This is a genomic window from Streptomyces sp. NPDC050564 (assembly GCF_044457265.1).
Lineage (GTDB): Bacteria > Actinomycetota > Actinomycetes > Streptomycetales > Streptomycetaceae > Streptomyces.
The window spans coordinates 57,672-114,021 of record NZ_JBITGS010000024.1; the positions used below are offsets into that span (position 1 = coordinate 57,672).

Consider the following 56,350-nt stretch of genomic DNA (forward strand, 5'->3'; position numbering starts at 1 on the left):
ACCTACCCGGTGGAGGACTTCGACAAGGCGGCCCAGGACGCGCACGAGGGGAGGGTGGCGAGGGCGGTGCTGACGTTCTAGCCGGGGGCAGGCTCCGAGCGTGGGGCGGCGAGGGGCGGCAGTCCAGCCGTCCCGGCTGCGGGCAATGGTGCCGCTGGGGCGGCACCCGTGCCGGCTGCGGGCATCGTGCCGCTGGGGCGGACACCCGTTCCACAGAGAGCGGCACCCTGTCAGCGCCGGCAGTCGCTCCCACGCCGACCTCGGCCGCACCCCGCGGGGACAGTTGTCCACAGGCCGGGAAATCCCGTGGGCCACTGTCGGCGCCGTCCCCTAACGTCATCGCATGACCTACCGAGACGTCGCCTCCAAACAGGCCCTGGCCTGGGCCGTCGTGGCCATCGGCGCTCGCATGCCGGTAGCCATGGCCCCCTTGGCCCTGGTGTTCCTGACCCGCGAGCGCCCCGGCGGCTACGCCCTCGGAGCAGCCCTGGCAGCGGCGTACGTGATCGGCGAAATCGTGGGCGCCCCCTTCCTGGGCACCCGCATGCGCCCCCTCAGAGCCCGCCCCCAACTCGCTGCGGGCCTGGCGGGAGGGGCCACCGGCTTCGCGGGCCTGGCCGCGTTCCCACACGCGCACCCGGCGATCCTCGCGGCCTTCGCCGTCCTCGCCGGAGCCGCCCCCTCCGCCGCCCCCGGCGGCCTGCGCGCCCTGCTCACCGCCATGGTCCCTCAGCGCGCCGTGGCCCAGGCACTGTCCGCCGAGTCGATGCTGACGTTCGGCATATGGTCCCTGACCCCGGCGGCGGTCACCGGCCTCGCGCTGGGCGTCGCCCCCAGGATCCCGCTGCTGCTCGCGGGGGCCCTGATGGCGTCCTCGGTCGCGGGCCTGTGGATGCTGCCCGCGGGCTGGGCCGCGGACGACACGGACCGCGACGGCGAGTCGATGGCACGGATCCTGTCGAGGGCCTGGCCGGCGTACGTGACGGGCGCGGCCGGTCTCTCACTCCTCGCCCTCGCCGAACTCGTCCTGCCCGCCCTCCTCGAACAGCGCGGCACGGGCGTCGGCTGGGCGGGCCCGCTGCTCACGGGACTGTCCCTGGGCTCGGCGACGGGGGCGTTCCTGTACGGGCTGCGCGACTGGCCGGGCCAACTGCGCACCCGGAGCGTGCTGCTGCTCTGCGCGATGTCCGTGTGCGTGGCGGTGGTCGCGCTGATACCGAGCCTGGCGTGGATCGCGGCGGCGCTCGTCCTCGCGGGCGTGCTGCAGGCCGGAGCCATGCTCACCCGCAACCTGGCGCTGCGCGAGATCCTCCCGCCGAGCGCGCTGGCCGCGGGCTACTCGGTGATGTACGCGGCCGTGGGCGCCGGTTACGCCGCGACCGGCTCCCTCGCGGGCGCCCTGCTCCACTTCGCGGCGCCCTCGACCGCGATCCTGGCGGGCGTCGGACTCACCCTGCTGCTCACCGCCGTGGGCGCACTGGGGGAGAGCCGCCGGGCGGCGGGCGTGGCGAGCGCCGGTGAGAGCTCAGCCTCCGGACGGGACAAGGGAGTTGTCAAAAGCCCCGCCGACGCCCGTCCCGGAGCGGAACGTGCGCCGATATGCAGTGGGAGTGACACCGAGCGCCGCCTGTAGGTGCTGCCGCATCGACTGGGCCGTTCCGAAGCCGGCGTCCCGCGCCACCTGGTCGATCGACAGATCGCTGGACTCCAGCAGATGCCGGGCCCGTTCGACGCGCTGCTGGGTGAGCCATTGCCCGGGGCTGACGCCGACCTCCTCGCGGAAGCGGCGCGTGAAGGTGCGCACCGACATGGACTCCTGCTCGGCCATGTCGCGCAGTTGGATCGGCTCGTGGAGGCGGCCCAGGGCCCAGGCGCGGGCGGCGGTCGTGGTGACCGCCTGTGCGTCCGGCACCGGGCGCTGGATGTACTGCGCCTGGCCGCCGTCGCGGTGCGGCGGTACGACGGTGCGGCGGGCCACCTCGTTGGCGACGGCGGCGCCGTGGTCGCGGCGTACGAGATGGAGGCACAGGTCGATCCCGGCCGCGACACCGGCTGAGGTGAGGACGTCCCCGTCGTCGATGAAGAGCACATCGGCGTCGACCTTGATCTTGGGGAAGAGCTCCTGGAAGTGCTCGGCGTGCATCCAGTGCGTGGTGGCCGGGCGGCCGTCGAGATACCCGGCCGCGGCGAGGACGTAGCCGCCGATGCAGATGGAGACGAGGCGGGTGCCGGGGCGGATGTGGGCGAAGGCGGCGGCCAGTTCGGGGGTGAGCACTCCTTCCTCGTGGACGGGGGCGAGTTCGTACGAGGTGGGGACGACGACGGTGTCCGCGGTGGCCAGCGCCTCCGGACCGTTCGCGACGAAAACGGCGAAGTCGGCGTCCGTCGCGACCGGGCCGGGCGGCCGGACCGAGCAGGTGACGACGTCGTACAGGGGCCGTCCCTCCGCGTCGCGCGCCTTGCCGAATATGCGGTGCGGGATGCCCAGCTCGAAGGGAAGCAGCCCGTCGAGGGCGAGGACGACGACACGGTGCCGGGAGGGCGCGTGCTGTCGGGGGGCTGCCGTCGGTGCGGGTACCTGCTGCGACGGCGCCGTGTGCGCGGGTGCCTGCTGCGAAGGCGCCGTGTGCGTGCGTGCGGTGTGCGAGGGTGCCTGCTCTTCGGCCATGGCCCGATCCTAGCGAATGCTGTCCGCCCGGCCAGTGGTTCGCATGGCTCCTATCCCTGAAGCTCTACGACGTGACCCAGACAACCGATGCCATCACTCCTACACAGAAGCCCTCTGTTCCGGGCCGCCCCCGTATCCACCGCGCGTGGTTCGTCGCCGCCGTCACCTTCGTGACGATCATCGGTGCTGCGGCCTTCCGATCGCTGCCGGGGCTACTGATCGATCCGCTGCACCAGGAGTTCCACTGGTCGCGCGGCACGATCGGCGCGGCGGTCTCGATCAACCTCGTGCTGTACGGGGTGACGGCGCCGTTCGCGGCCGCGCTGATGGACCGATTCGGCATCCGCCGTGTGGTGGCGGTCGCCCTGACGGTGATAGCGCTCGGTTCCGGGCTGACCGTGTGGATGACGGCGGCCTGGCAGCTCCTGCTCTGCTGGGGCCTGCTGGTGGGCCTGGGCTCCGGCTCGATGGCGCTCGCGTTCGCGGCGACGGTCACGAACCGCTGGTTCACGGAGCGGAAGGGCCTGGTGACGGGCATCCTGACGGCGGCCTCGGCTTCCGGTCAGCTGATCTTCCTCCCGCTGCTCTCCTGGATCGTCACGGATCACGGCTGGCGCCCCGCCGCGGTGACGGTGGCCCTCGCGGCCCTCGCGGTGGTCCCCTTCGTATGGCTGTTGCTGCGGGACCACCCGGCGGACGTGGGCCAGAAGCCGTACGGGGCCGAGGAGTTCGTGCCCAAGCCCGAGCCGGTCCGGGGCGCGGCTCGCCGCACGGTCACGGTCCTGGCCTCCGCCGTCCGCACCGGCCCCTTCTGGCTGCTGGCCGGCACCTTCGCGATCTGCGGCGCCTCGACGAACGGCCTGGTCCAGACGCACTTCGTGCCCGCGGCCCACGACCACGGCATGCCCGTCACGGCCGCCGCCTCGCTCCTTGCGGTCATCGGCGTCTTCGACGTGGCCGGCACGGTCGCCTCGGGCTGGTTCACCGACCGCTTCGAGCCCCGTCGGCTGCTGGCGGTGTACTACGCGCTGCGCGGCATCTCGCTGCTCTTCCTCCCGATGCTCCTGGCCTCGACCGTGCACCCTCCGATGATCTTCTTCATCGTCTTCTACGGCCTCGACTGGGTCGCCACGGTCCCGCCCACCCTCGCCCTGTGCCGCGAGCAGTACGGCGAGGACAGCGCCATCGTCTTCGGCTGGGTCCTCGCCTCGCACCAGGTCGGCGCCGCCCTCGTCGCCTTCCTCGGCGGAGTCGCGCGGGACACCTTCGGCTCGTACGACGTCGTCTGGTACGCCTCGGGCGCACTGTGCGCGGCGGCTGCGCTGATGGCGCTGGTGATCCGGCGGCGACCGGTTCGGATGGCGACGGCCCTGGCCTGACCGAGACCGGCGGGACGAAGTGTCCCTGGTCGACCGGATGAGAAGGGTGTCCTGTCGAAGGGGCGCGGGGAACTGCGCGACTAGAGGAAGCGCCCCTTGTGGAACAGCAGCGGCGCCATGTCGTCGGCGCCGTCCCCGATGCCGAGCGCGTTCACCCGCCCCACCACTATCAGGTGGTCCCCGCCCGTGTGCACCGCGTGGATCGTGCAGTCGATCCAGGCCGCGACGCCCGCGAGGCGGGGCGAGCCGGAGACGGGCGCCGCGTCGTACACGACCCCGGCGAACTTGTCCGCGCCGCTCACCGCGAAGCCGCGGCACATCTCGCCCTGGTGGGCGCCGAGGACGTTCACGCAGAAGACTCCCGCGCGGGCGATCCGCGGCCAGGTTGTCGACGTACGGCCGACCATGAAGCAGACCAGCGGAGGGTCGAGGGAGAGCGAGGAGAAGGACTGGCAGGCGAAACCGGCCGGGCCCACCCTGTCGTCGCCATCGCCGGCCGGAGCGGTCACCACGGTGACGCCGGTCGCGAAGTTCCCCAGCACACGGCGGAACTCGGCCTGATCGACCGGCGCCCGTTCGTCGTCGCCGACCGCGCGCAGATCCGGACGCGGCAACGCCTCGACGGGCCCCGCGACGGTAGGGGCCCCGGCCGACCTGAGGTAACGGACGGCGGCGGCCGCCATCCCTGCGTGTCCCATCACATCAACCATTGAAGCTGACGGATCGTCAGATAGGAAGGGTGCAACCTCGCCTTGCCCCTCCCGTGCCCCGCGCGCACAGCCCCACGTATCTTTCGCCCCATGAGGTGGGGAGACACATGGCGGCCCAAGCGCTCAGGACTGAGCTGGGTGAACGCCGAACTGAACGCGGCCGCGGCGGTCTGTGCGGCGCAGCTGGCGGTGGTCTGCGCGATCTGGTGGGTCGGGACGTTCGACGACGACACCCACGGTGCGGGGTCCGGCGGTGGACTCGCCGCGGTCGGTCTGCTGTGCATGCTCGTCTTCGGCCCGCTGCTCCTCGCCGTCCTGGGCCTGGTGCACGCGGCGGCCCACACCATGCCGGCCGCCACGCTCGCCCGACTCGCGACCCGGCGCGTCCGCGGCTCCGAGGAGGCCTGGCACCTGGTGTTCGTGGCCGCGCTCGGTGTGCTCTGGGCGGCCGTGGCCGTCGTGCTCGGCGGCCTCTCGCCCCCCGGCACGACCGCCCTGCTCATCGCGGCGTCCGGTGTCCTGCCCGCGCTGGGCGTGGCGTACGTCCGGCGGCGGGAGCTCGCCACGGGCCGCGTTCCGCGCAGCCGCCGCATCTGGGTCCGCTCGGCGCTCGCGTCCTTCGGAGCGTGCGTGCTGGTCGCCGGCGCGGGCGCCGTGGGCCTGTCCATGGGACTCATCAAGGAGTACGAGCCCCCGAAGCTGTCCGCCGGGCAGCTCGCGGGAGTATGGCGGGGCGACGGCGGGGCCGTCCTGCGGCTGCGCGCCGGCGGTCGGGCCGAGCTCACCAAGCTGCCCGCCCAGCCCGAGTTCGGGGACGTGACGACCAAGGACTTCACGCGGTGCCACGGGACGGGGAGTTGGTTCCTGGACACCGAGGGCCGCTACGACCCGTACTCCGACGCCTACGACGAGGGCGACCCCGCGGCACGGGACGGTGTCGTCGTACAGGTCGCGGACTGCGGCCACGACACGTACTGGACCATCGGCGGCAGTGAGCGCAGTCCCGAGCTGTTCGTGCTGTTCGGCGACGCTGACTCGGGGGACCTGCGCATTCTGAAGCGCGACTGAAACGGTCGTCCGCTTCGCCGCTTCGCCGCTTCGCCGCTTCGCCGTTCCGTCGCTTCGCCGCTCCGCCGTTCCGTCGTTCGGCCGTTCCGTCGTTCGGCCGTTCCGTCGTTTCGGCGACCGGGTACAGCTCAGCGGCCCCGGTATCTGGGACCGCGCCGCTCCACGAAGCTCGCGACCCCCTCGTTGGCGTCGGCCGTCGTCATGTTGATCTCCTGAGCGGCCGCCTCGGCGGCGAAGGCGGCCGCACGGTCGGTGTCGAGGGAGGCGTTGACCAGCTGTTTGGTGAGGGCGAGGGCACGGGTCGGGCCGGCCGCGAGGCGCTCGGACCACTCACGGGCGGTCTTCTCCAGCTCGTCCGGCGGTACGACCCTGTTGACGAGGCCGATCCGTTCCGCGTCCGTGGCCGTCAGCGCGTCGCCGAAGAACATCAGCTCCTTGGCGCGCTGCGGGCCGAGGAGGCGGGGCAACAGATAGGCCCCGCCGCCGTCGGGGACGAGCCCGCGCCGCACGAACACCTCGATGAACTTGGCCGACTCCGCCGCGAGGACGAGGTCGCAGGCGAAGGCGAGGTGCGCGCCGATCCCGGCCGCCGTCCCGTTGACCGCCGCGATCACCGGTTTCTCGCAGTCGAGGACGGCGGCGATCAGGCGCTGGGCGCCGCGGCGGATGGTGCGGGCGACGTCGCCGGGCACCCGTTCCCCGGCCGGCGGTCCCCCGCGCAGGTCCGCGCCTGCGCAGAAACCGCGGCCCGTCGCCGTGATCACGACGGCGCGTACGTCCGGGTCGGCGGACGCCTGCGCGAGCAGCGCGATCACGCGTTCCCGCTGGTCCCAGGTGAGGGCGTTCATCGCCTCGGGTCGGTTGAGGGTGATCCACGAGACGGCGTTGTCAGTGGCGTGACGTATCAATGAGTCGAGGGGCTTTTCGGCAGACGCAGGGGATTCGGGAGCTATACGGGATTCAGCAGTCTCACGGGATTCACGGGATTCACGGGGGGAGTCGGACATGGGGGTACTCCGTTTCGTACGGGGAGTGGCGGGCCGCTTGCCCGGGAGGCGTGGCAGTGCGGGCGACCGCTCAGCGGCACACCACCAGCGCGTCCAGCGCGACGGCTCCCTGTCCCCTGGGCAGCACCATCAGCGGATTGATGTCCAACTCCGCGATCTCGTCCCCGAGTTCGAGGGCCATGCGCTGCACCCGGATCACGACCTCCACCAGCGCGTCCACATCGACCGGCGGCCCCCCGCGGACCCCGTCGAGCAGCGCCCGCCCCCGCAGCTCGGACAGCATGGCCCGCGCCTGGTCCTCGCCGAAGGGCGGCACGCGGACGGCCGCGTCGCGCAGTACCTCGACGAGGACACCGCCGAGCCCGACGGTCACGGTCGGCCCGAAGAGCGGGTCCTGCGTGACGCCGACGACCATCTCGACGCCCCGCTCGACCATCTGGCACACGAGCACCCCGTCGAGCGAGATCCCTTCGTAGCGCGCGATGTCGGTCAGCTCGCGATAGGCGTCGCGGACCTGGCTGGCGGAGGTCAACCCGATCTTCACCAGACCGAGTTCGGTCTTGTGGGCGATCTGGGCGCCGGAGGCCTTCATGACGAGGGGGTAGCCGACCTGGCCGGCCGCCCGCACCGATGCCGCCGCGCTGGTCACCAGCTGCTCGCGCGGCACGCGGATCCCGTACGCGCGCAGCAGCTGCTTGGCCGCGTGCTCGCTCAGCTGCTGCCCGGGACGCATCAGCGCCTGCGCCTTGCGGAAGGAGGGCGAGGGAGTGCGCGGCGCCTCGTCGAAGGGGGAGCGGTACGCGGAGACGAACCGGTGGTGGTCCAGGTGGGCGCGGACGGCGGTGATGCAGTTGGCGAACGTACGGAAGGTGGCGACCCGGGACGACCCGAGCAGCGTCTCGCGGTACGCGGCCTCCGTGCCGACCGGCGACCCCCACACCACGCACACCAGCTTGTCCGTCTGCTCCGCCGCGTCCACCAGATCCTGTGCGAGCTTGTCGCTCATGGGCGGGAAGGGCCCGGTGATGGGGCAGATCAGCACCCCGACGGCAGGATCGGCGAGGATCGCGTCGATGATCTTACGGCCGCGCCAGTCGCCGACGGGGTGGCCGCCGTTGTCGACGGGATTGGCGACGTTCAGGTACTCCGGTATCCACTCGTGCAGCTCGGCCTGCTTGTCGGACGACAGCGTGGGCAGGGACAGTCCCGCCTCACTCGCCAGGTCCGCGAAGTGCGCGCCCGTGCCGCCCGAGATCGAATAGACGACGACCCCGTCGGCCTGGGGGGTGCGGGCCCGCGCCAACAGGGCGGCGGTGTCCTGGAGTTCGTCCAGTCCGTCGACCCGGATCACGCCGTACTGCCGCATCGCCGCGTCCACCACCGTGTCGGCGCCGGTCAGCTTGCCGGTGTGTGAGGCGGCGGTACGGGCGCCGGTCTCGGTGCGGCCGACCTTGACCGCGACGACGGGCACCCCGCGCCGGGCGGCGCGGTCGGCGGCGAGCAGAAAGGAACGGCCGTCCTTGAGCCCCTCCACGTAGCAGGCGATGGCGCCGACCTCGGGCTGTTCGGAGAAGTAGGAGATGAAGTCGGCGGTCTCCAGGTCGGCCTCGTTGCCGGTGGGTGCCCAGTGGGAGAGCCGCACGCCCAGCTCCTGCATCGCGAACACCGGCCGTCCCTGGTGGCCGGACTGGGTGATGAGCGCGATCGCGGGACCGTCGAGGTCGTCGCGGAACTTCTCGAAGGCGTTGAGGTTGGTGTTGGGCCCGAGCAGCCGGAGGCCGGAGCGGCGGACGGCGGTGGCGAGGCGGGCCTGCGCGGCGGCGCCCTCGGCTCCGGTCTCGGCGAACCCGGAGGCGAAGGCGACGGCGAACTTCACCTTGGCCTCGGCCAGTTGCTCGATCACGGGAAGGGGGTCGCCGACCAGGAGCACAGCCAGGTCGACCTGCTCGGGCAGGTCCGCGACGGAAGGGGAGCAGGGTATGCCGAAGACCGACTGACGGGTGGGGTGCACGGGGTGCAACCGGGCGCCGACCCGCTCGGACCAGGCGATCAGCTGCCGGGTGATGCCGGTGTTCGGCCGCCCCTCGGCGTCCGAGGCGCCGATGACGGCCACGGACTCCGGACGGAAGAAGCGGTCCAGGTCGGGTACGGCGGCGTACAGCGGACGGCCGCTGACGTCGAGGTCGTCGGCCTCGGCCGGCCGGCCGTGCACGACCGGTGAGGGTTGCTCGCCGCAGGCGATGACCCGGGCCCGGCGGGAGTCGGTGGTGAGGGTGCCATGGGTTGATCCAAGCATCGGTCCGCCCGCTCCTGTGTGACAGCCAACTTATAACTGACGCAGTGTCAGATTACTGAACTGACGCTGCGTCAGGAACCGTTGTGCAGGCAAAGACCTGTGGCGGGCACCTTGGTGGTACCCGCCACACAGAAGTTGGGAACGCCATGGGAGGACAGCGACCCCTCACAGCACCGCCAGGACCTCCTTCGCCACCCGCTCGCCGGAGCGGACGGCGCCGTCCTCGCCGCATCCGACGCACGCGTAACACACGTGGTACGTCAGTGATGTGAGAGTTCGTGCGCCGGGCGCCGCTGAAATCAGCGTGTGTCGGACGGCTGCTTCCGCGTCACGGAGCGGGCCACCGCTTTCGCGATCTTCTCGGCGTCGAGGGCGAGTTCGCGGAACATGCCGCTGATGGGGTTGGTGAAGCCGGTGAAGTACAGGCCGGGGGCGTTCCTGGGGGTGCGGGCGCCGTGCACGACGGGGCGCCCGCGGTCGTCGAGTACGCCGAGGTGCCCGACGACACGCTCCAGCGCGCGGACGTACCCCGTCGCGGCGATGACGACCTCCGGGCCGATGCGGCTGCCGTCGGCGAGGACGACCTTGCCGTCCTCGAATCCGTCCACCGCGGCCACGATCTCCAGGCGGCCCTTGCGGACGGCGTCGATGAGGCCGACGTCCTGGACGGGGATGGAGCCCTCGTTGACGCGGGAGTAGAGCCCGGTGTCGGGGCGGGGCAGCCCCTGGGCCGACAGGTCCGGCACGCTCAGCTTGGCCATCGGCCCGGCGAGGCGGTCGACGACGCGCACCGGCAGCCGTCGTACGAGAATCCCGGTGAACTGGGCGGCCCAGCCGGCCGTCGAGCGGCGCACGATGTGCGGGGCCGTGCGGACCGAGAGGCGTACGCGTGAGGCGCCGCCCTCGATCAGGTCCACGGCGATCTCGGCGCCCGTGTTGCCGACGCCGACGACGAGGACGTCGCGGCCGGCGTAGGGGGCGGGGTTGCGGTACTCGCCGGCGTGCAGGAGTTCGCCGGTGTAGGTGTCGCGGCCGGACCAGTCGGGCAGGTGGGGCGTGTGGTTGTAGCCGGTGGCGACGACCACCGCGCTGCCGGTCAGTTCGCGGCCGCCGGTGGCGTGCAGCAGCCAGCCGTCGCCGCCCGGCGCGGGCTCGACGCGCGAGACCTCGACGCCCGTGACGATCTCCAGCTGGTGGTATTCGGCGTACTTCTCCAGGTAACGCACCACGTTGTCACGTGACACCCACCGCCCGAACGAGCGTGGCATCGCAAGCCCCGGCAGCGCGGACAGCCGCCGCGTGGTGTGCAGGTGCAGCCGGTCGTAGTGGCGCCGCCAGGACGCCCCGACCTTGTCGGACTTCTCCAGCACGACGGCCCGTACGCCCTGGGCGCGCAGCGCGTACGCCACCGCGAGTCCACCGGGGCCGCCGCCGATCACGTACACGGGGCGGTCTTCGTGGGACGGCACCGTGCGGGGCGTCGAGGAAGCAGTCGAGTCGGCCATGAGCGCGAGCGTAATCACGCCCCCGCTTGATAGGTCTCGGTCAAGACCGGAATCGGTTGCGAACTGATCACGGGTGTAGGAGGAGTGGGTGGGACTGGTGGCGTAGGTCACTTGGTTGTGTGTGGCGTGTGCAGGGGCGAGTGGCCCCCGCCTCTTGCGCAGACATGCTCCGTACGCTGAACTGACGTACCGTCAGATCCCGCGTGCGGCAGGAGGTTCGGCCATGGACACGATCTGGCTCAGCGGGGCGCAGTGGCTGGCCGTGCTGCGGATCGGGCTCGGGCTGTGGTGGCTGGAGAGCTGGCGGCACAAGGACAAGAAGGGCTGGTTCGAGCGGGGGACCGGGATCGCGTGGGCGGCGGACGTCGCGGCCGAGCACCGGTGGAACGCGGTGCGCTCGGGCTTCGACGTGGTGGTCGCACCACGCCCCCGCACGATGGCGTACATCGTCGTGTACGCCGAGTTGGCCCTCGGGCTCGGCCTGGTGGCCGGACTCCTGACGCCGATCGCCCTGGTCGGCGGGCTGCTCCTGAACGTCCTCTATCTCGTCCTCATGATCCACGACTGGGCCGAGCAGGGGCAGAACTCGATGATGGCGCTGATCTCGGTGGTCGGGTTGTTCGGAATGTCGTGGCAGACGTGGTCCCTCGACAACGCGATCGGACTGTTCCGGTGAGCGCCGGCTTCGACGTCCCCGAGGTGGACGCCTTCACCCGCCGGTACTGGGACGGGGCGGCGGAGGGGCGGCTGCTGGTGCGGCGCTGTGGTGGGTGCGGGCGGGCCCATCACTACCCGCGGGAGTTCTGCCCGTACTGCTGGAGCGAGGACGTGACCTGGGAGCCGGCGAGCGGCCGGGCCACGCTCTACACCTGGTCCGTCGTCCACCGCAACGACCTGCCGCCGTTCGGCGAGCGCGTGCCGTACGTCGCCGCCGTCGTCGACCTCGCGGAGGGCCCCCGGATGATGACCGAGGTGGTGGAGTGCGCGGAGGGCGCGCTGCGCATCGGGATGGAGCTGGAGGTCGCCTTCCGCACGGGGGTGCCGGTTTTCCGGCCTCGGACGCCGCTTCCCCCGGGCTTCCCGGGCGCGAGCCCGGTGTGAGCCGAGGTTGAGAGGTCCCCGGGGTGTGCCCCGTACGGCCGACGCGTTTCAATGGCCGGATGGCTGACGTCCACGAGCACCACGCGACCCATTCCTCCCCCGAGCTGCGCGGTCATGGTCTGCGGCTGCGCCTGTGGAACGCTGAGTCCGACACCGACGTCGCGGCGTATCTGCGCGGGCTGTCGGACCCGGAGTTCCAGCGCTGGAACACGCCGCTCAGGATGATCCGGGACCTCGACGGCGCCCGTGAGTCGCTCCGCTCGCGCACCGAGAGCACGGCGGACGGTACCGGGTTCTCCTTCTGCGTCGTGGACGCGGACACCGATGCGATCCTCGGCCACATAGGCGTCAACGAGATCAACCACGTCATGAGCCGTGCCATCGTCGGCTATTGGGTCCTCCCCGAGGCCCGCGGCCGCCAGGTCGCCACCCGAGCCCTGGCCCTCGCCGCCCGGTACGCCCTCACCGACCTCGGCCTGCACCGCCTGGAACTGGGCCATGCCCTCGGTCACGAGGTGTCCTGCCGCGTCGCCGAGCGCTGCGGATTCCGGTATGAGGGGACGCTGCGGGGCGCGATGTTCGAGGCGGGGCGGCATGACGCGTTCCGGGACGAGCATCTCCACGCGCGGCTGGCGACGGATCCCGAGCCGCACCTGGGACTGCCGGAGGCGCCCTGAAGCCGCATCCGGGACTGCTGGAGGCGCCATAAATCGGAGGCACGGCGCCGCGGCCCCGCGCGAGCATGGAGCATGGACCATGTTGCGTACGACTGGCATCTCACCCATGACCTGGACGTCTTTCTCGGGCGGGCCGGGGAGTTCCTTCGCTCGCGGCCCGCGGAGCACACCGTGCCGCTGACGGTCACCGACACGTTGCGCAGGCGCGGCCCGCACGGGTTCGGGGAGGAGGCGCCGGTCTTCGGCTTCCTGGAACGGGAGGGTTCCGTACGGGCGGCCTTCTTCCGTACGCCGCCGTACCCGCTGAGCGTGACACCGCTGTCCGAGGAGGACGCGGACGCCCTCGCCGCCCGGCTCGCGGACGCCGGGCACAGCCCGCCCGGTGTCTTTGCCGACCACGCCGGCGCCACAGCCTTCGCCGAGGCCTGGCAGCGGCGGGCGGGAGCCGCGGCCACGCTCCGGCGGCGCGAGCGGCTGTACCACCTCGGCACCCTGACACCGCCCCAGCCCGCGCCGCCCGGCCGGGCCAGGGTCGCGACCAAGGCCGACCGAAGCCAACTCATCCGCTGGCACGGCGAGTTCGCAAAGACCATCGGCGAAGGCGGCGCTCGTGACGACGGCGCCTGGGCCGACGACCGGATCTCCTACGGCGGCGTCACGCTCTGGGAGACCCCCGACGGAACCCCCGTCTCCATGGCGGGCGCGACCGCGCCGGTCGCCGGGCAGATCCGCGTCGCCCCCGTCTACACCCCGGCCGATCTGCGCGGCCGTGGTTACGCGGGCGCCGCCACCGCGGAGGTCAGCCGCGCCGCGCTCGCTTCCGGCGCCGAGGAGGTACTGCTCTTCGCCGACCTCGCCAACCCCACCAGCAACGGCCTCTACCAGCGCATCGGCTACCGCCCGGTCTCGGACTTCGCGAGGTACGACTTCACGACGTAGGAGTGCGGGATGTGCGACCTCACGACGTAGGGCTGCGGGATGTGCGACCTCACGACGTAGGGCTGCCGGATGTGCGACCTCACGACGTAGGGCTGCCGGATGTACGACCTCACGACGTAGGACCGCGGGCCGTGCGACTCCACGTAGGACCGCGGGCCGTGCGGCTCCACGACGTAGGACTTCACGGCCACAGCAGCTCCTTGAGCCAGCCGCGGTCGTCCGTGTCGCGGCGGTAGGTGAGGCGTACGTGCCGCCGCCGGGCGTCGCCCTGGAAGAACTCCACCTCGTCCGGCCGGAGGCGGTACAGGGTCCAGGTCGGGGCGGGCGCGTCCGGCTCCCGCCGGGCCCGGTCCCACGCCGCGTCCGACGCCCGCGCCAGCTCCTCCCGCGACGGCAGGACGTCGCTCTGGTGGCCGACCAGCGCGGCGGCCAGCGCACCCGTGGAACGGGCGTGCAGGTCCGCCTGGCCCTCCTCCGGCGAGGCGACGGCGACGGGGCCACGAAGCCGGACCTGTCGCCCTTGAGCAGGCCAGTAGAAGCCGAGGGCGGCATACGGGCGGGCGGTCAGCTGCCGACCTTTGCGGCTCGTCGCGTGCGTCGCGAACGACCAGCCGGCCGCGTCCGCGCCGTGCAGCATCACGATGCGGACGTCGGGCAGGCCGTCCTCGCCCGCCGTCGCCAGCGACATCGTGTGGGGCTCAGGCTGCCCGGTCGCCACCGCCTCCGCGAACCACCGCGTGAACAGGGCCAACGGCTCCTCCGGCGCCTTCTCCGGCTCGAAGCCGGGCAGCTCCGTGTCCCACACCCGCAGCGATCTCAGCAGCTCATGAAGATCCGGTTCCATGCCCCGAGTATCGCTCGCGGGTCCGGCACAGCTGCGCCATCAGCTCCCCGGCAGCTCCACGTCCAGGTCTGCAGGGGCCACTGCGGTTGATGAGCACGGAGGAAGGCCGCAATCGGGTCTTCGCCGAGAACCGGGGAGGCAGTACGTTGATCTCCCAGCCGGAGCGGGTCAACGGACTTCTTCGATCTGTTCGGCATGCCGCGTGCCCAGGCACTCACGCCTTGGGAGTCCGCAGAAGTCGTAGAAGTCATCGAGAGGAAAGCGGAGCGACTGTGAACGCGACGGAATTCGCCTGGTTCAAGTCGAGTTGCAGCACCAACGAGGGCGGCGCCTGCTTCCTCCGTGCCATCCGTTGAGGCCCCGGCCCATAACGGGCGCCGCACTCACCGGCGCCCTCCTGCTCGGCCTCACCGCATGCGGCGTCGGGAAGCCGTCGCCCTGGATCACCGCGCCCGAGGTCTTCTACCTGCGTCCCCTCGGTGACAAGTCCGGGCCCTCGGACAAGGAACCCTTCCATCTCAGGGCCGAGGACGGCAGGGGCGCAGGCGGTCGTCGGCTCACCGCGGACGTAGTGGGCGGCTCGGAAGACGCCGTCCGGCTGCGCGGGAGCGGCGGCTGCAAGGGTGGTGCCACGCACGTCACTTGTGAGGTCGGAGCCGAGTACAACAACTGGGCGGACCTGGCGCGCGTCTCCCCGGTCGCCGCCAAGGGCAGCAAGCCCGGTGACACGGGCGTCGTGCGCTTCACGTACACCACGAAGGACGGGAAGAGGCTCACCGCACGTACCCGGTTCGTGGTCGGTGAGCCCGTGGTCGAGGCGCTCGTCCCCAAGTCCCTGGAGCACGTCGGTCCGGGCGCCGAGGTGACCAGCCCCGTTGTCGTCCGGAACACCGGCGAGGTGCCGGTCGTGGGACTGGGGCTGGAACTCAGCTCCGGCGGGCTGGAGTTCGAGAAACGGTACGCCAATTGCCGCTACCCGGAGATCAGCCACCACCACATCGCGGTGTGCCGCTTCCCGGACCTGCGGATCGCGCCGGGGGAGACCGTCGTCCTCAGGCCGGCCCTGCGGCTGCGCGCCCCGGAGACGCAGATGTACACCTCCTTCGGCCGTGACGTCTGGGCCCTGGACATGGGCCCGGGCCAGTACGGCAGCTATCCGAAGGGCGGCGACCACGGCGACGGCCCGACCCTCGACGCCGAGGTCACCAAGGACACGAAGGGCACCTTCGCGAAGGGCGGCGGTCACACGTATCTGGCCCTCGACACCCACGCCGACTACGAGGTCTCCGGCGCCGACCTGCACGGCGCCCCCGGCACCAAGCGCTCGCTCCGCCTCACCGTCCGCAACAACGGCCCCGCCGACTCCGGTTCCTCCACCCGGTTGGTGTTCAGCCCTCCCTTTGGCCTGACCCTCCTGAAGCAGCCCATGGAGGAGTACGACGACGGCGTCTTCAAGCCCTACTGCGAGAGCAATGACTTCACGTACACCTGTGACGTCGGCGAACTCGGGCCGGGGAAGTCCCGCACCTTCGAGTTCACCGTTCGCCTCGGCGACCCGGGGCAGGGCACGGTCAGCCTCCTGGACAAGGACCCGCCCAGCGAGTTCGACTTCGGCCGCCACGACCCGGACCCGTCCAATGACGAGGCGACCATCACAGTAGGGCCGTAGACCCGCTCAGCCCCGGCCCAGCACCACCGTCCCCGACGAGCAGAACCAGCCCCCGGTGCCGGAGGCCACGGCCAACTGTGGCAGCCCCCCGTCCGGCCTGCGCACCTGCCGCCCCTCGCCCGCCTCCCCCCGCAGTTGACGCACGGCCTCGACGATCAGGAACAGCCCCCGCATCCCGGGGTGCTGGGCCGACAGCCCGCCCCCGTCGGTGTTCACCGGCAGCTCCCCGCCCACCAGCAGCCGCCCCTTTCCGGCGTCCACGAACGCACCCCCCTCGCCCTTCGCGCAGAAGCCGAGATCCTCCAGGGTCACCAGCGTCATGTAGGTGAAGGCGTCGTAGATCTCGGCGAGGTCGATCTCCTGCGCGCGCACCCCTGCCCGCTGGAAGGCCAGCCGGCCGCTCACGGCCGCCGGGGACACCGTGAAGTCCTCCCACTCGGACATGGTGGTGTGCGAGACGTGCTCACCGGTGCCGAGGATCCACACCGGGTTCGTACGGCAGTCGCGTACGTACTCCTCGGCCGCGAGCAGCACCGCCGCGCCGCCGTCGGAGCGGATGCAGCAGTGCAGCTTGGTGAAGGGGTCCGCGATCATCGGGCCGGAAAGGACGTCGTCGACGGTGATCGGGTCGCGGAACATCGCCTCCGGGTTCGCCGTCGCGTTCGCGCGGGCCTGAACGGCGACAGAGGCGAGTTGTTCCGGCGTGGTGCCGTACTGGTGCATGTGGCGGCGTGCGGCCATCGCGTACTTGGCGATGAGTGTGTGGCCGTACGGGACCTCGAACTGCAGCGGGCCGCGCGCTCCGAAGGAGAGGTTTCCGGTGCGCCGACCCGCCTTGACGTCCGCGCGAGCCGTCGAGCCGTAGACGAGCAGCACTGCGTTCGCACGGCCCGCCGCGATCGCGTCCGCCGCGTGCGCCGCCATGACCTCCCAGGTGGAGCCGCCGACGGAGGTGGAGTCGACCCACGTGGGCTTCAGGCCCATATATTCGGCCACTTCTATGGGGGCCAGGGTGCCCAGGCCCGCCGACGCGAAGCCGTCGATCACCGACCGGTCCAGGCCCGAGTCGGCCAGCGCGCGGCGGGCCGCCTGGGCGTGCAGGGCGTACGGGGTCGCCTCGTCCGCCCGGCCGCAGTCGGAGAGGGCTATGCCGACGACGGCGACCTTCCGCTGTCCTGTCCGCTGTCCTGGAGTCATGAATCTGACGGTACATCAGATAAGTCCTCCGCCGGGAGGTGGCCGCACCCCTGTGCATCTGTCACCCCTCGCCCTAACATGACGGCCCGTCAGATCCGGGAGGAGCCCACCCATGGACGCCCGTTTCACCGCCGAGCAGGACGAGATCCGCCGCACTCTGCGGGAGCTGCTGGTCAAACGCTGCGGCCCGGAGGAGCTGCGGGCCGCCGTGCGGACCCCCGCCGGACACGACCCGGCACTGTGGGAGGCGCTCGCGCAACAGCTCGGGCTGCCCGGGCTCGCCCTCCCCGAGGCGTACGGCGGGGTCGGCTGCACGGTGACCGAACTCGCCCTCGCCTGCGAGGAGTCGGGGCGCGCCCTCACCCCCTCGCCGCTTCTCGCGACCGCCGTCCTCGCCGCCCCACTGATCCTCGCCCTCGGCACCGGGGTCCAGCGCACCGGACTGCTGCCACGCCTCGCCTCGGGCGAGCTGACCGCCGCCCTCGCCGTACCGGGCGCGGGGCTCGCGACGGCGCTCGGGCTGGTCGGCGACAACCGTGGGGACTGGGCGGGCGACGGGCGCGCCGGAGGCGTACAGGCGCGGCGGGTCGAGGGTGCCTGGCGCCTCTATGGGCAGGCGGCACAGGTGCTCGACGGACACAGCGCGGGGCTGCTTGTGGTGGCCGCGCACACCGGGGGCTTCGCTCGGTCGCGGACGCTGCTGTTCCTCGTACGAGAGGGCACCCAGGGGCTCGTGCGAGTGCGGCAGACGTCCTTGGACGAGACACGGCCGCAGGCCCGGGTCGAACTGCGGGACGTGGACGCCGAGTTGCTCGGCGACGACGGATCCGACGTGCCTGCCGCGCTCGCGGCTGTCGGAGACACCGCCGCCGCCGTGCTGGCCACGGAGGCCGTGGGCGCCGCCGACCGCGCGCTGGAGCGGACCGTCGAGTACGTGCGGCAGCGTGAGCAGTTCGGGCGGGCGATCGGGTCCTTCCAGGCGGTGAAACACCGGCTCGCGGATGTGTATGTGGGGGTGCAGGCGGCACGGTCGGCGGCGTACTACGCGGCGTGGGCAGCCGGTGCGGGCGGGGAACGGGTGGGTGCGCTCGCGCTCGCCCAGGCCCTGGAGGCGCTGCGCACCGCCGCCTCCGAGGGAATCCAGTTGCACGGCGGCATCGGCTTCACCTGGGAGCACGAGGCCCATCTCTACTTCAAGCGCGCCTCCGGCGACGAACTGCTCTTCGGGCCGGTGCACCGACTGCGGGGGTACGCCGCCGACGCCGCGCGCCTCTTCGACGGCGGGGAGGTGGCGGTCTGATGGCCGCGGGCGAGGGGCCGGGCGGGGAGGCGGCTGTGGGATCGGGCGGGGAGGCGGCTGTGGGATCGGGCGAGGGGCCGGGTAGGGGATCAGGTGCGGGACGGGGTGTGGGTTCGGACGCGGGATCAGGTGGGGGACCGGGTGCGGGGCGGGGCGCGGGATCAGGTGGGGGACCGGACAAGGGAGCAGCTGAGGAAGCAGGCAAAAAAACAGGTAGGGAAGCAGGTATGGGGTCGGGCAAGGGTTCAGGTGCGGGGCCGAGGCGGATTCCTGGCGTCCGGCTGGTGCAGAAGGTGTCCTCGACGCGGGCCTTCGCCCGGGTCGCCCCGCACCTGGTCCCCGCCCTCGACCGTGCCGTGCACCGGCTGACCCGCGGCAAGGTGCTGCTCAGCGCGCAGATGCTGCCGGGCGTCATCCTCACCGCGCGCGGCGCGAAGAGCGGGCTGGAACGGCGGACGCCGCTGGCCTGTATGCCGGAGAGTGTCTCTCCGGAGGGCGGCCCGGGAAGCTGGCTCCTCATCGGCTCCAACTTCGGGCGTACGGACCACCCCGCGTGGACCGGCAATCTCCTCGCTCATCCCGACGCCGAGATCAGCTGGAAGGGCGAGGACATCGCGGTAACCGCTCATCTCCTCGAGGGCGAGGAGCGAGGCGCGGCGTGGAAGGCGGTGCTGGCGTTCTGGCCGCCCTACGCCACGTATCAGGCGCGGGTCGACCGTGAGATCAGGCTGTTCCGGATCGTGCGGCGCTGAAGGGCGTACCTCCGCCCGGCGCTCTTGCCGCAACCCTGCCCGGGCGTTCATAACCCCGCCCGGGCGTTCATAACCCCGCCCGGGCGTTCATAACGCCGCCCCGGCGCCCGGGAAAGTCCGTTGCGGGCCGGGCGTCCGGCGCCGGACAGTGGGTCCATGACGCTGCCCATCACCCCTCCGCCCGGTCTGACCGTGCGCCCGGCGACACTCGACGACGCGGCGGCGGTGTGTGCGCTGCTCAACGAGATCGACCTGCTGGAGATCGGCCGTGCCGACACTGAAGTCGCTGAGATCCAGGCGGACTTGAAGCATCCCGAGGTGGATCTGGAGCGTGACTCCTGGCTGCTCTTCGACGGGGGCCGGCTGATCGGATACGGCCTGCTGTGGGACGACTCCGGCGGCGAGCGGATCGACATGGACCACTACACGCTGCCCGACCGGTCGCAGGCCGCACTGCACCTGTTCGACCTGATGGAGGACAGGGCCGCGGAGCGGGCGGCCGCCAACGGTGCGTCGCGGGCGGTGGTGCACCTGCACCTCAACATCGACCCCACCACGGACCTGCGCGCGCTGCGCGGACGAGGCTGGCTTCCGGTCCGCCGCTACAACGTGATGGCCCGCGACCTGTCCGGCGCGATCGACCTGCCGCCGACGCCTCCGCCCGGTGTGACCCTGCGGCCCTGCCCCGGCGAGCCCGACCGGCGGCGCGCCCACGCGCTGCTTCAGGAGTCCTTCGCCGACCACTTCGACTTCCAGCCGCGTACGTACGAACAGTGGCTGGACGACATCGACGCCGAGCGTGCCGACTGGTCGCTGATCTGGATCGCCCACGTCGACGGACTCGGGGACGCGGCCGTGCTGCGCACCCACAACGACCGCGCCTCGATGGCCTGGATCGGCCACCTCGGCGTCCTGCGCCGGGCCCGGGGGCAGGGCCTCGGCAGCCACCTCCTGCGCCATGCCTTCGGGCACTACGCGGCGCTGGGCCGTGACCGGATCGGCCTCGGTGTGGACACCGACAACAGCAGCGGCGCGCTCGCGCTCTACGAACGGCACGGCATGACCCTCGACTACGCCGTGGACACCTGGGAGCTGGTCCGCCCCGTCTGAGGGAGGGGCGGTGCCGTCCGTCGGTTCGGCCTCACAGCGTGGCCAGGCGCTCCACCAGCAGAAACCCGCCGATGCCGAGCATCGCTGCCCCGGAGGTGCGGACCACCGCGCGGGCCGCGGCCGGCCTCGCCCCCAGGACGGCGCGGGCCAGCACACCGACGCCGAGGTAGACGGCGGCACAGCAGGCCATGTGGACCGCACCGAGCACGGCGGTCTGCGCGGCCACCGGCGCGCCGGCCCCCGGCTTGAGGAACTGCGGCAGTACGGAGAGGTAGAGCAGCAGACCCTTGGGATTGAGGCCACTGATCGCGGCGCCGCGGAGGAATGCGCGGGCGGGGGAAGGGACGGAAGGCTCGGCGCTCTCCGGCGGTGCGGTGGTGTGGGCTCGGGCCGCCACAGGTGCTGCGGTGTGGGCTCCGGCTGCCATCACCAGTGCTGCGGTGTGGGCCCCGGTCGCCACCGGTGCGTCGGCTTCGGTGGCTACTGCTGCGGTGTGGGCTCCGGCGGCTACGAGTGCGGTGGTGTGGGCTCGGGCCACCACGGGTGCGGTGGTGTGGGCTTCGGCGGCAACTGGCGGTGTGCGGGCTCCGGCCGCTACCAGCGTGGCGGCGTCGGCTCCGGCCGTCACCGGAGCGGCAATTTCGCCGCCGCCGGGAGCCCCCGGCGTCGCCGGCCTCCGCAGAACCCCCCACCCCAGCCACACCAGATACCCCGCCCCCGCCACCGTGAGCGCGGTCAGCAGGCCCGGTGAGCCCGCGACCAGGACCGCCAGCCCGGCCACCGCGAGCACCGTGTGCACGGCGTACCCGGCGACGAGTCCCGAGACGGCGGGGAGCACCGACCGGCCGCGCAGTCCCGCGGATATCACGTACGCCCAGTCCGCGCCCGGTACGCACACCAGCAGCAGATCCACGGCGAGAAACGCCGTGACCATTCCCCAGTCCAGTCCCCAATCCATACCAGGGACATTAGGCGCGATTGCCCCAAAGGTGTTTCCGAAGTTTGCCCGCGATAGCGGACTTCGGGGGAAGATCTGCCTCGTGAATGCCGCTGGCCAGAAGATTCTTGCTGAGCTCCGGCGGGGCGGGCGGCTGACCGGGACCGAGCCGGCCGCGCGGGTGCGGCTCAGCGGCTCGCCGTGTCATCGGCGTCTGCGGGAGCCGGAGCGGTCCGATACCGGACCGTCTTCTCGGGTCCCCACCGCCGACCTCGCGGCCTTCCAGTGGCTCTACGGCGACCGGCCGGCGACGCTGCCGGGCGTGCAGCGGCCGACGTCTACGCCGGCGATGAAGCGCGTGGTGACGGACCGCCCGCTGCCCGCAAAGGGCCTCGCCGGTTCCACAGCGCAGCAGGCGGCAGTCCACACCGGTGGACTGCCGCCTGCATGACAGGAGTTGGGGCAACCGGGAAGAGGCGTACTACTTCGTCGGCTTCTTCCCGGTCACGCCGAGATGCACCAACAGCGCCAGATTGGGCTTGAGTTCAGCCTGCTTGACGCCCCACGTCTGGAAACCCTTCTGGTGCGAGGCCACCGCGGCCAGCATGGCGACAAGGGAACCGGCCATCGCCGCCGGGTTCACCTCCTTGTCGACCTTGCCCTTGGCCTGGAGGTCGGCGACCGTGTCGGTAAGGGAGTTGTTCACGGAGTTCAGGATCTTCATGCGGATCTTGTAGAACCGTTTGTCGCCCTCGGCGGCGCCCAGATCGACGACCCTGAGGATGGCGTCGTTCTTGCGCCAGAACTCCAGGAAGCCGTCGACGAGTTCCTGTGCGGTCTGCCAGCCGGCCTTGCCGACCCAGGAACGCCCTTCGAGCAGCTGGGTCAACCCCGCGCCCTCCGCGGCCATTTGCTCGGCGATCTCAAGGACGGCGCCTTCGACGTCCGGGAAGTACTGGTAGAAGGTCGCCGGTGAAGTGCCCGCCTTCCGGGCGACATCAATGACTTTGACGTCCCGGTAGGGCGAGGAGCTGAGCATCTCGCTGAGGCAGTCGAGCAGCTTCTGCCGGGTCGCCTGCCCTCGCCGTCCGGCCACGCGGCCGTCGACGGTACGCACTTGTCCTGTCATGCCGTCAGCTTACCGAGGGGTGATCGGAGCGCGATTCGGCCGACTGCAAATGGGGTGCGGGGGTGACTGTGGGGCCGTTATCGGCGGAGAGGTGGTGGGGTGTGGTGCCGATGTCGGCGGAGAGGTGGTGGGGTGTGGTGCCGATGTCGGCGCAGAGGCGGTGGGATGCGCGGCGAGATCAGTGGAGTGGCGGTGGGGTGCGGAGGTGGAGGAGAGTGGGGTGCCGGGGGATGCGGTCGGGGTGCGGGTGGAGTGTGAGCCGCCGCGCGCGCTGGATGAAAGGCCGTTAGCTTGACCGCATGGCCGAATCAGACGTTTCCTCTGATTTCCCAGAAGGCGTGCCCTGCTGGGTCGACGCGCAGCTCCCGGATGTGGAGGCGGGCAAGCGCTTCTACGGCGAGCTCTTCGGCTGGACCTTCGCGGAGGGGTACGGCCCCGACGGCCTGGCGCACCTCGGCGGTGAGCCCGTCGCCGGTCTCACGCGCAAGCGGGACGGCCGGATGCCCACCGTATGGACGGTGTACTTCGCGACGCCCGACGCCGGCGCACTCTCCCGGCGCATCACCGACGGGGGCGGGCAGCTCATCACGGCACCGTCGCCGGTCGACTCCCTGGGCACCATGGCCCTCGTGACCGACCCGGAGGGCGCCGTCTTCGGCCTCTGGCAGGCCGGCACCCACGCCGGCTTCGGCAGGCGGCACGAGCGGGGCTCCTTCTGCTGGGCCGAGCTGTACGCGCGGGACACCACGGCCGTCGACCGGTTCTACGGCGCCCTCTTCCGCGACGCCCTCTTCGGCCCCGACGCGTCCCCCGACTTCGGCCGTGCGCCCGTCTCCGATGTCTTCCCGGCGGAAATGCCGCCGCATTTCCTCGTCCACTTCGGCGTCGAGGACTGTGCCGCGGTTCTCCGGACGGTGAACCGGCTCGGTGGACGGGTCCAGGCGACACCCTTCGACACGTCGTACGGAAGGGTGGCCGTGGTCACGGACAATCAGGGGGCGTCGTTCGCCGTACTTCAACGGTGATGCGTGGGGCTTTTGTCCCGAGACACCCCGATTCGCCCCCGGGTTCGCAACCTGTGGCCGAGCCAGGAAGAATCGGGGTGCGTGCCGCCATGGCGGTGCGGTGGTGAGACGCTGCACGGGGCCGCGTTCATACGTGGATGACGTGGCCCGTACGGGGAGGTGGCAGGCAAGTGGTGGATCAGCTGACGCAGCACGATCCGCGGCGGATCGGGCCGTTCGAGGTGCTGGGACGGCTGGGTGCCGGCGGCATGGGGCTGGTCTATCTCGCGCGCTCGGCTTCCGGCCGGCGCGTGGCGATCAAGACGGTCAGGACGGAACTCGCCGAGGACCAGCTGTTCCGGGTCCGCTTCACACGGGAGGTGGAGGCCGCGCGGGCGGTCTCCGGCTTCTACACGGCGGCCGTGGTCGACGCCGACCCGCGCGCGGCCGTGCCGTGGCTGGCCACCGCGTATGTGCCCGCGCCCTCGCTCGAGGAAATAGTGAATGAGTGCGGGCCGCTCCCGGCCCAGGCGGTGCGCTGGCTGGCGGCGGGCGTCGCGGAGGCGCTCCAGTCCATCCACGGCGCGGGACTCGTGCACCGTGACCTGAAGCCCTCGAACGTCCTGGTGGTGGAGGACGGGCCGCGTGTCATCGACTTCGGCATCGCGTCCGGCGTCTCGAACACCCGCTTGACGATGACGAACGTCGCCGTCGGCACGCCCGCGTACATGTCGCCCGAGCAGGCGAAGGACTCGCGCAGCGTGACCGGCGCGAGTGACGTCTTCTCGCTCGGCTCGATGCTGGTGTTCGCCGCCACGGGGCACGCGCCCTTCCATGGCGCCAACCCCGTCGAGACGGTCTTCATGCTGCTGCGGGAGGGCCCGGACCTGGAGGGACTCCCGGAGGAACTCCGTCCGCTCATCGAGTCCTGCATGCAGATGGAGGCGACGGGACGCCCCAACCCGGCCGACCTCCAGGCACAGCTGGCTCCTCATCTCTTCGGCTCAGGATCCGACGACAGCGGTACGGCGTCCGCGTGGCTGCCCGAGCGAGCGGTGGGCCTGATCGAGGCGCGCCGTGGGGGCCGTCCCGCGGTGAAGCCGTCGTCGGGTGGCGGGGGGCGCAGTGGTGGGCGCCCGGTCGTGCCGCCGCCCCCCTCGCACGCCCCCGTGCCCGTCGGGGCGCCCGACAGCGGTCCGGTGCGGCTCGCCGGCGCCCAGGTGCCCATCGGCCCCGGGCCGCGCGTCGCCGACGCCCGCGCCGCCGCCGTCAAGGCGCCTCCTCCCGAGGCAGGCCTCGCCGCGTCCTGGTCCCGGCCGCGCGCCGGCGTGAACGGCGCCGATCCCGCGCCCACCGTGGCACCGCCCCCGCCCGCCGAGTCGGCCTCCGGCTGGCGCCCCTGGCGTTTCCGTATGTCGAACGACGTATGGGGTACGCCGTGGGTGGCGGACGACCTGGTCTACGTCACCTCCTTCGAGGTCCACGCACTGGACGTCGCGACCGGTCGGCGCCGCTTCAAGACGCGTGACGTGGCGTGGTCGATGGCGGTGGCGGACGGCCGGATCCACGCGTCCGACGGGCCGACGCTCTTCGCCCTGGACGCCCGGGAGGGCGGTGATCTGTGGCGACTGTCCACCGACGCCTGGGTGTACTCGCTCAAGGCCGACCGGGGGACGGTCGTCACCGGCACGCGCGGGGGCGGCGTACAGGCCTGGGAGGCCTCCAACGGGCAGAAACTGTGGGAGATCACCGGCGCCCAGACGGACTTCGAGTCCCCGGAGGCCGGGCCCGCCGTCCACGACGGCACGGTGTACGTCTGGAAGGACGCCCGGCTGCGTGCCCTGGAAGCCCGTACCGGCGAGGAACGCTGGTCGTACCCGATCGGCGACGCGGCGTCGTGCGGCGGAGTCCCGGTCCGCCTGACCCAGGCGCCCGACGGCTACGTGTACATCTCCGCCGGCACCCGCGTGCTGGCCGTCGACGTGGCGAGCGGTCATGTCCGCTGGCACTTCGAGGCGCCCGCCGTCTTCCTCTGCCCGCCGACCTTCGTGTCGGGCCCGGCGGTGACGGGCGGCGGCGTCTACCTGGCCGACTACCTCGGCACTGTGTACGCCCTCGACGCCACCGACGGACGCGACCGCTGGCGCATCGCCACCGAGTCGCGTGCCTCCATCGAGCCGGTCCTCGTCGCCGCGGGGCACGTCCACGTGGGCAGCGGCAAGGGCCTCTACACGCTCGACGCGGTCACCGGTACGCCGAAGTGGCGCTTCCAGGCGGGGGGCGACCTGGTGGGCGCGCCCGCCGTGGCCGAGGGCCGCATCCACTTCGGTTCCACGGACCACCTTCTCTACACCCTGAAGGCGGACGACGGCCGACTCCGCTGGAAGCTCGCGACGGGCGGGGAGATCACCGGGGCTCCCGTCGTCAAGGACGGGGTGGTGTACGCCTGCAGCAAGGACCGCTGCGTGTACGCGCTGGACGCGGAGAAGGGGACGGGGACGGCTCGGACGACGTGACGGGGGCGGGGGTGGGTGAGTTTTGCACCGCCGCCGCTACCCGGTGGGTGCTTGTCGCGGGGGGGGGCCGCCCCCCCCCCCCACCGGGCCCGGAGACCACCCAAGGTTATGGCGGTGTCGCCCCCCCCCCCCCCCCCCCCCCGCGGGGCGGCCCCGCCCCCCCCCCCCCCCCCGGGGGGGGGGGGGCCCCCGCCCATTTGGGGGGGGGGGGGGGGGGGCCCCCCCCCCCGGGGGACGGGAACGGGTAGGGGCGGCGGGGGCGAAAAACTCACCCGTGACGGCCGTCGTAAAGGCCACGGAAGGGGCTCCGTACGGCGGCCGTCGCTCAGGGGAGCGGGCGCGGCCCCCGCTCTCGATGCAGACGCTACGCCGAGTGCGACGACCCCGCCACGCGGCGCTGCCCGTGCCCCCGGGCACCGCCGAGTGGACCTACGGCCTGTCTGTCGGATCACGCCTGGGCCGCGGTGGTGAGGCGCCGCAACCCGAAGTCGGCGTGATCCGAACGACAGGCCCTAGCGCAGCCGAAAGCCGGGCCGCCGGGCCATGAAGAGCCCCGCCTGGCGCTCCCCGGGAAGGTTGCCCATCGAGACGAGCTGCGGCGCGTGCGCGAGGGCCTGCGCGCGGGCCGCCTCCTTGGCCAGCCACAACGCCCGCACGGTCCCCTGAACGGCCTCGACCGGATACGAGGCGATGACGGCCGCGCAGTCGACGGCCGCCGCCAACACCCCACCGGGAGCGGTGACTTCGGACACCAATCCCACCTCGTACGCCCGCCGCGCGGAGATCCGCTCGGCGGTCCCCATCAGCGCCATCCGCGCCACCTCGCCGAACGGCATCCGCTGCGCCATGAAGATGGACTCGTACGCGCTGACCATCCCGTACGTCGTGTGCGGGTCGAAGAACGTCGCCTCCTCGTCCGCCACGATGAACTCGGCCTCCCCGAGCAGATAGAAGGCACCCCCGCACGCCATCCCGTTCACGGCCGCGATCACCGGCTTCCACAGGTCGTTCGCCTTCGGCCCGATCGCGACGAGCGGATCGTCCACCATGTAGGGGGAATTGGGCTGCGGCACGGTCACGTCCCGGTCGATCCCCGTACAGAAGGCCCGCGCGCCCGCTCCCGTGACGACGACGGCCCGTACCGAGTCGTCGAACCGGAATTCCCGCCAGGCGGAGGCGAGTTCGGCGGCTGCGTCGAGGTCGATGGCGTTGAGTTTCTCGGGCCGGTCGAGGGTGAGGACGGCGACCCCGGTGTCCTTGTCCGTGCTGACCTTCAGGTGACCGCCACCGCCGCTCACGGCCGCTCCAGAACCCAGCGTGGCACGGCCATGCCGTTCACCTCCGTGAAGGCCACCTGCACCCGCGCCCCGATCCGTATCCGCTCCGGGGAAACCGAGTTGAGCGGCGCCTCGGGCCCGCTCACCAGATTCCCCACGAGCCGTATCCGCGGGGCGTCCGCCAGCTCCACCACGATCGCGTTGTACGGGGCCTGCTCCGCGTAGGCGGGCAGGAGCGGCGTATGCGGGATGACGTACGACCACACGCGCCCCCTCCCGCTCATCTTCCGCCACTCGCTCGCGAAGGAGTGGCAGTGCGGGCAGCAGGGCCGGGGTGGAAAGCGGAGTTCGCCGCAGTCGGCGCACGCCTGGATCCGGAGTTCGCCCTGGGCGGCGTACCGCCAGAAGGGCGCGCCGTCGTCGTCGAGGACGGGGGAGAGCAGGGACTCGTTCATGCCGGTCTTCATGTCAGCTCCTTCAGCTCCTCAGGCCCTCAGAAGGATGGCGGAGGTAGGGACCCCCTCCCCCGCCGTGACCAGGCAGGTGGCCGCCCCCGGTACCTGCGCCGTACTCGTGCCCCGCAGTTGCTTCACGCCCTCGTTGATGAGGTTGAAGCCGTGCACATACGCCTCGCTGAGACCGCCGCCCCCCGTATTGACGGGCAGTCGCCCGCCGATCTCCAGCGCCCCGCCCTCCGTGAAGGCCGCGCCCTCGCCCCTCCCGCAGAAGCCGTATCCCTCCAGGGACAGGGGTATCAGCGGTGTGAAGGCGTCGTAGATCTGCGCGACGTCCACCTCCTCCGGCGTGAAGTCGGCGTGTTTCCACAGGTGTCGGGCGGCGGCCCAGGCCGGACCGGTGAGCGGGTCGTCGTTCCAGTAGTTGACCATGCCGTGGTGCTGGGCGGGCAGGCCCTGGGCGGCGGAGTGGACGTACACGGGCCGCTGCCGGCAGTCCCGCGCCCGCTCGGCGGACACGATGACGCACGCCAGCGCCCCGTCGGTCTCCAGGCAGTTGTCGAAGAGGCAGAGGGGTTCGCTGATCCAGCGGGAGGTCATGTACATCTCGCGGGTGAGGGGCCGCTCGTACATGATCGCGGCGGGATTCTGGTTGGCCCGGTTGCGGCAGGCGAGCGCGACATTGAAGAGGTGGTCGCGGGTGGCGCCGTACTCGTGCATGTACCGGCGGGCCAGCATGCCGATCTCGTCGGCCGGGCGCAGCAGTCCGAAGGGGCGGGTCCACTGGGCGGGGGTGGGGAGTTGGACGCTGGTGTTCTTCCACGGGCGGGGGCCGGACCCTCTCTTCCGCGACCGCCAGGCGACCCCCACCGTCGCCTGTCCGCCGGCGATGGCGGCGGCGAGATGCGCGACGGTGGCACAGGAACCACCCCCTCCGTACCCCACCTTGCTGAAGAAGCTGAGGTCACCGAGCCCGACGGCCTTGGCCACCTCCACCTCGTCCGTCTCCTCCATGGTGTAGGAGGCGAGCGCGTCGACTTCGGCGGGCGCGATCCCGGCGTCGTCGAGGGCGGCGAGGATGGCGCGGCAGGCCAGGGTCTTCTCGGATTCTGGGAGTTGCTTGGCGAAAGGGGTCTGCCCGATTCCGACGACGGCGGTGGCGTCCTTGATTCCCGCCATGCGCGCACCTCCCGATGGAGTCCCGACTGCTGACAGGTCGTCAGGCTACAGCTAATCTGACGGTCAGTCAGCTAGTGGTTCGTCGGTCATGGGGAGGCGTGCGATGCGCGGGGACCTGGAGTGGGGCAGCATCCCGGGGCTGGTGCGCTCGGCGGCGACGCGCTTCGCGGACCGCGAGGCGGTCGTCGAGGGCCGCACCCGTATCTCTTACGCCGAGTTGGGTGCCCGAGTGGAACGCGCGGCGGCGGCGTGCATGGCGAGCGGCGTACGACGGGGCGACCGGGTCGCGCTCTGGGCCCCGAACACCCTCGACTGGATCGTCTCCGCGCTGGGTGCGGTCTCCGCGGGAGCGGTCCTCGTCCCCCTCAACACCCGCTTCAAGGGCACGGAAGCGGCGTACGTCCTGTCCCGCAGTCGCGCGAAACTGCTGTTCGTGACCGGAACCTTCCTGGGGACGTCGTACGTGGCGTCGCTGCGGCGGGCCTCCGGCGAGGGCCCCGGATCCGGCCCGCTGCCCGGCCTTGCCCACCTGGAACAGGTGGTGGTGCTCGCGGACGACGCCCCCGCCGACTTCCGTACGTGGAAGGACTTCCTGGCGGACGGGGAGGGCGTGGGAGCGGCGGACGTACGACAGCGGGCCGACACCCTCTCCGGCTCCGCTCCCTCGGACATCATCTTCACGTCGGGAACCACGGGCCGCCCGAAGGGCGCGCTGATCACCCACGCGCAGACGCTCCGCGGCTACGAGATCTGGAGTTACCTCGCGGGCCTGCGCGAGGGCGACCGCTACCTGATCGTGAACCCCTTCTTCCACACCTTCGGCTACAAGGCGGGCATCATGGCCTGCCTGATGCGCGGCGCGACGATGATCCCGCAGCCGGTGTTCAACGTGGACACCGTGCTGGCGAACATCGCCTCGGAGCGCATCTCGGTCCTCCCCGGCCCGCCCACTCTCCATCAGTCGCTGTTGGACCACCCGTCCCGGGACGCGTACGACCTCTCGGCTCTGCGCCTGGTGGTGACGGGCGCGGCGGTGGTGCCGCTGCGCCTGGTGGAACGCCTGCGCTCGGAACTCGGCGTGGACACGGTGCTGACGGCGTACGGCCTCTCCGAGGCGAGCGGCATCGTCACGATGTGCCGCCGCGGAGACGCGCCACCGGTGATCGCCTCGACCTCCGGGCGCGCGATCCCGGGTACGGAGGTACGGGTGGTGGACGCCGCGGGAACGCCCCTCGGAGCCGGCTCCCCGGGGGAGGTCCTGGTCCGTGGCTTCAACGTCATGCAGGGCTACTTCGAGGACCTCGACGCCACGGCGGCCGTCCTGGACACCGACGGCTGGCTGCGCACGGGCGATGTCGGCGTCCTGGACGACGCCGGCAACCTCCGCATCACGGACCGCATCAAGGACATGTTCATCGTCGGCGGCTTCAACGCCTACCCCGCGGAGATAGAGCAACTGCTCGGCCTGCACCCGGATGTGGCCGACGTGGCGGTGATCGGTGTTCCGGACGGGCGCCTCGGAGAGGTGGGCAAGGCGTACGTCGTCCGGCGCCCGGATTCCGTCCTCACCGGCGACGACCTCATCGCGTGGTCGCGGCGCGAGATGGCGAACTACAAGGTGCCGCGGGTGGTGGAGTTCGTGGGGGAGCTGCCTCGGAACGCGAGCGGGAAGGTGGTCAAAGGGGAGTTGCGGGGGCGGTGAGGGTGTTCAGCGTGGTTTCGCCCGGGCGTGCTCCCCGCGTCCGCTAGTCACGATCTCCGCCGGTCGCTGGGGGCTCGCCGGGATGCGCGGGAGGGAGGGCCGGGTGTCGATGTCACTGGCATCCCGCTCACCCGGCCCTACTACCGCGCGGCGGAGAGGCCTCCCGGTCCGAACGCCGACTGGCACCGGAACGCCTACGGCCCCGCGGCCGTTCACGGCATCCCGGTGGGTGCCTGAGTGAGGGCGGCGCGGATCTGCTCGATCATCCGTGCGGGGCGGTAGAAGACGTCGGTCGCTGTGTACCGGAGGAGGAGGCGGACTTCCGGGCACTGGAGGACCTGGTTGAAGCGGACGATGTCCTGGCGGTGGACGGCGCGGGTGCCGTGGTAGGCGTAGCCCTCCACCTCCACGGCGAGCCCCTCGGCCCGGAAGAGGAAGTCCAGATAGCGGCGGCGCCCGTCGGGCGTCTTCAGCTCGGCCTGGCTCTCGGGGTGCAGGCCCGCGTCGTGTATGCGCAGGCGGGCGATGGTCTCGGCGGGCGAGCCGGCCTTCGGGTCGGCCAGCCGGAGGCGGCTGCGGGCGCCGGACCCACCGCGCAGCGGGCCTTCGAGCGCGGCCGTCAGGGCGGCGAGGGTGACGAGCGGGACCCGGCGTACGCCGCCGACGGTTCGCCGAGTGAGGGCGGAGTCGACGGCTACGAGGGCTTCGTCGCGGTCGCCCGTGCGTAGGAGGTCGACGACGGTGCGGGTGGGGGTTGTGAGGCGCAGCCCCCAGCGGGTGACGACGTCGCCGGGCGCGAGGGAGGCCCTGTGCACGCGCACACCTCCCTCCCCGTTCCGGCGGGTACGGAGCTCGGGATCGGTGAAGAGCAAGGGCGCGGCGCCCGCCTTCGGTCCGAGGGTCTCGATCCGCCAGAGCGTGGCAGCTGTCCGGTGGCTGACGACCAGCTGGGGTTTCCGGAGCTGGGCCGCACGCAGGCGGGTGAGGAGTGTGACCTGCCGCCCGGGCTCAGCCCAGGTGCCGGGGGAGAGCCGGGTCCAGCGTTCGGCGGTCAGGGTGCGAAGGAGGGCACGCGGTTCCCAACCGGCCGTCAGCGCAAGGGAGGTGAGTAGCACGCCCCCTTGGACCAGGCTTCGTAAAGAAGGTGGCTCCCGCCTCTCCATCCCCTCACCCTCCCGCAGTCCCGATTCAGGTCGTCCTGCCTGTGGATAACCCGGCCGACCAGACAGGTGGGATTGAGGGACTGGCAGTTTTCGGCGGTGGGGAAGCGTGTGTGCCGGGTGGATACGGGGCCTGGGGTGCCGCAATCCTCCAGTTGCCGCCTTCGCGCGGGTTCAGAAGCGCGGAGTGAGGGGTGCGGCCGAGTGCGGGACACACATCGGCCGCGGCGGCTCCCCCTCCGCGCCGCCGCGGCCGATCCCCGTGTGGGATGAAGGTCTAGCTGGGCTCGGACGTCACGTGGGTGTTGTCCGGGGTGGCTGTGCCGTCGTCGCCGGTGACGGTGTTCAGCGGCTTGATCGGGCTGCTGGTCACATGGGTGTTGAGCGGCGTGATTTCCTCGCCGTCCTCACCACCGGTGACGTGGGTGTTGTCGGGCTCGACGATCGGCTCGTTCTTCTCTGCATCGCTCATGGTGCTGCCTCCCCTTGGTGGCTCTTGCTGAACTGGGGGCCCGCCCGGCCATTCCCCCGAGGACGGCCGGACGGGCCACTCGGGTCGCCAACCCTAGACTGCGAGTACGGCGACCTCACCGGCGGTCCGTCTGCCCCCCGACGCGACGGATCGACAACCAAGAGAGTGCCGGGTGGCGATAAACGAACGATGAACGCCCCGCCGGACCTACGCGGCGGCGACCGGAGTGAGAAGCGTCCTTACCTCTGCGGCCTCCGGTGAGTCCAACTTCTCGTAGATCTCCAGGGCTTCGCGCCAGCAGACCTGCGCCCTCCCGGACTGCCCGATCCCGTGCAGCGCTTTGCCCAGTACGGTCAGTACATTGCCCCGGCGCCATTCGCCGCCAATGCCTCGCAGCACCGTGAGCGCCATCTCGGCGTTGCTCGCGGCACGAGCCGACTTGCGCGCATCCAGGTCGACCTCCGCGAGACGGCAGAGGGCCATGCCCTCCCACAGACGCTGACGGCTGTCGCGGAAGACCCTCAGCGCTTCTTCGAGCTGGGCTGTGGCATCGGCGTGCCGGCCGCTCTTGCCGAGGGCCATACCGAGAGCGTAACGGCCGTTCGCCACACGAAGGGAGTGGCCCAGGGTCTCGTAGATCTCCGTACCTTGGCCGGCAAGAGCGACAGCGCTGTCGGCACGCCCCGTCGCGAGGTGCAGACGGGACAGGTTGCAGAGCGGGCTTGCCGAACCGGCCAGGTCGCCACAGGCACGGAACTCCTCGATGGCACGGCTGAAGTACCCCTCGGCGTCCACGTAGCGCTTCTGGTAGAAGGCGATGCTCCCGAGGATGTTCGCCGCCCAGCAGCAAGGAAGCGGATCGTCGGACGCCTCGGCGAGCTGGAGGGCCTGCTGCGCCTCTCGGTAGGCCTGGTCGAACACTCCGGAAAACAAACGCGCGTTGCTCAGGACGACGCAGGCCCGTCCCTCCGCGTGGACGTCCGACTCCGCGCGGGCGGCGTCACGCAGGGCAGTTGCGGCCGCCTCGTATTCCCTCGAATTGGCTCCCGACTCCGCCAGGTCGACCGCGGCCCAAAGAAGATCGATCGCACGCCGCAGTGTTCCGGCTCCTGCCGATTGCCGTACGCAGGCAAGGAGAGGTACGGCTTCGGAGTAGAGCCAGTCCCAGGAGGCCTGTCGGTTCGCGAAGGCCAGGCCCGGTGTCCCCGTCGGTTCCAGATGATCCACCAGCCGATCCCCAGGCCGCTCAATCGCATAAACCCCCGCAGCCGTCGCCAAGTAGAAGTCCAGCAACCGCGACATCGCCGCGTCCCGCTCGCTGGGCGGCTGCTCGTCCCGCTCCGCGCACGCACGCGCGTAGAGCCGTACCAGGTCGTGGTACCGGTAGCGACCGGGCGCCGCCGACTCCAGCAGGGAGGTGTCGACGAGGGACTCCAGGAGGTCCTCGGTGTCCTCGACCGGGAGGTCCAGGACCGCGGCCGCGGCGGCGAGCGAGATGTCCGGGCCGTCCGCCAGACCGAGGAGCCGGAACGCGCGCGCCTGCGCCGGCTCCAGCTGGCCGTAGCCCAGCTCGAAGGTGGCCTTCACGGCCAGGTCGCCCGCCTGGAGTTCGTCCAGTCGGCGGCGTTCGTCGGCGAGCTTCGCCGCCAGGACCGAGACCGTCCAGGTGCGGCGGGCGGCCAGGCGGGACGCGGCGATGCGGATGGCCAGGGGGAGGAAGCCGCACGCCGCGACCACGTCGAGCGCGGCCTCCCGTTCGGAAGCGACCCGCTCCTGGCCGACGATCTTCGTGAAGAGTTGCAACGCCTCCTCCGGGCTCATCACGTCCAGGTCCACCAGGTGGGCCCCGGCCAGGTCCACCATGCGCACCCGCGACGTCACCAGCGCCGCGCACCCCTCGGTGCCGGGCAGCAGCGGACGCACCTGTGCGGCGTCCCGCGCGTTGTCCAGCAGCACCAGCACCCGGCGGCCGTCCAGGACTGAGCGGTACAGGGCCGAGCGCTCCGCCAGGGAGTCCGGGATCGCCGAGTCCGCCGTACCCAGGGCCCGGAGGAAGGCTCCCAGCACCGTCTCCGGCTCCGCCGCCCGCGCCCCCGCTCCCTGCAGGTCCACGTACAGCTGCCCGTCCGGGAAGGCGCCGCGCGCCTGGTGTGCCACATGGACCGCGAGGGTCGTCTTGCCCACGCCGCCGATCCCCGCCAGCGCCGATACGGCCATCACCTGGCCCTCGGCGGAGGAGGCGGAGGCCAGGACGTCGCTCAGCTCCTGGACGAAGGAGGCGCGGCCCGTGAAGTCCGTGACCGTGGCGGGGAGTTGGGCGGGACGCACCGATGCCGCCGCGGGCTCCGCAGGCGCAGCCGACGGTTCCGCGAGGCCGGGGTCCGCCTGGAGGATGCGCTGCTGGAGTTCCTTGAGGCCCGCCCGCGGGTCCACTCCCAGCTCGTCGGCCAGCAGGCGCCGTGTGTCCGCGTAGACGGCCAGCGCCTCCGCCTGGCGGCCGGAGCGGTACAGCGCCAGCATCAGCAGCTCGCGGAGCCGCTCCCGCAGGGGATGCGCCGCGGTCAGGGCGGTCAGCTCGGACACCGCCTCCGCGTGGCAGCCCTGCTCCAGGTCCATGTCGAGACGGGACTCCAGCAGTTGCAGCCGCCACTCCTCCAGCCGTGCCCGCTGTGTCTCCGCGTAGGGCCCGGGCACGCTCGCCAGCGGCTCCCCGTCCCACTGGCCGAGCGCGTCGCGAAGCAACTCGCGGGCTCGGCAGAGGTCTCCGGCACCGCGCGCCTTCTCGGCGTCCGCCGCCAGCTCCTGGGCCCGGGCGAGGTCCAGCGCGCCCTCCCCGAGCGACCGGATCGCGTAACCGCCCGACTCGCTGACCAGGACCTCGGAGCCCAGCGCCTTCCTGAGCCGGGACGCGTAGGTCCGTACGGCGGCCAGTGCCTGGGACGGGGGCTCGTCACCCCACAGGGCGTCGATGAGCTCGGACGCCGTCGCCGTGCGGCCCTCGCGGAGCAGCAGCGCGGCGAGCAGGGCGCGTTGTTGCGGTGACCCCGCAGGTAGGGGTTCGTCGTCGCGCCAGGCGCGCACCGGACCGAGCACGCTGAAGCGCAACGCCGCCGATTCCTCGGGACGCCGCTGCTCCGGTACTCGCGGCACACCGTCCATCGCTGTCCCCCTGCCGAACCGTCAGTACAACGAGGCCAGTTTGCCTTGTTCACGGCGGATACGTCAGCCGTGGGAGACAGCGATCACAGGGCGCCGCACGGTACACCACAAGGCCCTCACACGGTCTCCCCACACGACCGCACGGATTCACCCGGCCCAGAGGTATGAAAGAGCTAGCTGACGGCCCGTCAGATCAGCGCTACCGTGAACCGCATGGAGACATCCCGGACCTTCCCGAAGATCATCTCGGTCGACGACCACACGGTGGAGCCCCCCGGCGTCTGGCGCGAGAGGCTGCCCGCGAAGTACCAGGACACCGGGCCCCGTATCGTCCGCGCGCCCCTGAAGGAAATGACCTTCCTGGGCGGCAAGTTCGCTCCCGTCATGGGCAGCCCGGGCGACGACGGCCCCATCGGCGACTGGTGGGTGTACGAAGACCTCCACCGCCCGCTCACCCGCCTCGACACCGCCGTCGGATACGACAGGGACGAGATACGCCTCGAAGTCATCACGTACGAGCAGATGCGGCCGGGGTCGTACGACGTCCCCCAGCGCCTGGCCGACATGGACGTCAACCACGTCCAGTCCGCCCTCTGCTTCCCCACCTTCCCGCGCTTCTGCGGCCAGACCTTCACCGAGGCCAAGGACCGCGAACTGGGCCTTCTCGGGGTGAAGGCCTACAACGACTGGATGGTGGAGGAGTGGTGCGGGCCGGCCGCCCGCGGGCGTCTCATCCCGCTCACCCTCATTCCGCTCTGGGACGCCGAACTTGCGGCGGAAGAAGTACGGCGCAATGCCGCCCGTGGCGTACGCGCGGTGGCCTTCTCCGAGATTCCGCCGCATCTGGGGCTTCCGTCCATCCACGCCGACGCCTGGGATCCCTTCCTCGCCGCCTGCGACGAGACCGGCACGGTCATCGCCATGCACATCGGTTCGTCCAGCCGCATGCCGTCGACCTCCGCGGACGCCCCGCCTGCCGTCGGCTCCACCATCACCTTCGCCAACTGCTGCTTCTCGATGGTCGACTGGCTGATGAGCGGCAAGTTCGAGCGCTTCCCCAACCTGAAGGTGATGTACGCGGAGGGCCAGATCGGGTGGATCCCGTACATCCTCGAACGCGCCGACGTGGTGTGGGAGGAGAACCGCGGCTGGGGCGGTGTGGCGGACAGGGTCCACCGGCCACCGTCCGAACTGTTCGCCGAGCACGTCTACGGCTGCTTCTTCGACGACGCCTTCGGACTGAAGAACCTCGACGCCATCGGGGTCGCCAACGTCCTCTACGAGACCGACTACCCGCACTCCGACTCGACCTGGCCGAAGTCGAAGGAGGTCGGCGAGGCCCAGATGGGGCACCTGCCCCCGGACGTCGTCGAGCGGATCGTGCGGGGGAACGCGATCGAGCTGCTGGGGCTGACGGAGGACGGCCTCTGGGTGCCCTGAATACCGGTCCCACCGTCCAACCCCTTGTCTGACGGTCCGTCAGCTACGACCATGGCGGGCAGTGCGATGAGTTGACAGACCGTCAGATAAGAGGTGCGCGCTCATGCATGTGCTGCCCGAAGGGCGACTGGCGTACGGGATGCAGCTCCCGATCCAGTCGCAGAGCACCATCTACGCGGAGGCGTGGGAGGCGGGCGCCGGGCCCGAGGACCTCGTCGAGATCGCCCGCGCCGCCGACCGCTCCGGCTTCGCATACATCGCGAGCTGCGACCACGTCGCCATCCCGCGGCGGCTGGCCCCCGCGATGAGCACCATCTGGTACGACCCCGTCGCCACCCTCGCCCACCTGGCGGGCGTGACCGAGCGCGTACGGCTGCTCAGTCATGTCGCGATCGTCGGGCTGCGGCATCCGCTCGTGACCGCAAAGCAGTACGCGACCCTCGACCACCTGAGCGGAGGGCGCCTGATCCTCGGGGTCGGCGCCGGACACGTACAGGAGGAGTTCGAGGCGGTCGGGGCCGACTTCGAGCGCCGGGGAGCCGTCCTCGACGAGACGATCGACGCGCTGCGCGCCGCGCTCGGGCCGGATGAATTCCCCGTCCATCATGGGAAGTTGTACGACTTCGAGGGGCTCGGGCAGCGGCCGCGGCCCGCGCAGGAGCGGGTGCCCGTGTGGGTCGGCGGGTCCTCGCCCGCCGCCGTACGCCGGGCCGCGCTCCGGGGGGACGGCTGGCTGCCGCAGGGGGATCCACGCGGCCGGCTGCCGGAGCAGATCGCCAAGCTGCGCCGGATCAGGGACGAGGCGGGGATCACCGAGCCCGTCGTGGTCGGCGCGATCGCCGAGCCCCTCTATGTCGGTGAGCCCGGCTGGGACGTCGGGCGGCGCACGCTGCACGGGGCGCCCGAGACGCTCGCCGAGTCGCTGCGGGCGTACCGCGCGATGGGCGTGCACCAGATACAGGTGCGGTTCCGCAGCAGGAGCCGTAGCGAACTCGCCGACCAGATCACGGCGTTCGGCGCGGACGTCGCGCCTCACCTCTGAGCCTCACCCCTAAGGAGAGCCATGGGCAAGCTGGACGGACGTGTCGTCCTCATCACCGGAGCGGCGCGCGGGCAGGGCGAGCAGGAGGCACGGCTGTTCGCCGAGGAGGGTGCGCAGGTCGTCCTGGCCGACGTGCTCGACGACCAGGGCGAGACCCTGGCCAAGGAGATCGGCGCGCGGTACGTGCACCTCGATGTGAGCCAGGAGGCCGACTGGCGCGCGGCGACGGCGGCCGCGAAGTCGGCGTACGGGCGCATCGACGGCCTCGTCAACAACGCCGGCATCCTCCGCTTCAACGAGCTGGTCGACACGCCTCTCGACGAGTTCCAGCAGATCGTGCAGGTCAACCAGGTCGGGGTGTTCCTCGGGATCAAGACCGTCGCCCCCGAGATCGCGGCGGCAGGCGGCGGGACCATCGTGAACACCGCCTCGTACGCGGGGCTCACCGGGATGGCGTGGGTGGGGGCGTACTCGGCGACCAAGCACGCCATCGTCGGGCTGACGCGCGTGGCCGCCCTGGAGCTCGCCGCCAAGAAGATCCGGGTCAACGCCGTCTGTCCGGGCGCCATCGACACCGCCATGAGCAACCCATCCCAGCTCGACCCGGACGCCGACCCCGCCGACAGCGCGGCGGCCGCTCAGGCGCTCGACGAGCTGTACCGCAAGCTGGTGCCGCTCGGTCGGATCGGCCGGCCGCAGGAGGTGGCCCGCCTGGCCCTCTTCCTGAGCGGCGAGGACTCCTCGTACATCACCGGCCAGCCGTTCGTGATCGACGGGGGGTGGCTTGCGGGGGTGAGCGTTCTCTGATCGGGCATCGGGCCATCAGCTGACATGGCGTCAGCTATTGACGGTGCATGGGCGCGGTGCCACAGTCGGCGGCAGATGAATCTGACGGTACGTCAGATCGGGCTGATCCTAATTTGGGGACGGTGAACCTCCTTGGAATTCGGGCTCTTTGTACAGGGATACGTGGGCAAGCGGGCCGAGACCGATCCGCTCGCGGAGCACAAGGCGCTGATGGAGGAGACCGAGTACGTCATCCAGGCGGACAAGTCCGGCTTCAAGTACGCCTGGGCGTCCGAGCACCACTTCCTGGAGGAGTACTCGCACCTCTCGGCGAACGACGTCTACCTCGGCTATCTGGCGCACGCGACGGACCGTATCCACCTCGGCTCCGGGATCTTCAACCCGCTCGCCCAGGTCAACCACCCGGTGAAGGTCGCCGAGAAGGTCGCCATGCTCGACCATCTCTCCCAGAACCGCTTCGAGTTCGGCAGCGGCCGCGGCGCCGGCTCGCACGAGATCCTCGGTTTCCTCCCCGGCATCACCGACATGAACTACACCAAGGAGATCTGGGAAGAGACCATCGGCGAGTTCCCGAAGATGTGGCTCCAGGAGGAGTACGCCGGGTTCAAAGGCAAGCACTGGCAGCTCCCGCCGCGCAAGGTGCTGCCCAAGCCGTACGGCAAGTCGCACCCCGCCATGTGGTACGCCGCCGGGTCGCCGCCCTCGTACGCCATGGCCGCCCGCAAGGGCCTCGGAGTGCTCGGCTTCAGCGTGCAGAAGGTCTCCGACATGGAGTGGGTCCTCGAGCAGTACAAGACGGCGGTCGTGAACGCCGAGCCGATCGGGGACTTCGTCAACGACAACGTGATGGTGACGACAACCGCGATCTGCGCACCGACGCACGAGGAGGCCATCCGGATCGCGGTCGGCGGCGGGCTGCACTACCTGCCCTCCCTCGTCTTCCGCTACCACGACACCTTCCCGCGCCCCGAGGGCTTCCCCGTGTGGCCCGAGACGCTCCCGGAGTACAACGAGGAGTTCGTCGAACTCCTCATCGAGGAGGAGCTGTTGATCTGCGGCGACCCGGACGAGGTGCTCACCCAGTGCAAGCGCTGGGAGCAGGCGGGCGCCGACCAGCTCTCCTTCGGACTGCCGGTCGGGGTGGCGCGCGAGGAGACGCTGCAGACGATCAGGCTGATCGGCGAGCACGTGATTCCGAAGATCGACACGGATCCGGTACATCGGACGACCCGGTTCCGCCAGGCTGCTTAGGGGGTTCCACCGCGATGCTCGACCACCTGATCAAGGGCGCGACCGTCGTGGACGGGACGGGCGCGCCCGCGTACACCGCTGACGTGGGGATACGCGACGGCCGTATCGCCGTGATCGGTACGGTGACCGAGCCGTCCCGGAGCAGCGAGGATGCCGCCGGGCTCGTCCTCGCCCCCGGTTTCGTCGACCCGCACACGCACTACGACGCCCAGCTCTTCTGGGACCCGTACGCGACCCCGTCCCTGAACCACGGGGTCACCACGGTCGCGGGCGGCAACTGCGGCTTCACCCTCGCCCCGCTCAACCCCGCGAGGCCCGAGGACGCCGACTACACGCGCCGCATGATGTCCAAGGTCGAAGGCATGTCCCTGGTCGCTCTGGAGGAGGGCGCACCCTGGAACTGGCACACCTTCGGCGAGTACCTGGACGCACTGGAGGGACGGATCGCCGTCAACGCGGGCTTCATGGTGGGACACTGCGCGCTGCGGCGGTACGTGATGGGGCCGGACGCGGTGGGCGGGCAGCCCACCGAGGAGCAGCTGTCGCAGATGCTCGCCCTCGTCCACCAGGCGATGGACGCCGGAGCGTGGGGTCTGTCCACCACCCAGTCCTCCACGCACTCCGACGGCGACGGGAAACCGGTCGCCTCCCGGCACGCGAAACCCGCTGAGCTGCTGGCTCTGTCGAAGGCCGTGGGCGAGCACGAGGGCACCCAGATCGAGGCGATCGTGGCCGGCTGTCTCGACCAGTTCAGCGACGCCGAGATCGATCTGTTCGTGGAGATGAGTGCGGCGGCGGGCCGCCCGCTCAACTGGAACGTCCTGACGATCGACTCAGCCGTACCCGAGCGCGTCCCCCGGCAGCTGGAGGCGAGCGAGCGAGCCCGCAAGGCCGGCGGCCGCATCGTCGCGCTCACCATGCCGATCCTCACGCCGATGAACATGTCGCTCGGCACCTTCTGCGCGCTGAACCTGATCCCCGGCTGGGGGCCGATCCTGGGGCTGCCCGTGCCCGAGCGGATCGCTCGGCTGCGCGATCCGGACGTACGGGCCGAGATGCTGAGGCGGGCGGACTCCAAGGAGGCGGGCGTCTTCCGGCGGCTCGCCAACTTCGGGCGGTACGTCATCGGGGACACGTACAGCGCGGCGAACGAAGGCCTGACCGGGCGGGTCGTGAACGACATCGCGGCCGAGCGCGGCCAGGAGCCGTTCGAGTGCCTGGTCGAGATCTGCGCCGGCGACGACCTGCGTACGGTGCTGTGGCCGATGCCCACCGACAACGACCCCGACTCATGGGCGCTGCGTGCCGAAACCTGGCAGCACCAGGACGTCATGCTCGGCGGCTCCGACGCGGGCGCCCATCTGGACCGCATGTGCGGAGCCCCGTACACCACCCGTTTCATCGGGGACTGCCTGCGCGGGCGCAGGCTGGTGACGCTGGAGCGGGCCGTGCAGATGCTGACGGACGATCCGGCGCGGCTGTTCGGGCTGCGCGAGCGCGGACGTATCGAGGTGGGGTGGCATGCGGACCTCGTGCTCTTCGACCCGGAACGCATCGACGCCGGGAAGGCCACCCTGGTGCACGACCTGCCGGGAGACAGTCCGCGCCTCGACTCGAAGGCGATCGGGGTGAGCGCCGTGTGGGTCAACGGGGTCGAGGCGATACGGCGGGATGTGGTGACGGGGGCGGTGCCCGGGAAGGTGCTGCGCTCCGGGCGGGACACGCGGACGGTGAGCACCAAGTGAGCGACGACGAGCAGCGGTTGTTCATCGGCGGGTCGTGGGTCGCGCCCGACCACGGCTACTACGAGGTGATCGACCCGGCGACCGAGGGCGTCGTCGGGCGGGCGCCGGAGGCCTCGCGGGAGCAGGTGCACGCGGCCGCGGCCGCGGCCCGCGAGGCCTTCGAGGCGTGGTCGCGCACGTCCGCCGAGGAGCGCGCCGCCGTCCTCGGCCGGACGGCGGACATCATCCAGCGCAACGTCGTCCCCTACGCCGAACTCGCCCGGGCGGAGAGCGGCGCGACGACGGGGACGGCGCGCGGAATGCAGGTGGGCGTCGGGATGGCCCGCTTCCGGCGCTACGCGAAGGTGGAGCCCGTCGAGCAGCCGCTGCCGCCGCAGATCAACGAGGCCGGGCCCTTCGGCAAGGCGGCCGTGATGGGCGCGCTGGCCGTACGTCAGCCCGTCGGGGTCGTCACCTGCATCACCTCGTACAACAATCCCTGGGCGAACCCGGCCGGCAAGATCGCCCCCGCGCTGGCGATGGGCAACACCGTGGTGGTGAAGCCGGCCCCGCAGGACCCGCTGTCCGTGTACCGCATGGCGCAGGCGCTGGAGGCGGCGGGCGCGCCGCCGGGGGTGGTCAACGTGGTGAGCGGCTCGCGCCCGGAGGTGGGGGAGGCCGCGGTGGACTGTGGCGACGTGGACATGGTGAGCTTCACCGGGTCCACCGCCGTCGGGCAGCGGATCGCCGAGGTGTGCGGCCGGGGGATGAAACGGCAGCTGATGGAGCTGGGCGGCAAGGGTGCGGCGGTCGTCTTCGACGACGCCGACCTGGAGTCGGCGGTGTCGGGGATCGGCACGACGTTCTCGTTCTACAGCGGGCAGATCTGTACGGCGCCGACGCGGGTGCTGGTGCAGCGGGGCGTGCACGACCGACTGGTGGAGCAACTCGCGGCGTACGCGGGGTACTTGAAGGTGGGCGACCCGCGGGAGCACGGGACGGTGGTCGGCCCCGTCATCTCCTGTGCCCACCGGGACCGCGTCGAGTCGTATGTCGAGCTGGGCAGGAAGGAAGGGGCGCGGGTCGTCACGGGCGGCCGACGTCCCGCTCCCGAACGCGGCTTCTACGTCGCCCCCACCCTCCTCGCCGACTGCACCCCCGACATGCGGGTGGTCCGCGAGGAGATCTTCGGCCCGGTCGTCGTGGTCGTCCCCTTCGAGGACGAGGAGGAGGCCGTCGCCCTCGCGAACGACAGCGACTACGGCCTCATCGACTACGTCTGGTCCGGCGACGTCGCCCGCGCCTTCCGCGTCGCCCGTCGCCTCCGGGCCGGCGGGGTGGGCGTGAACACCGTCGGCCGCAACATGGAGGCCCCCTTCGGCGGCTTCAAGAAGAGCGGGGTGGGGAGGGACGTGGGGTCGTACGCGCTGCACGCGTACAGCGAGGTGCAGGCGATCGTCTGGCCGGGTTGAGTTCACCGTTCGCGCAGTTCCCCGCGCCCCTTTTTGGGGGCGCGGGGAACTGCGCAGTCTTTTGGCGGGGGTCTGGGGCGGCAGCCCCCAGGGACGGGCAGGGGCGGAGGGGGCGAAGAACCTCAGTCCTCCAAGTCCACCCGCACCGTCAGCAGCCGACCCCCCACCGCTCGGACAGCCGCGCTGTTCAGCCGGGGCAGTGTCTTCAGACGGGCCCTGGGGTCGTCGTCCGGGAGAAGGTGGGCCGTGCCGCTGTGCCAGCGGCCCCTGATGCGGACGCGCACCCGCGCGTCGGCACGGATGTTGCGCACGTACTGGGACCTCTCCCCGTATTCGGAGACCAGCCAGAACGAGTCGGCGACACGACGGCCGCCCACCGGGGTGCGGCGGGGCAGACCGGACTTCCGGCCCGTGGTCTCCAGCACGGTCTGCATCGGCAGACGGCGTAGCACCGGGTTGCCGACGCGCCGCTGGAACGGCGTGACGATCCGGTACTTGAGCTCGGCGTAGCGCGTCATGTGGGGGGCCGCCTCTCCTGTTCGTCGCCCCTGAAATTACACGGGCCGGTGGGGCGGGCGTAGCGCTGTTACGGCCGAAGGTAGCGTCGCTACCGTATTGGTGTTAGCGTTGCTTCTGTCGGGGTGCGAATCACCGCTACCCCAGCAGCGACAAGGAGCAATGCCATGAGCGAGCAGACGAGCACCTCCCCTCGCGTGGCCGTCGTCACCGGCGGATCCCGCGGCATCGGCCGGGAAACCGCCGAGCGACTCGCCCACGACGGTTACGCCGTCGTCGTGAACTACGCGGGCAACGAGGCCGAGGCCGACAAGGCCGTCGCCGCGATCACCGAGTCCGGCGGCCGGGCGATCGCCGTCCGTGCCGACGTGGCCGACGAGACCGAGGTGGCCGCCCTCTTCGACGCGGCCGAGTCCGCGTACGGCGGGGTCGACGTCGTCGTGCACGCGGCGGGCATCATGACCCTCGCCCCGCTCGTCGACCTCGACCTCGACGTCCTCGACCGGATGCACCGCACCAACATCCGCGGCACGTTCGTCGTCGACCAGCAGGCCGCGCGCCGGCTGCGGGCGGGCGGCGCGGTCATCAACTTCTCCAGCTCCGTGGTGGCGCTGGCCATCCCCGGCTACAGCGCGTACGCCGCCACGAAGGGCGCCGTCGAGGCCATGACGCTGATCCTGGCCCGCGAGATGCGCGGCCGGGACGTCACCGTCAACGCCGTGGCCCCCGGGCCGACCGCCACCGCCCTGTTCCTGGACGGCAAGGACGAGGAGACCATCGCGCGGATGGCCGCCCAGCCGCCGCTGGAGCGCCTCGGCACCCCCGAGGACATCGCCGGGGTCGTCGCCTTCCTGGCGGGACCGGCCGGTCGCTGGGTCAACGGCCAGGTGGTCCGGGCCAACGGCGGCATCGCGTAATCCCCCCGACCCTTCATCCTTGGAGTTCGACCATGTCCGTCACAGCCAAGACGATCCTCATCACCGGCGCCGGTTCCGGCTTCGGCGCCCTGTCCGCCCGCGCACTCGCCCGCGCCGGACACACGGTCTACGCGGCGATGCGTGACACCGCGGGCCGCAACGCGAGCCGTGTGGCTCAGGCCGCGGAGTACGCCGCCGAGCACCAAGTGGATCTGCGTACGGTCGAACTGGACGTCCTGTCCCAGGAGTCGGCGAACGCCGCCGTCGACACCGTGCTCGCGCAGACCGGCTCGCTGGACGTCGTCGTCCACAACGCGGGCCACATGGTGACCGGCCCGACCGAGGCCTTCACCCCCGAGGAACTGGCCGCGGTCTACGACACCAACGTGCTCGGCACCCAGCGCGTCAACCGGGCCGCGCTGCCCCACCTGCGCGCGCGACGGCACGGCCTGGTGCTGTGGGTCGGCTCCACGTCCAGCAGGGGCGGCACGCCGCCGTATCTCGCGCCGTACTTCGCCGCCAAGGCCGCGATGGACGCGCTCGCCGTGTCGTACGCCGCCGAGCTGGCCCGCTTCGACATCGAGACGACCATCGTGGTGCCGGGCGCCTTCACCTCCGGCACGAACCACTTCGCCACGGGCGGTCACCCCTCGCAGCAGACCGTGATCCCGGCGTACGAGGAGCGCTACGCGGGCCTGATGGACCAGGTCGCCCAGCGCCTGGCCGCCCTCGCGCCCGCCGACGCGGACGTGTCCCAGGTGGCCGACGCGATCGTCGAGGTCGTCGACACCCCGCACGGAAAGCGGCCCTTCCGGGTCCATGTCGACCCGTCGAACGACGGTTCCGAGGAGGTCAGCCGGGTCGCGGACCGCATCCGGGCACAGTTCTTGACGAGGATCGGCCTGGAGGACCTCCTCGCCCCGCACGAGACGGCCCTGTGACCAGGCACATGACCAGCCGTACGACCTCGGATAGCGTCGCTCCCGTGAGTACGAAAGCGCGCATTCTCGAAGTGGCGGCCGCCCTGGTCGCGGAGTCCCCGAACGGGGACGTATCGACCCGGGCGGTCTGCGAGGCCGCCGGGGTCGGTGCCCCGGCGCTCTACCGCCACTTCGGGGACAAGGAGGGCCTGCTGTCGGCGGTCGTCGACCACGGCTGGGAGAAGTACCTGGCGACCAAGCGCGAACGCCGACCCGGTACGGACCCGGTGCGGGACCTGCGCGACGGCTGGGACTCCCACACCGAGTTCGCACTCCAGAACCCGAACCTCTACCGCCTCATGAACTCCCCGGCCATGCGGACGCCGCCGGCCGCGGCACTGGAGTCCCACGAGATCCTCACCGCGGACCTCCGGCGAGCCGCCGAGCAGGGCATGTTGTGCCTCGCCCCGGAACTGGCCGCCCAGATCATCATGTCCGCCAACGTCGGCGTCGCCCTGATGCTCGTCTCCCGCCCGGCGACCTTCACCGACCGGACGGTCTCCCGCCGGGTGCGGGACGCGGTCCATGCGGTGGTCTTCACCCCGGACGTGACGCAGTCCCGTACGCCGGCCACGACCACCCCGGCCGAAACCGGCGTCCCCGCCACCGCGACCCGCCTGGGCGCCCTCCTCCGCCAGACCCCGAGCCCGGCCTTCACCCCGGCCGAGGGCGGTTTGTTCTCCGAGTGGCTTGACCGCCTCTCGAACACGCCGCCCGAGTAGGGCGGGATCATGCGGTGGCCGTCGCGGAGGAATACCCCGTCGCCGGCTCACCGGACCGTCAGCCGCAGCCGGCTGCGGCGGGGCGCGATTCCCCGACGCAGCCGGCGGTTCCTGTCTTACGGGGCTACGGGTGCAGCACCACCTTCGTGTAGCCCTCGATGCGCTTGTCGAACTTGTCGTACGCCGACGGCGCCTGATCCAGGGGCAGTTCGTGGGACACGACGAAGCTGGGCTTGGCCCTGCCCTCGATGATCATGTCGCGCAGGTACCGGTTGTAGCGCTTCACGTTGCACTGTCCCGTACCCAGCCGCAGACCCTTCTCGAAGAGCTTGCCGATCGAGACGAGGAGCATGCCGTGCTTGGCCTGCTCGTCCGGGCCTCCGGGGTCGGACGGGACATAGAGGCCGGGTATGCCGAGCGCTCCGGTGGCCCGGACCGTACCGACGAGCGAGTTCAGAACGGTCGCCGGTTCCTCGCGGTCCGTGCCGTGCGCCGTCGCCTGGTAGCCCACGGCGTCCACGCCCTTGTCCGTGCCGATGCCCTCGGTCTGCTCCTTGATCTGCTCAACCGGGTCACCCTCGGCGAAGTTGATCGGTACCGCGCCTATCTCCTCGGCCTTCTGCAGCCGCTCGGGGACACGGTCCACGACGAACACCTTCTTGGCGCCGCGCAGCAGAGCCGAGTAGGCGGCCATGAGCCCGACCGGCCCTCCGCCGTACACCGCGACGCTCTCGCCGGGACGAACGTCGGCGAGTTCGCAGCCGTGGTAGCCGGTGGGGAAGATGTCGGCGAGCAGTATGAAATCGCTCTCGTGCTCGGTTCCCTCCGGCAGCTTCAGACAGTTGAAGTCGGCGTAGGGAACGCGCAGATACTCCGCCTGGCCGCCCATCCAGGGCCCCATGGCGACATAACCGTAAGCTCCGCCCGCGAAACCGGGATTGACGGTCAGACAGAATCCGGTGAATCGCTCGACGCAGTTGATACAGAACCCGCAGGCGACATTGAAGGGCATGACCACGCGGTCACCCTCCTTGAGCGTGGTGACGCCATCGCCCAGGTCCTCGATGATTCCCATGTTCTCGTGGCCGAATACGATGCCGGACTCGGCAGCAGTGCGGCCCTCGTACATGTGCAGATCAGAGCCGCATATCGCGGTGGAGGTGACCCGTACGATCACATCGTTCGGGTGCTGAATGCTGGGCTTTTCAACCTCTTCGACCGCCACGGTGAACGGTTCCTTGTAAACGACGGCTTTCATTGCTGCCACCTCGGCTCGGCGATGCGTGTGATCCGGTTGCCGCCCCCCGCCCGCTTTCTCCGCGTGACCTATCTCTCATGATTCTCCGCCCTGCCTGATAGGACAACCCGGTAATGTCGTAACGAATATCTACCCCGGTGCCGTATCGGGAAATGGAGAGGCAGGGCGAAAATGTCAGCGCAACGACTGGGAACACTGCTTGTCGCCGTGCCCGGGCTCTCCGGAACCACCTACCCGCCGGGAACGACCGTGACTGTCCGCGGTCGAGGCGCCACTGTCGACGCTTTCGTCAACGGCGACTGGCTCCCGTTGTCGTGGTGGGAATTCTCCGACGGTCTCCGCGAGGACATCGCCGACCGCTGACCCCGCCTGCGCCGCCCATGGCTGCGCAGCGGACGCCGTGCGATGTCACTCCCGCCTGGGCCGGCGGGCACCGGAGCCCAGAGCAACCGTCCACCCTCCGCAGCCGCTTGGCCGGCCCGGGGGACCTCACCCGTGGACCCCATGGCCCCGTCCGGACCGGCTCACCTGCGGCTGTCCTTGCGTGCTACTCCTGCTCGCCGGGTGCCCCCAGGAAGATCGGATTGGTGAACGCCGCCAACGCCCCCGGCAGCGGCCCCACCGCCACCTCGTGACGCAGTTCCGCCCGTACGTACGCCGCGTACGCCGCCGTCGTCCGCCACTCGGCCGTGCCGGAGCCGGAGACCGGCAGGGGCGCGCTGGTGAAGAGGACGCCCTGGTCGGTGACGAGACGGATGGTGCAGCGGGGGGCGCCGGTGGCCTCAAGGCGGATGGTGACCGGGGTGTCCTTGTCCACGCGGAGGCGTTCACCGATGCCCGCGTGTTCGCCCTTGGGGCCTGATGCCGTGAAGGTGAGGGAGACCAGCTGCGACTCGGCCACGTAGGAGCGGCCGGCGCGGATGCCGGCCTGGATGGCCTCGCGGGTCAGGTCGTCGGCCAGGACGACCGTCTGGGGGGTGCCGATCGGGTCGGGGTCGCGGTGGGCGTCGCTGTTGCCCATCGCCGGGATCCAGTCGCGGCCGGAGCGCACGGCGGCGACCAGCGTGTTGTCCCACTCGGCCAGGGACACCTCGTCGTCGGGGGTGAACGGGCCGTTCCACACCTCGACCGCGTCCGCCTCCCCGAAGCCGAACTTCCAGCCGCAGCCGACGCAGGTGGCGTGCGGATGGGCGGGGACGACCAGGCCCCCGGCGCGGCGGATCTGGCGCGCGTACTTGCCGAAGCGGTTGTCGCGGGCCCGGTAGCGCCAGTCGACGAAGGTGCCCGGGTCCGTGCCGAGGGCCAGGACGTGGCCGTTCCTCGTCGTCACCTCCTCGCCGAGCATGATCAGGAGGTCGTCACCCGCCTGGTCCGCCCAATGCGCGTGCGAGGAGTGAGTGTTGTGCTCGGACGTGTTGATGAAGTCCAGCCCTGCCGCGCGGGCCAGCGCCGCGATCTCGGCGGGGGTGCGGCGGCCGTCCGAGTACCAGGAGTGCAGATGGCAGTCGCCGCGGTACCAGTCGCGGCCGCGGCCCTTCGCCCGCGAGGGCGGGTATGTCGGCTGCGCCACGACACCGGGCTCCCCGTACGTGAGGGTGATCGTGACCTCGTACGGCAGTCCCTGCGGCGCCACCGTGTACGGGCCCAGCGCGATGTGCCAGGTGCCGGGGCGAAGGGGGCCGGGGATGTAGCCGGGGGTCGCGTCGTCGCCGCGGAGGAAGAACTCGGTGCGCGCCCCGCCCGACCAGCCGCGGAAGCCCCGGCCGCCCAACTCGGTGCCGCGCTCGTCGAAGATGCCGATGTCGAGGGCATTGCCCATGGTGCCGGCGGGCACGGACGGCTTCTCGTACGTGTAGGAGACCTTGATCTCCCGCACGCCGTGCGGGACTTCGACCGGGAGGTACACGAAGTCCGGCGACCCGATGGGAAGGGTGCCGCGTACCGTCTTCGTCTCTTGGTTGCTTGCCGCTTCGGCTGCGGGGCCGTTGGAGAAGCTCACACTTCCCAACGTAAGCGCGGCGGCGGCACCCGTCACGAACAGGGCGCGTCTGGCCATCCCGTTTCCGTGGTCGTCCTCGCACATGCTGCTGCTCCCAGGTGTTGAGCGTGACAGTGACATGACATAGTCAGGGGAGGGTGTGACACGTACAACCCTGGTATTCGGCCGTGAACGCCGGTGCACGGGAAGGGAATCGGCGGCTTGCGCGGAACCGGCGGCTTGCACGGGACCGGTGGCTGCGGCGTGCGCTGAACCGGTGGCTGCGGCTTGTGCGGAGGCCCGACCGCTGTCACCCCCCGCGACGCCCTGCCGGACCTGCTCGGCCGGTACCAGTACCACCCTGTAACGATCCGCCGCGCGCGAGGAATACGCCCGGGCCTGCAATGCCTGATCAACGCGATCGTATGCTCGAAGGATGACGACTTCCGCGACTCCCGGGACCGGGCCGACGGCGAACTCCATGCGACGCGCGCTCAAGCGTGCGCGGGACGGCGTCGCGCTCGACGTCACCGAGGCGGCGGTGCTGTTGCAGGCGCGCGGAGCGGACCTCGACGACCTGGCCGTGTCCGCCGCCCGAGTGCGGGACGCGGGGCTCGAGGCTGCGGGCCGCCCCGGCGTCATCACGTACTCGAAGAGCGTCTTCATCCCGCTGACCCGGCTGTGCCGCGACAAATGCCACTACTGCACCTTCGTCACCGTGCCCGGCAAACTGCGCCGGGCGGGCCACGGGATGTTCATGTCCCCCGACGAGGTCCTCGACGTGGCACGCCGGGGCGCCGAACTGGGCTGCAAGGAAGCCCTGATCACGCTGGGCGACAAGCCGGAGGACCGCTGGCCCGAGGCCCGCGAGTGGCTGGATGCGCACGGGTACGACGACACGATCGCGTACGTACGGGCCATTTCGATCCGCATTCTGGAGGAGACCGGACTGCTTCCGCACCTCAACCCCGGGGTGATGTCGTGGACCGACTTCCAGCGGCTCAAGCCCGTCGCGCCGAGCATGGGCATGATGCTGGAGACCACGGCGACTCGGCTGTGGTCCGAGCCGGGTGGGCCGCACCACGGCTCGCCCGACAAGGAACCGGCGGTGCGGCTGCGCGTGCTGGAGGACGCGGGCCGGTCTTCCGTCCCGTTCACCAGCGGCCTGCTGATCGGGATCGGAGAGACGTACGAGGAGCGCGCCGAGTCCCTCTTCGCGCTCCGGCGCGTGTCGCGGTCGTACCACGGCATCCAGGAACTCATCATCCAGAACTTCCGCGCCAAGCCGGACACCGCGATGCGCGGCATGCCGGACGCGGAGCTGGACGAGCTGGTGGCCACGGTCGCGGTGGCGCGGCACATCATGGGCCCGGCTGCGTGCCTGCAGGCGCCGCCGAATCTCGTCGACAGTGAGTACGGGCGGCTGATCGGCGCGGGGATCGACGACTGGGGCGGGGTCTCGCCGCTGACCATCGACCACGTGAACCCGGAGCGGCCCTGGCCGCAGATCGAGCTGCTCACCTCGGAGTCGGCCGCCGCGGGCTTCGCACTGCGCGAAAGGCTCTGCGTCTATCCCGAGTTCGTGCAGCGCGGCGAGCCCTGGCTGGACCCGCGGCTGCTGCCGCACGTGCGCGCGCTGGCCGATCCGCAGACGGGCCTCGCCCGCGAGGACGCGGTGGTCGAGGGACATCCGTGGCAGGAGCCGGAAGAGGCCTTCACCTCCTCCGGACGCATCGACCTGCATGTGTCGATCGACACCGAGGGCCGCACCGGCGACCGCCGGGACGACTTCGACGTCGTCTACGGCGACTGGGAGGCGCTCCGCGAGGCCGCGGCGCCCGGGATGGTGCCCTCCCGTATCGACACCGACGTGCGCGCGGCGCTCGCGACGGCCGCCGACGACCCGACGCGGCTCACCGACGACGAGGCGCTCGCGCTGCTGCACGCCGACGGCCCGGCGCTCGACGCGCTCTGCCGGATCGCGGACGACGTCCGCAAGTCGGTGGTCGGCGAGGACGTCACGTACATCGTCACGCGGAACATCAACTTCACGAACGTCTGCTACACCGGCTGCCGTTTCTGCGCCTTCGCCCAGCGCCGCACGGACGCGGACGCCTACACACTCTCGCTGGAGCAGGTGGCGGACCGTGCCGCCCAGGCCTGGGACGTCGGCGCGGTCGAGGTCTGCATGCAGGGCGGCATCCACCCCGACCTGCCCGGCACGGCCTACTTCGACATCGCCAAGGCGGTGAAGGAGCGCGTCCCCGGCATGCACGTGCACGCCTTCTCCCCGATGGAGGTGGTGAACGGCGCGACCCGCACCGGCCTGTCGATCCGCGAGTGGCTGACCGCCGCGAAGGAGGCCGGCCTGGACACGATCCCCGGCACGGCGGCGGAGATCCTCGACGACGAGGTGCGCTGGGTCCTGACGAAGGGCAAACTGCCCGCGGCCACATGGATCGAGGTCGTCACGACCGCCCACGAACTGGGCATCCGCTCCTCCTCCACCATGATGTACGGCCATGTGGACCAGCCCCGCCACTGGCTCGGCCACTTCCGCACGCTCTCCCGCATCCAGCAGCGGACCGGCGGCTTCACCGAGTTCGTGACCCTCCCCTTCATCCACACCAACGCACCGGTCTACCTGGCCGGCATCGCCCGCCCCGGCCCGACGACCCGCGACAACCGCGCCGTGGTGGCGATGGCCCGCCTCCTCCTGCACCCGCACATCCCCAACATCCAGACCAGCTGGGTGAAGCTGGGCACCGAGGGCGCGGCAGAGATGCTCCGCTCGGGCGCGAACGACCTGGGCGGCACCCTCATGGAGGAGACCATCTCCCGCATGGCGGGCTCGTCGTACGGCTCCTACAAGTCGGTCAAGGACCTGATCGCCGTGGCCGAGACGGCGGGGCGCCCGGCGAAGCCGCGGACGACGCTGTACGGCGAGGTGCCCGAGGAGCGGCAGCGGGCGGCCGCCGCTTCCGACGGTCATCTGCCGGAGTTGTTGCCGGTGCTCGAGTGACGGACGGCGGCACGACGGCGGCCGTGGTCAAGCGGCCGAGCCGGTCTGTCCGAACGGCAGGTGGACGACCAGCAGCACGACCCCGCTCAGCAGGAACACCCGGGTCGCCGCCTCCAGCCCGTTCCAGTCCTTCGACTGCCACATCGCGAACCACTCGCCGCCGATCGCTATGAACCCGGCGCCGAACAGCAGCATGAGCATCAGCAGGCCGTAGGTGGAGATCCGGCGGGCGCGGGGGTGGTCGCGACGGGCCCAGAGCCAGGTCCCGTAGATGAGGACGAGGGCGGCGATGGTCTCCCAGACGATGATGGCGATGTACGCCGCGTCCTGAAGGCCCTTGCTGGTGACGGCTCGCCACATCAGGTCGTCGTCCTTGAACGTCGTGTCCATCGCGAGGACATGCCGCACGAACTGCTGGTTGGTGCCGAAGTCCGTGATGTTCCCGAAGGCTACGAGAGCGATGTAGAGGGCGACGGTGCCGGTGAGGAGGGTGGCGGTGAGAGGGAGGGCGCGTGAGGTGGGTGTGACCATGCCGGTCTCTTTCCCCGCACTGTCCGGTACAGCCCACGCACATTCGGCCAGAATGAAGACACGCGAGGTCTGAGGCGGGCGGACGAGGGGACGTACGGGTGGCGCAGGCGCGGCCGTCGATGCAGGAGCTGATCCGGCAGCGCAGGCGTGCCGGGTTCGTGGGCCGGGGTGCGGAACGGGCCGCGTTCCGGGCGAACTTCGACCTTCGGCCGGAGGACGAGCGGCACCGGTTCCTGTTCCATGTGCACGGCAACGCCGGCGTCGGAAAGACCTTCCTCGTACGGGAGTTGGAGCAGCTCGCGCGGGAATGCGGGGCGCTCACCGCGTACATCGACGAGGGCGTGGGCAGCGTGCCCGAGGCGATGGCGGCGGTGAGCGCGCAGTTCGCCCGGCAGGGCCACCGGCTCAAGGAGCTGGACCGGCTGCTGGCCACCCATCGGGAGCGGCGCCACGAGGCGGAGTCGGCGGTCGTGGAGACGCTGGAGCCGCAGCCTTCACCCGCGGGCATGGCCGCCGCCAGGGCCGGTCTGGTCGGGCTGGGTCTGGTGCCTGTCGTCGGCCCGTTCGCGGGAGCTCTGGACGCGGCCCAACTGGCCCACGGCGCCGACCGATTACGCGCGGGGCTCAGTGCCCGGTTCCGCAACCAGGACGACGTACAGCTCGTCCTGTCGCCCGAGCGCGTGCTCACCCCGGTGCTGCTCGGCGAGTTGGCGAAGACCGCCGACGAAGCCCCCTGGCTGGTGTTGTTCTTCGACACCTACGAGCGGACAGCCCCCTTCCTCGACGGCTGGCTGCACGAGGTCATGACGACGGACCGGCACGGCGCGCTGCCCGCGAACGTCGTGGTCGTCACGGCCGGGCAGCGGCCCTTCGACGCCGCCCGCTGGGGCGGCTTCGCGGACTTCGTGACGGACGTGCCCCTGGAGCCCTTCACGGAGGCCGAGGCGCGCGGGCTGCTCGCCGACAGGGGCGTGGTGGCGGAGCCGGTCGTCGAGGAGGTGCTGCGGCTCACCGGCGGGCTCCCCGTCCTCGTGTCGACGCTCGCCGAGTCCCGGCCCGGCGACCCCGACGACGTGGGCGACCCGAGCGCGACGGCCGTCGAGCGCTTCCTCAAGTGGGAGCAGGACCCGGTGCGGCGGTCGGCCGCACTGGCCTGCGCCCTGCCCCGCCGCCTGGACGCGGACGTCTTCCGGGCCGCCGTGGACTGCCCGGACGACGAGGCCGACGCCCTGTTCGGCTGGCTGCGCGGGCTGCCCTTCGTCAGCGACCGCGGCGAACGCGTCCAGTACCACGACGTCGTACGCGCCCCGATGCTGCGCCTGCAGCGCAGGCGCTCCCCACGCGGCTGGTCCGAACGGCACACCCGCCTGGCGGAGACCTTCGCCGGATGGCGGACGGAAGCCGAAGCGGGCCTGGCCGAGGACGAGTTGTGGGGCGACGAGCCGTGGCGCGAGCTGCGGCTCGCGGAGGCGTATCACCTGCTGTGTGCGGGGGCGCGGAGCGCGCTGCCCGCCGTCCTGCGCGATGTCGTCGATGCCTGCGGCGAGGGCGTTGCCGTGGCCCGACGGTGGGCTCGGGTGCTCGTCGAGGCGGGCGCGGACGCGGACGCAGGGCCCGTGCAGAAGTGGGGGCGCGACCTGCTGGAGGAGCTGGAGGACGGCACCCACGAGACGCTCGCGCTGTTGCTGAACCGGGGCGGTCTCGACGCGCGGGGCCAGGCCGTCGCCCGGATGCTGCGCGGGCTCGGCCACCGTGTGGACCGCGACTTCGAGCGGGCGCTCGCCGAGTACGAGGCGGCCCTCGCGCTCGATCCGGAACTGGAGCGCGCGTACTACGGACGCGGTGTCACGCGCGCCGAACACCGCGATTACGAGGGCGCCATCGCCGACCTGGACCGCGCGGACGCGCTCAGGCCGGGCAAGGCGCGGATCCTGTTCGTCCGCGGTGACTACCACCGGATCGTGGGCCACTACGAGCAGGCGCTCGGCGACCTGGACCGCGCCGTCGCGATCGACCCCGAACTCGCGGGTGCCTGGGCCTCCCGGGGCGTCACCCGGCACAGCATGGGCCGCACCGACGCCGCACTCGCCGACCTCGACCGGGCGCTCGAACTCGACCCGGAACACATCTGGGCGCTAGTGCGGCGTGCTCGGGTGCGGCGCTCCCTCGGGCAGCACGACGAGCAACTCACCGATCTGCACGCGGCGGTCGAGCTGGCCCCGGACCTGCCCTGGGTGGCCTGTGAGCGGGGCGACGCGCTGCGGGTCGCGGGCCGCGACGAGGAAGCTCTCGTCGACTACGACCGGGCGCTCGCGCTCGACGACGCGTACGCGTCGGCATACGCGAGCCGCGGTGTCTCCCGCACCCGGCTCGCCCGCCACGAGGAGGCGCTCGGGGATCTGGACCGCGCCCTGGAGCTCTACCCCTCCTACGCGTGGGCGCTCGTCCAGCGGTCCGCGGTGCACCGCCGGCTCGCCGCCTACGAGCGGTCGTACGCCGATGCCGAGCGGGCCGCGGAGCTGTGGCCCGACAGCGCGTGGGTGCTGTGGAACCGGGGTGAGGCGCTGCGCTGCCTCGGCCGCTTCGGGGAGGCCCGCACCGACCTGGACCGGGCGCTCGAACTCGACCCGGACAACGCGTGGACGAACGGCTGCCGGGGCGCCGTCCTGCATGAACTACGCCTGTTCCGCGAGGCGTTGGTCGACTTGAACCGGGCCGTCGCCCTCGACCCGGACGGGAACTGGTACCGGATGCGGCGGATCATCACCCTGCTGGCGGTGGGCCGACCGGAGGACGCCCTGGCCGCTCTGGAGCGGTACGTCGAGGGAGGGGACGAGGCCGACGACCTGGCCTGGGCGCACCATACGCTCGCCCAGCTCCATCTGCTGTCCGGCCGCGCCCCGGAGGCGAAGGACGCGCTTACCGCCGCCTTCGCACACGGCCTCGAAGAGCCCGCCGGGCTGGAGGAGTTGGCGCGGGCGGAGCGCAAGTCCGGGGAGTGGGCGAAGGCGCGGCGCACGGCCGAGCGGATGCGCGCGCGGCACACGGCGGGCGGCGCGTTCTGTCTCGCGATGACGGTCGGCGGCGACGAAGGGGCGGCCGCCGCCCGGCCGCTGTGGCAGGCGGCCGCCGAGCGGGCCTTCGGCTGGGAGCTGACCAGTGGCGCCTCCGACTTCCTGCACGCCGTGATCGACGCGGGCCTGGCGGACTGGCCCGCCCTCGACGACCGCCTCACCCGGCTGATCTCCGAGCCCCGCGAGTGGGTCGACATGGCCTGGCTGGCCGCTCTCCTCGGCGAGCTCATGGACAGTCCCGGCACGGACCGGAGCAGCCTCGCGCCCCGGCTGGAGCGGGTGAGCCGGGCACGGGACGCCATACGGGCGCGATACGCGGAGTGACCCGGGAGGGGGAGGGGTGACCGGAAGGGGCGACTGAACAACGTTAATAAGTGATCTGTTGCGATCTGGTGGGTCACATT

48 protein-coding genes and 1 pseudogene (1 of these 49 running past the window's edge) are annotated in these 56,350 nt (G+C 71.4%); 28 read left to right on the plus strand and 21 right to left on the minus strand.

From position 1 onward, the window contains the following. Together ACIBK0_RS32825 and ACIBK0_RS32830 are read left to right on the plus strand one after the other, a co-directional pair. A protein-coding gene (locus ACIBK0_RS32825; RefSeq protein ID WP_399087898.1) for a Zn-dependent alcohol dehydrogenase crosses the window boundary here: on the plus strand, positions 1-81 show its final stretch. 969 nt of this gene lie to the left of the window's left edge; only the last 81 of its 1,050 coding nucleotides appear in the window; its start codon lies beyond the left edge, outside the window; the stop codon is at positions 79-81. 262 nt (positions 82-343) lie between these two features. After that, a complete protein-coding gene (locus ACIBK0_RS32830; protein ID WP_399087900.1) occupies positions 344-1,633 on the plus strand; it encodes an MFS transporter in 1,290 nt (429 codons plus the stop codon). On the opposite strand, the gene ACIBK0_RS32835 is transcribed toward ACIBK0_RS32830, so the two are convergent. Further along, positions 1,526-2,668: a GlxA family transcriptional regulator gene (locus tag ACIBK0_RS32835; RefSeq protein WP_399087902.1), complete on the minus strand. Its 1,143-nt coding sequence runs from the start codon at positions 2,666-2,668 to the stop codon at positions 1,526-1,528. The two genes, ACIBK0_RS32830 and ACIBK0_RS32835, sit on opposite strands and share 108 nt — an antisense overlap. Before the next feature lie 71 nt (positions 2,669-2,739). On the opposite strand from ACIBK0_RS32835, the gene ACIBK0_RS32840 reads away from it, so the two are divergent. Next, positions 2,740-4,047, plus strand: a complete 1,308-nt coding sequence (locus ACIBK0_RS32840) for an MFS transporter (RefSeq protein WP_399087904.1) — start codon at positions 2,740-2,742, stop codon at positions 4,045-4,047. 80 nt (positions 4,048-4,127) lie between these two features. Here the strand turns inward: ACIBK0_RS32840 and ACIBK0_RS32845 are convergent, their stop codons facing one another. Beyond that, a complete protein-coding gene (locus ACIBK0_RS32845) occupies positions 4,128-4,745 on the minus strand; it encodes a flavin reductase family protein (RefSeq protein ID WP_399087906.1) in 618 nt (205 codons plus the stop codon). Positions 4,746-4,847: 102 nt separating this feature from the next. Here ACIBK0_RS32845 and ACIBK0_RS32850 point away from each other — a divergent pair, with 102 nt between their 5' ends. After that, complete coding sequence (locus tag ACIBK0_RS32850; RefSeq protein ID WP_399087908.1) at positions 4,848-5,825, plus strand: hypothetical protein; 978 nt, start codon at positions 4,848-4,850, stop codon at positions 5,823-5,825. A gap of 128 nt (positions 5,826-5,953) precedes the next feature. On the opposite strand, the gene ACIBK0_RS32855 is transcribed toward ACIBK0_RS32850, so the two are convergent. The 3 genes from ACIBK0_RS32855 to ACIBK0_RS32865 form a co-directional block, all read right to left on the minus strand. Further along, positions 5,954-6,832: an enoyl-CoA hydratase/isomerase family protein gene (locus ACIBK0_RS32855; RefSeq protein ID WP_399087910.1), complete on the minus strand. Its 879-nt coding sequence runs from the start codon at positions 6,830-6,832 to the stop codon at positions 5,954-5,956. A gap of 70 nt (positions 6,833-6,902) precedes the next feature. Next, positions 6,903-9,128 (minus strand): acetate--CoA ligase family protein, encoded by a 2,226-nt coding sequence (locus tag ACIBK0_RS32860; RefSeq protein ID WP_399087912.1) that lies wholly within the window; start codon positions 9,126-9,128, stop codon positions 6,903-6,905. 299 nt (positions 9,129-9,427) lie between these two features. Further along, positions 9,428-10,633 carry a flavin-containing monooxygenase gene (locus ACIBK0_RS32865; RefSeq protein WP_399087914.1) on the minus strand — a complete coding sequence of 402 codons (1,206 nt, stop codon included), beginning with the start codon at positions 10,631-10,633 and terminating at the stop codon, positions 9,428-9,430. Between the two features lie 223 nt (positions 10,634-10,856). Between ACIBK0_RS32865 and ACIBK0_RS32870 the strand changes: the two genes are divergently transcribed. The 4 genes from ACIBK0_RS32870 to ACIBK0_RS32885 all read left to right on the plus strand — a co-directional run bounded on the left by ACIBK0_RS32870 (position 10,857) and on the right by ACIBK0_RS32885 (position 13,350). Further along, complete coding sequence (locus ACIBK0_RS32870) at positions 10,857-11,309, plus strand: DoxX family protein (protein WP_399087916.1); 453 nt, start codon at positions 10,857-10,859, stop codon at positions 11,307-11,309. Beyond that, positions 11,306-11,734: a Zn-ribbon domain-containing OB-fold protein gene (locus ACIBK0_RS32875; RefSeq protein ID WP_399087918.1), complete on the plus strand. Its 429-nt coding sequence runs from the start codon at positions 11,306-11,308 to the stop codon at positions 11,732-11,734. Before ACIBK0_RS32870 ends, ACIBK0_RS32875 begins: the two co-directional genes overlap by 4 nt. Positions 11,735-11,793: 59 nt before the next feature. Then, positions 11,794-12,411, plus strand: a complete 618-nt coding sequence (locus tag ACIBK0_RS32880; protein ID WP_399087920.1) for a GNAT family N-acetyltransferase — start codon at positions 11,794-11,796, stop codon at positions 12,409-12,411. Positions 12,412-12,483: 72 nt separating this feature from the next. Next, entirely contained in the window at positions 12,484-13,350 is an 867-nt protein-coding gene (locus tag ACIBK0_RS32885) for a GNAT family N-acetyltransferase (protein WP_399087922.1), read from the plus strand. Here ACIBK0_RS32885 and ACIBK0_RS32890 read toward each other — a convergent pair. Beyond that, entirely contained in the window at positions 13,305-13,541 is a 237-nt protein-coding gene (locus tag ACIBK0_RS32890; protein WP_399087923.1) for a hypothetical protein, read from the minus strand. The two genes, ACIBK0_RS32885 and ACIBK0_RS32890, sit on opposite strands and share 46 nt — an antisense overlap. Continuing rightward, positions 13,532-14,194, minus strand: a complete 663-nt coding sequence (locus ACIBK0_RS32895) for a pyridoxal 5'-phosphate synthase (protein WP_399087924.1) — start codon at positions 14,192-14,194, stop codon at positions 13,532-13,534. The genes ACIBK0_RS32890 and ACIBK0_RS32895 overlap by 10 nt, the downstream gene beginning before the upstream one ends. A gap of 352 nt (positions 14,195-14,546) precedes the next feature. Between ACIBK0_RS32895 and ACIBK0_RS32900 the strand changes: the two genes are divergently transcribed. Further along, complete coding sequence (locus tag ACIBK0_RS32900; RefSeq protein ID WP_399087926.1) at positions 14,547-15,863, plus strand: hypothetical protein; 1,317 nt, start codon at positions 14,547-14,549, stop codon at positions 15,861-15,863. A 6-nt stretch (positions 15,864-15,869) separates the two neighbouring features. Here the strand turns inward: ACIBK0_RS32900 and ACIBK0_RS32905 are convergent, their stop codons facing one another. Beyond that, entirely contained in the window at positions 15,870-17,060 is a 1,191-nt protein-coding gene (locus ACIBK0_RS32905; RefSeq protein WP_399087928.1) for a thiolase C-terminal domain-containing protein, read from the minus strand. Positions 17,061-17,172: 112 nt separating this feature from the next. On the opposite strand from ACIBK0_RS32905, the gene ACIBK0_RS32910 reads away from it, so the two are divergent. The 3 genes from ACIBK0_RS32910 to ACIBK0_RS32920 all read left to right on the plus strand — a co-directional run bounded on the left by ACIBK0_RS32910 (position 17,173) and on the right by ACIBK0_RS32920 (position 20,222). Then, on the plus strand, positions 17,173-18,360 hold the full coding sequence (locus tag ACIBK0_RS32910) for an acyl-CoA dehydrogenase family protein (RefSeq protein ID WP_399087930.1): 1,188 nt from the start codon (positions 17,173-17,175) through the stop codon (positions 18,358-18,360). A 227-nt stretch (positions 18,361-18,587) separates the two neighbouring features. Then, positions 18,588-19,112 carry a nitroreductase family deazaflavin-dependent oxidoreductase gene (locus ACIBK0_RS32915; protein ID WP_399087932.1) on the plus strand — a complete coding sequence of 175 codons (525 nt, stop codon included), beginning with the start codon at positions 18,588-18,590 and terminating at the stop codon, positions 19,110-19,112. Between the two features lie 156 nt (positions 19,113-19,268). After that, positions 19,269-20,222, plus strand: a complete 954-nt coding sequence (locus ACIBK0_RS32920) for a GNAT family N-acetyltransferase (protein ID WP_399087934.1) — start codon at positions 19,269-19,271, stop codon at positions 20,220-20,222. A gap of 31 nt (positions 20,223-20,253) precedes the next feature. Here ACIBK0_RS32920 and ACIBK0_RS32925 read toward each other — a convergent pair whose 3' ends face one another. Continuing rightward, a complete protein-coding gene (locus ACIBK0_RS32925; RefSeq protein WP_399088087.1) occupies positions 20,254-20,862 on the minus strand; it encodes a LysE family transporter in 609 nt (202 codons plus the stop codon). Between the two features lie 15 nt (positions 20,863-20,877). Further along, positions 20,878-21,156 (minus strand): annotated as a pseudogene (locus ACIBK0_RS32930) (LysE family translocator); the annotation flags it as partial. A 106-nt stretch (positions 21,157-21,262) separates the two neighbouring features. On the opposite strand from ACIBK0_RS32930, the gene ACIBK0_RS32935 reads away from it, so the two are divergent. Beyond that, positions 21,263-21,610 (plus strand): winged helix-turn-helix transcriptional regulator, encoded by a 348-nt coding sequence (locus tag ACIBK0_RS32935; protein ID WP_399087936.1) that lies wholly within the window; start codon positions 21,263-21,265, stop codon positions 21,608-21,610. A gap of 30 nt (positions 21,611-21,640) precedes the next feature. Here ACIBK0_RS32935 and ACIBK0_RS32940 read toward each other — a convergent pair whose 3' ends face one another. Then, on the minus strand, positions 21,641-22,276 hold the full coding sequence (locus ACIBK0_RS32940; protein WP_399088089.1) for a TetR family transcriptional regulator: 636 nt from the start codon (positions 22,274-22,276) through the stop codon (positions 21,641-21,643). Between the two features lie 311 nt (positions 22,277-22,587). Here ACIBK0_RS32940 and ACIBK0_RS32945 point away from each other — a divergent pair, with 311 nt between their 5' ends. Then, entirely contained in the window at positions 22,588-23,313 is a 726-nt protein-coding gene (locus ACIBK0_RS32945; protein WP_399087938.1) for a VOC family protein, read from the plus strand. Positions 23,314-23,483: 170 nt separating this feature from the next. Beyond that, positions 23,484-25,808: a PQQ-binding-like beta-propeller repeat protein gene (locus ACIBK0_RS32950; protein WP_399087940.1), complete on the plus strand. Its 2,325-nt coding sequence runs from the start codon at positions 23,484-23,486 to the stop codon at positions 25,806-25,808. A gap of 512 nt (positions 25,809-26,320) precedes the next feature. Here the strand turns inward: ACIBK0_RS32950 and ACIBK0_RS32955 are convergent. From ACIBK0_RS32955 to ACIBK0_RS32965, 3 genes are read right to left on the minus strand one after another with little or no spacing between them, the layout of a single operon-like run. Continuing rightward, positions 26,321-27,106 (minus strand): enoyl-CoA hydratase/isomerase family protein, encoded by a 786-nt coding sequence (locus ACIBK0_RS32955; protein ID WP_399087942.1) that lies wholly within the window; start codon positions 27,104-27,106, stop codon positions 26,321-26,323. Further along, complete coding sequence (locus tag ACIBK0_RS32960; RefSeq protein ID WP_399088091.1) at positions 27,103-27,528, minus strand: Zn-ribbon domain-containing OB-fold protein; 426 nt, start codon at positions 27,526-27,528, stop codon at positions 27,103-27,105. Before ACIBK0_RS32960 ends, ACIBK0_RS32955 begins: the two co-directional genes overlap by 4 nt. Before the next feature lie 42 nt (positions 27,529-27,570). After that, positions 27,571-28,719, minus strand: coding sequence for a lipid-transfer protein (locus ACIBK0_RS32965; RefSeq protein WP_399087944.1), 1,149 nt, complete (start codon positions 28,717-28,719; stop codon positions 27,571-27,573). A 103-nt stretch (positions 28,720-28,822) separates the two neighbouring features. On the opposite strand from ACIBK0_RS32965, the gene ACIBK0_RS32970 reads away from it, so the two are divergent. Then, a complete protein-coding gene (locus ACIBK0_RS32970) occupies positions 28,823-30,421 on the plus strand; it encodes a FadD3 family acyl-CoA ligase (protein ID WP_399087946.1) in 1,599 nt (532 codons plus the stop codon). Between the two features lie 212 nt (positions 30,422-30,633). Here the strand turns inward: ACIBK0_RS32970 and ACIBK0_RS32975 are convergent, their stop codons facing one another. The 3 genes from ACIBK0_RS32975 to ACIBK0_RS32985 all read right to left on the minus strand — a co-directional run bounded on the left by ACIBK0_RS32975 (position 30,634) and on the right by ACIBK0_RS32985 (position 35,212). Beyond that, positions 30,634-31,536, minus strand: coding sequence for a hypothetical protein (locus tag ACIBK0_RS32975; RefSeq protein ID WP_399087948.1), 903 nt, complete (start codon positions 31,534-31,536; stop codon positions 30,634-30,636). 322 nt (positions 31,537-31,858) lie between these two features. Beyond that, entirely contained in the window at positions 31,859-32,053 is a 195-nt protein-coding gene (locus ACIBK0_RS32980; RefSeq protein ID WP_189186282.1) for a hypothetical protein, read from the minus strand. 207 nt (positions 32,054-32,260) lie between these two features. After that, entirely contained in the window at positions 32,261-35,212 is a 2,952-nt protein-coding gene (locus ACIBK0_RS32985; RefSeq protein ID WP_399087950.1) for a BTAD domain-containing putative transcriptional regulator, read from the minus strand. Positions 35,213-35,425: 213 nt separating this feature from the next. Between ACIBK0_RS32985 and ACIBK0_RS32990 the strand changes: the two genes are divergently transcribed. From ACIBK0_RS32990 to ACIBK0_RS33015, 6 genes are all read left to right on the plus strand, one after another. Further along, the gene (locus tag ACIBK0_RS32990) at positions 35,426-36,652 is read left to right on the plus strand and encodes an amidohydrolase family protein (RefSeq protein ID WP_399087952.1); all 1,227 of its coding nucleotides are present in this window, start codon (positions 35,426-35,428) and stop codon (positions 36,650-36,652) included. A gap of 103 nt (positions 36,653-36,755) precedes the next feature. Continuing rightward, entirely contained in the window at positions 36,756-37,694 is a 939-nt protein-coding gene (locus ACIBK0_RS32995; protein ID WP_399087954.1) for an LLM class F420-dependent oxidoreductase, read from the plus strand. 21 nt (positions 37,695-37,715) lie between these two features. Further along, a complete protein-coding gene (locus tag ACIBK0_RS33000) occupies positions 37,716-38,501 on the plus strand; it encodes an SDR family NAD(P)-dependent oxidoreductase (protein WP_399087956.1) in 786 nt (261 codons plus the stop codon). 132 nt (positions 38,502-38,633) lie between these two features. Continuing rightward, on the plus strand, positions 38,634-39,752 hold the full coding sequence (locus ACIBK0_RS33005) for an LLM class flavin-dependent oxidoreductase (protein ID WP_399087958.1): 1,119 nt from the start codon (positions 38,634-38,636) through the stop codon (positions 39,750-39,752). A gap of 14 nt (positions 39,753-39,766) precedes the next feature. Next, complete coding sequence (locus ACIBK0_RS33010; protein ID WP_399087960.1) at positions 39,767-41,497, plus strand: amidohydrolase family protein; 1,731 nt, start codon at positions 39,767-39,769, stop codon at positions 41,495-41,497. Next, entirely contained in the window at positions 41,494-42,948 is a 1,455-nt protein-coding gene (locus ACIBK0_RS33015) for an aldehyde dehydrogenase family protein (RefSeq protein WP_399087962.1), read from the plus strand. The genes ACIBK0_RS33010 and ACIBK0_RS33015 overlap by 4 nt, the downstream gene beginning before the upstream one ends. A 122-nt stretch (positions 42,949-43,070) precedes the next feature. On the opposite strand, the gene ACIBK0_RS33020 is transcribed toward ACIBK0_RS33015, so the two are convergent. Next, positions 43,071-43,466 (minus strand): nitroreductase family deazaflavin-dependent oxidoreductase, encoded by a 396-nt coding sequence (locus ACIBK0_RS33020; protein WP_399087964.1) that lies wholly within the window; start codon positions 43,464-43,466, stop codon positions 43,071-43,073. A 165-nt stretch (positions 43,467-43,631) separates the two neighbouring features. Between ACIBK0_RS33020 and ACIBK0_RS33025 the strand changes: the two genes are divergently transcribed. Genes ACIBK0_RS33025 through ACIBK0_RS33035 form a run of 3 tightly spaced genes read left to right on the plus strand, consistent with a single transcriptional unit; the run spans position 43,632 to position 46,083 of the window. Further along, entirely contained in the window at positions 43,632-44,381 is a 750-nt protein-coding gene (locus tag ACIBK0_RS33025; protein WP_399087966.1) for an SDR family oxidoreductase, read from the plus strand. A gap of 32 nt (positions 44,382-44,413) precedes the next feature. Continuing rightward, on the plus strand, positions 44,414-45,322 hold the full coding sequence (locus tag ACIBK0_RS33030; protein WP_399087968.1) for an SDR family NAD(P)-dependent oxidoreductase: 909 nt from the start codon (positions 44,414-44,416) through the stop codon (positions 45,320-45,322). Between the two features lie 44 nt (positions 45,323-45,366). Further along, positions 45,367-46,083, plus strand: a complete 717-nt coding sequence (locus tag ACIBK0_RS33035) for a TetR/AcrR family transcriptional regulator (protein ID WP_399087970.1) — start codon at positions 45,367-45,369, stop codon at positions 46,081-46,083. Between the two features lie 124 nt (positions 46,084-46,207). Here the strand turns inward: ACIBK0_RS33035 and ACIBK0_RS33040 are convergent, their stop codons facing one another. Next, positions 46,208-47,341 (minus strand): glutathione-independent formaldehyde dehydrogenase, encoded by a 1,134-nt coding sequence (locus tag ACIBK0_RS33040; protein WP_399087972.1) that lies wholly within the window; start codon positions 47,339-47,341, stop codon positions 46,208-46,210. Between the two features lie 171 nt (positions 47,342-47,512). Here ACIBK0_RS33040 and ACIBK0_RS33045 point away from each other — a divergent pair, with 171 nt between their 5' ends. After that, positions 47,513-47,704: a hypothetical protein gene (locus ACIBK0_RS33045; protein ID WP_048456904.1), complete on the plus strand. Its 192-nt coding sequence runs from the start codon at positions 47,513-47,515 to the stop codon at positions 47,702-47,704. Between the two features lie 184 nt (positions 47,705-47,888). Here ACIBK0_RS33045 and ACIBK0_RS33050 read toward each other — a convergent pair whose 3' ends face one another. Further along, positions 47,889-49,424 carry a CehA/McbA family metallohydrolase gene (locus tag ACIBK0_RS33050; protein WP_399087975.1) on the minus strand — a complete coding sequence of 512 codons (1,536 nt, stop codon included), beginning with the start codon at positions 49,422-49,424 and terminating at the stop codon, positions 47,889-47,891. 331 nt (positions 49,425-49,755) lie between these two features. Between ACIBK0_RS33050 and ACIBK0_RS33055 the strand changes: the two genes are divergently transcribed. Further along, on the plus strand, positions 49,756-52,341 hold the full coding sequence (locus ACIBK0_RS33055; protein WP_399087977.1) for a bifunctional FO biosynthesis protein CofGH: 2,586 nt from the start codon (positions 49,756-49,758) through the stop codon (positions 52,339-52,341). A gap of 27 nt (positions 52,342-52,368) precedes the next feature. Here the strand turns inward: ACIBK0_RS33055 and ACIBK0_RS33060 are convergent, their stop codons facing one another. Beyond that, on the minus strand, positions 52,369-52,872 hold the full coding sequence (locus ACIBK0_RS33060) for a DUF2165 domain-containing protein (protein ID WP_399087979.1): 504 nt from the start codon (positions 52,870-52,872) through the stop codon (positions 52,369-52,371). 119 nt (positions 52,873-52,991) lie between these two features. Here ACIBK0_RS33060 and ACIBK0_RS33065 point away from each other — a divergent pair, with 119 nt between their 5' ends. After that, the gene (locus tag ACIBK0_RS33065) at positions 52,992-56,270 is read left to right on the plus strand and encodes a tetratricopeptide repeat protein (RefSeq protein ID WP_399088093.1); all 3,279 of its coding nucleotides are present in this window, start codon (positions 52,992-52,994) and stop codon (positions 56,268-56,270) included. Positions 56,271-56,350: the final 80 nt, after the last annotated feature.

Coding starts and splice junctions, on each gene's coding strand:
- ACIBK0_RS32830 (WP_399087900.1), top strand. CDS start 344: ATGACCTACCGAGACGTCGCCTCCAAACAGGCCCTGGCCTGGGCCGTC.
- ACIBK0_RS32835 (WP_399087902.1), bottom strand. CDS start 2,668: ATGGCCGAAGAGCAGGCACCCTCGCACACCGCACGCACGCACACGGCG.
- ACIBK0_RS32845 (WP_399087906.1), bottom strand. CDS start 4,745: ATGGGACACGCAGGGATGGCGGCCGCCGCCGTCCGTTACCTCAGGTCG.
- ACIBK0_RS32850 (WP_399087908.1), top strand. CDS start 4,848: ATGAGGTGGGGAGACACATGGCGGCCCAAGCGCTCAGGACTGAGCTGG.
- ACIBK0_RS32855 (WP_399087910.1), bottom strand. CDS start 6,832: ATGTCCGACTCCCCCCGTGAATCCCGTGAATCCCGTGAGACTGCTGAA.
- ACIBK0_RS32860 (WP_399087912.1), bottom strand. CDS start 9,128: ATGCTTGGATCAACCCATGGCACCCTCACCACCGACTCCCGCCGGGCC.
- ACIBK0_RS32865 (WP_399087914.1), bottom strand. CDS start 10,633: ATGGCCGACTCGACTGCTTCCTCGACGCCCCGCACGGTGCCGTCCCAC.
- ACIBK0_RS32870 (WP_399087916.1), top strand. CDS start 10,857: ATGGACACGATCTGGCTCAGCGGGGCGCAGTGGCTGGCCGTGCTGCGG.
- ACIBK0_RS32880 (WP_399087920.1), top strand. CDS start 11,794: ATGGCTGACGTCCACGAGCACCACGCGACCCATTCCTCCCCCGAGCTG.
- ACIBK0_RS32885 (WP_399087922.1), top strand. CDS start 12,484: ATGGACCATGTTGCGTACGACTGGCATCTCACCCATGACCTGGACGTC.
- ACIBK0_RS32895 (WP_399087924.1), bottom strand. CDS start 14,194: ATGGAACCGGATCTTCATGAGCTGCTGAGATCGCTGCGGGTGTGGGAC.
- ACIBK0_RS32905 (WP_399087928.1), bottom strand. CDS start 17,060: ATGACTCCAGGACAGCGGACAGGACAGCGGAAGGTCGCCGTCGTCGGC.
- ACIBK0_RS32910 (WP_399087930.1), top strand. CDS start 17,173: ATGGACGCCCGTTTCACCGCCGAGCAGGACGAGATCCGCCGCACTCTG.
- ACIBK0_RS32915 (WP_399087932.1), top strand. CDS start 18,588: ATGGGGTCGGGCAAGGGTTCAGGTGCGGGGCCGAGGCGGATTCCTGGC.
- ACIBK0_RS32920 (WP_399087934.1), top strand. CDS start 19,269: ATGACGCTGCCCATCACCCCTCCGCCCGGTCTGACCGTGCGCCCGGCG.
- ACIBK0_RS32945 (WP_399087938.1), top strand. CDS start 22,588: ATGGCCGAATCAGACGTTTCCTCTGATTTCCCAGAAGGCGTGCCCTGC.
- ACIBK0_RS32965 (WP_399087944.1), bottom strand. CDS start 28,719: ATGGCGGGAATCAAGGACGCCACCGCCGTCGTCGGAATCGGGCAGACC.
- ACIBK0_RS32970 (WP_399087946.1), top strand. CDS start 28,823: ATGCGCGGGGACCTGGAGTGGGGCAGCATCCCGGGGCTGGTGCGCTCG.
- ACIBK0_RS32980 (WP_189186282.1), bottom strand. CDS start 32,053: ATGAGCGATGCAGAGAAGAACGAGCCGATCGTCGAGCCCGACAACACC.
- ACIBK0_RS32985 (WP_399087950.1), bottom strand. CDS start 35,212: ATGGACGGTGTGCCGCGAGTACCGGAGCAGCGGCGTCCCGAGGAATCG.
- ACIBK0_RS32990 (WP_399087952.1), top strand. CDS start 35,426: ATGGAGACATCCCGGACCTTCCCGAAGATCATCTCGGTCGACGACCAC.
- ACIBK0_RS32995 (WP_399087954.1), top strand. CDS start 36,756: ATGCATGTGCTGCCCGAAGGGCGACTGGCGTACGGGATGCAGCTCCCG.
- ACIBK0_RS33000 (WP_399087956.1), top strand. CDS start 37,716: ATGGGCAAGCTGGACGGACGTGTCGTCCTCATCACCGGAGCGGCGCGC.
- ACIBK0_RS33010 (WP_399087960.1), top strand. CDS start 39,767: ATGCTCGACCACCTGATCAAGGGCGCGACCGTCGTGGACGGGACGGGC.
- ACIBK0_RS33020 (WP_399087964.1), bottom strand. CDS start 43,466: ATGACGCGCTACGCCGAGCTCAAGTACCGGATCGTCACGCCGTTCCAG.
- ACIBK0_RS33025 (WP_399087966.1), top strand. CDS start 43,632: ATGAGCGAGCAGACGAGCACCTCCCCTCGCGTGGCCGTCGTCACCGGC.
- ACIBK0_RS33030 (WP_399087968.1), top strand. CDS start 44,414: ATGTCCGTCACAGCCAAGACGATCCTCATCACCGGCGCCGGTTCCGGC.
- ACIBK0_RS33040 (WP_399087972.1), bottom strand. CDS start 47,341: ATGAAAGCCGTCGTTTACAAGGAACCGTTCACCGTGGCGGTCGAAGAG.
- ACIBK0_RS33045 (WP_048456904.1), top strand. CDS start 47,513: ATGTCAGCGCAACGACTGGGAACACTGCTTGTCGCCGTGCCCGGGCTC.
- ACIBK0_RS33050 (WP_399087975.1), bottom strand. CDS start 49,424: ATGTGCGAGGACGACCACGGAAACGGGATGGCCAGACGCGCCCTGTTC.
- ACIBK0_RS33055 (WP_399087977.1), top strand. CDS start 49,756: ATGACGACTTCCGCGACTCCCGGGACCGGGCCGACGGCGAACTCCATG.
- ACIBK0_RS33060 (WP_399087979.1), bottom strand. CDS start 52,872: ATGGTCACACCCACCTCACGCGCCCTCCCTCTCACCGCCACCCTCCTC.
- ACIBK0_RS33065 (WP_399088093.1), top strand. CDS start 52,992: ATGCAGGAGCTGATCCGGCAGCGCAGGCGTGCCGGGTTCGTGGGCCGG.